The sequence below is a fragment of the Micromonospora sp. WMMD956 genome, from assembly GCF_029626125.1.
GTDB lineage: Bacteria > Actinomycetota > Actinomycetes > Mycobacteriales > Micromonosporaceae > Micromonospora > Micromonospora carbonacea.
In genome coordinates this window covers 7,503,617-7,544,666 of the sequence record NZ_JARUBI010000005.1, presented here as the reverse complement: position 1 = coordinate 7,544,666, position 41,050 = coordinate 7,503,617, and the positions used below count along the sequence as shown (strand labels likewise).

41 protein-coding genes (1 of these 41 only partly in view) are annotated in these 41,050 nt (G+C 70.7%); 21 read left to right on the top strand and 20 right to left on the bottom strand.

Annotated features, from left to right (window positions below; translation table 11 throughout):
• The 3 genes from O7628_RS32640 to O7628_RS32630 form a co-directional block, all read left to right on the top strand.
• Positions 1-2,015 (top strand): WD40 repeat domain-containing protein (locus O7628_RS32640; protein ID WP_278136163.1); only part of this gene is annotated, 2,015 nt, incomplete at its 5' end.
• Positions 2,012-2,890, top strand: a complete 879-nt coding sequence (locus O7628_RS32635; protein ID WP_278127530.1) for an S-4TM family putative pore-forming effector — start codon at positions 2,012-2,014, stop codon at positions 2,888-2,890. The genes O7628_RS32640 and O7628_RS32635, both read left to right, overlap by 4 nt.
• On the top strand, positions 2,887-3,702 hold the full coding sequence (locus tag O7628_RS32630) for a hypothetical protein (RefSeq protein ID WP_278127529.1): 816 nt from the start codon (positions 2,887-2,889) through the stop codon (positions 3,700-3,702). The genes O7628_RS32635 and O7628_RS32630 overlap by 4 nt, the downstream gene beginning before the upstream one ends.
• A gap of 74 nt (positions 3,703-3,776) precedes the next feature.
• Here O7628_RS32630 and O7628_RS32625 read toward each other — a convergent pair whose 3' ends face one another.
• The 4 genes from O7628_RS32625 to O7628_RS32610 form a co-directional block, all read right to left on the bottom strand.
• Entirely contained in the window at positions 3,777-4,229 is a 453-nt protein-coding gene (locus tag O7628_RS32625; protein WP_278127528.1) for a SitI3 family protein, read from the bottom strand.
• Positions 4,230-4,245: 16 nt separating this feature from the next.
• Positions 4,246-4,656: a hypothetical protein gene (locus O7628_RS32620; RefSeq protein WP_278127527.1), complete on the bottom strand. Its 411-nt coding sequence runs from the start codon at positions 4,654-4,656 to the stop codon at positions 4,246-4,248.
• 176 nt (positions 4,657-4,832) lie between these two features.
• Positions 4,833-5,360, bottom strand: a complete 528-nt coding sequence (locus tag O7628_RS32615) for a DUF6244 family protein (protein ID WP_278127526.1) — start codon at positions 5,358-5,360, stop codon at positions 4,833-4,835.
• A 120-nt stretch (positions 5,361-5,480) separates the two neighbouring features.
• Positions 5,481-6,257, bottom strand: a complete 777-nt coding sequence (locus tag O7628_RS32610; RefSeq protein WP_278127525.1) for a hypothetical protein — start codon at positions 6,255-6,257, stop codon at positions 5,481-5,483.
• Between the two features lie 282 nt (positions 6,258-6,539).
• Here O7628_RS32610 and O7628_RS32605 point away from each other — a divergent pair, with 282 nt between their 5' ends.
• Complete coding sequence (locus tag O7628_RS32605; protein ID WP_278127524.1) at positions 6,540-7,115, top strand: hypothetical protein; 576 nt, start codon at positions 6,540-6,542, stop codon at positions 7,113-7,115.
• Positions 7,108-7,950, top strand: a complete 843-nt coding sequence (locus tag O7628_RS32600) for a DNA methyltransferase (protein ID WP_278127523.1) — start codon at positions 7,108-7,110, stop codon at positions 7,948-7,950. Before O7628_RS32605 ends, O7628_RS32600 begins: the two co-directional genes overlap by 8 nt.
• 134 nt (positions 7,951-8,084) lie before the next feature.
• Here O7628_RS32600 and O7628_RS32595 read toward each other — a convergent pair whose 3' ends face one another.
• Positions 8,085-8,435, bottom strand: a complete 351-nt coding sequence (locus tag O7628_RS32595; protein ID WP_091284988.1) for a hypothetical protein — start codon at positions 8,433-8,435, stop codon at positions 8,085-8,087.
• Positions 8,436-8,495: 60 nt separating this feature from the next.
• Entirely contained in the window at positions 8,496-8,948 is a 453-nt protein-coding gene (locus O7628_RS32590; RefSeq protein WP_278127522.1) for a hypothetical protein, read from the bottom strand.
• A gap of 348 nt (positions 8,949-9,296) precedes the next feature.
• Here O7628_RS32590 and O7628_RS32585 point away from each other — a divergent pair, with 348 nt between their 5' ends.
• From O7628_RS32585 to O7628_RS32550, 8 genes are all read left to right on the top strand, one after another.
• Entirely contained in the window at positions 9,297-9,773 is a 477-nt protein-coding gene (locus O7628_RS32585; protein WP_278127521.1) for a hypothetical protein, read from the top strand.
• Positions 9,774-9,933: 160 nt separating this feature from the next.
• Positions 9,934-10,131, top strand: a complete 198-nt coding sequence (locus tag O7628_RS32580; RefSeq protein ID WP_091284998.1) for a hypothetical protein — start codon at positions 9,934-9,936, stop codon at positions 10,129-10,131.
• Positions 10,128-10,742: a hypothetical protein gene (locus O7628_RS32575; RefSeq protein WP_091285002.1), complete on the top strand. Its 615-nt coding sequence runs from the start codon at positions 10,128-10,130 to the stop codon at positions 10,740-10,742. The genes O7628_RS32580 and O7628_RS32575 overlap by 4 nt, the downstream gene beginning before the upstream one ends.
• Positions 10,739-11,158 carry a hypothetical protein gene (locus O7628_RS32570; RefSeq protein WP_074472906.1) on the top strand — a complete coding sequence of 140 codons (420 nt, stop codon included), beginning with the start codon at positions 10,739-10,741 and terminating at the stop codon, positions 11,156-11,158. Before O7628_RS32575 ends, O7628_RS32570 begins: the two co-directional genes overlap by 4 nt.
• Positions 11,151-11,384 carry a hypothetical protein gene (locus tag O7628_RS32565; protein WP_278127520.1) on the top strand — a complete coding sequence of 78 codons (234 nt, stop codon included), beginning with the start codon at positions 11,151-11,153 and terminating at the stop codon, positions 11,382-11,384. The genes O7628_RS32570 and O7628_RS32565 overlap by 8 nt, the downstream gene beginning before the upstream one ends.
• An 86-nt stretch (positions 11,385-11,470) precedes the next feature.
• Positions 11,471-11,815, top strand: a complete 345-nt coding sequence (locus tag O7628_RS32560; RefSeq protein WP_278127519.1) for a hypothetical protein — start codon at positions 11,471-11,473, stop codon at positions 11,813-11,815.
• Between the two features lie 265 nt (positions 11,816-12,080).
• Positions 12,081-12,785 carry a GGDEF domain-containing protein gene (locus O7628_RS32555; protein WP_278136162.1) on the top strand — a complete coding sequence of 235 codons (705 nt, stop codon included), beginning with the start codon at positions 12,081-12,083 and terminating at the stop codon, positions 12,783-12,785.
• On the top strand, positions 12,782-14,071 hold the full coding sequence (locus O7628_RS32550) for a hypothetical protein (RefSeq protein ID WP_278136161.1): 1,290 nt from the start codon (positions 12,782-12,784) through the stop codon (positions 14,069-14,071). Before O7628_RS32555 ends, O7628_RS32550 begins: the two co-directional genes overlap by 4 nt.
• A 229-nt stretch (positions 14,072-14,300) precedes the next feature.
• On the opposite strand, the gene O7628_RS32545 is transcribed toward O7628_RS32550, so the two are convergent.
• From O7628_RS32545 to O7628_RS32485, 13 genes are all read right to left on the bottom strand, one after another.
• Positions 14,301-15,404, bottom strand: a complete 1,104-nt coding sequence (locus O7628_RS32545) for a hypothetical protein (RefSeq protein ID WP_278136160.1) — start codon at positions 15,402-15,404, stop codon at positions 14,301-14,303.
• Positions 15,401-17,797, bottom strand: coding sequence for a DEAD/DEAH box helicase (locus O7628_RS32540; RefSeq protein WP_278136159.1), 2,397 nt, complete (start codon positions 17,795-17,797; stop codon positions 15,401-15,403). The genes O7628_RS32545 and O7628_RS32540 overlap by 4 nt, the downstream gene beginning before the upstream one ends.
• A gap of 299 nt (positions 17,798-18,096) precedes the next feature.
• The gene (locus tag O7628_RS32535) at positions 18,097-19,488 is read right to left on the bottom strand and encodes an FAD-binding oxidoreductase (RefSeq protein WP_278136158.1); all 1,392 of its coding nucleotides are present in this window, start codon (positions 19,486-19,488) and stop codon (positions 18,097-18,099) included.
• Between the two features lie 167 nt (positions 19,489-19,655).
• Complete coding sequence (locus tag O7628_RS32530; RefSeq protein ID WP_278136157.1) at positions 19,656-20,444, bottom strand: methyltransferase domain-containing protein; 789 nt, start codon at positions 20,442-20,444, stop codon at positions 19,656-19,658.
• Positions 20,441-21,229, bottom strand: a complete 789-nt coding sequence (locus O7628_RS32525; protein WP_278136156.1) for a hypothetical protein — start codon at positions 21,227-21,229, stop codon at positions 20,441-20,443. Before O7628_RS32525 ends, O7628_RS32530 begins: the two co-directional genes overlap by 4 nt.
• A gap of 203 nt (positions 21,230-21,432) precedes the next feature.
• Positions 21,433-22,242 (bottom strand): ATP-binding cassette domain-containing protein, encoded by an 810-nt coding sequence (locus O7628_RS32520; protein WP_278136155.1) that lies wholly within the window; start codon positions 22,240-22,242, stop codon positions 21,433-21,435.
• Positions 22,226-23,029 (bottom strand): ATP-binding cassette domain-containing protein, encoded by an 804-nt coding sequence (locus O7628_RS32515; RefSeq protein ID WP_278136154.1) that lies wholly within the window; start codon positions 23,027-23,029, stop codon positions 22,226-22,228. The genes O7628_RS32520 and O7628_RS32515 overlap by 17 nt, the downstream gene beginning before the upstream one ends.
• Entirely contained in the window at positions 23,026-24,078 is a 1,053-nt protein-coding gene (locus O7628_RS32510) for a branched-chain amino acid ABC transporter permease (RefSeq protein ID WP_278136153.1), read from the bottom strand. Before O7628_RS32510 ends, O7628_RS32515 begins: the two co-directional genes overlap by 4 nt.
• On the bottom strand, positions 24,075-24,935 hold the full coding sequence (locus O7628_RS32505; protein WP_278136152.1) for a branched-chain amino acid ABC transporter permease: 861 nt from the start codon (positions 24,933-24,935) through the stop codon (positions 24,075-24,077). Before O7628_RS32505 ends, O7628_RS32510 begins: the two co-directional genes overlap by 4 nt.
• A gap of 35 nt (positions 24,936-24,970) precedes the next feature.
• Positions 24,971-26,185 carry an ABC transporter substrate-binding protein gene (locus O7628_RS32500; protein ID WP_278136151.1) on the bottom strand — a complete coding sequence of 405 codons (1,215 nt, stop codon included), beginning with the start codon at positions 26,183-26,185 and terminating at the stop codon, positions 24,971-24,973.
• A 47-nt stretch (positions 26,186-26,232) separates the two neighbouring features.
• Positions 26,233-26,850 carry an ATP/GTP-binding protein gene (locus tag O7628_RS32495; protein ID WP_278136150.1) on the bottom strand — a complete coding sequence of 206 codons (618 nt, stop codon included), beginning with the start codon at positions 26,848-26,850 and terminating at the stop codon, positions 26,233-26,235.
• Positions 26,847-27,263, bottom strand: coding sequence for a roadblock/LC7 domain-containing protein (locus O7628_RS32490; protein ID WP_278136149.1), 417 nt, complete (start codon positions 27,261-27,263; stop codon positions 26,847-26,849). The genes O7628_RS32495 and O7628_RS32490 overlap by 4 nt, the downstream gene beginning before the upstream one ends.
• Positions 27,263-29,632 carry a nitrate- and nitrite sensing domain-containing protein gene (locus O7628_RS32485; protein WP_278136148.1) on the bottom strand — a complete coding sequence of 790 codons (2,370 nt, stop codon included), beginning with the start codon at positions 29,630-29,632 and terminating at the stop codon, positions 27,263-27,265. The genes O7628_RS32490 and O7628_RS32485 overlap by 1 nt, the downstream gene beginning before the upstream one ends.
• A 580-nt stretch (positions 29,633-30,212) precedes the next feature.
• Here O7628_RS32485 and O7628_RS32480 point away from each other — a divergent pair.
• From O7628_RS32480 to O7628_RS32460, 5 genes are all read left to right on the top strand, one after another.
• A complete protein-coding gene (locus O7628_RS32480; protein ID WP_278136147.1) occupies positions 30,213-31,190 on the top strand; it encodes a transcriptional regulator in 978 nt (325 codons plus the stop codon).
• Entirely contained in the window at positions 31,187-31,894 is a 708-nt protein-coding gene (locus O7628_RS32475) for an SDR family NAD(P)-dependent oxidoreductase (RefSeq protein ID WP_278136146.1), read from the top strand. Before O7628_RS32480 ends, O7628_RS32475 begins: the two co-directional genes overlap by 4 nt.
• Positions 31,895-31,975: 81 nt before the next feature.
• Positions 31,976-32,521 carry a GNAT family N-acetyltransferase gene (locus O7628_RS32470; RefSeq protein WP_278136145.1) on the top strand — a complete coding sequence of 182 codons (546 nt, stop codon included), beginning with the start codon at positions 31,976-31,978 and terminating at the stop codon, positions 32,519-32,521.
• A gap of 492 nt (positions 32,522-33,013) precedes the next feature.
• A complete protein-coding gene (locus O7628_RS32465; protein ID WP_278136456.1) occupies positions 33,014-33,538 on the top strand; it encodes a hypothetical protein in 525 nt (174 codons plus the stop codon).
• Between the two features lie 581 nt (positions 33,539-34,119).
• Complete coding sequence (locus O7628_RS32460) at positions 34,120-35,952, top strand: prolyl oligopeptidase family serine peptidase (RefSeq protein WP_278136144.1); 1,833 nt, start codon at positions 34,120-34,122, stop codon at positions 35,950-35,952.
• On the opposite strand, the gene O7628_RS32455 is transcribed toward O7628_RS32460, so the two are convergent.
• Positions 35,928-37,319, bottom strand: coding sequence for a helix-turn-helix transcriptional regulator (locus O7628_RS32455; RefSeq protein ID WP_278136143.1), 1,392 nt, complete (start codon positions 37,317-37,319; stop codon positions 35,928-35,930). The two genes, O7628_RS32460 and O7628_RS32455, sit on opposite strands and share 25 nt — an antisense overlap.
• Before the next feature lie 370 nt (positions 37,320-37,689).
• Between O7628_RS32455 and fxlM the strand changes: the two genes are divergently transcribed.
• The 3 genes from fxlM to O7628_RS32440 all read left to right on the top strand — a co-directional run.
• Complete coding sequence (fxlM, locus tag O7628_RS32450) at positions 37,690-38,910, top strand: methyltransferase, FxLD system (protein ID WP_278136142.1); 1,221 nt, start codon at positions 37,690-37,692, stop codon at positions 38,908-38,910.
• A 46-nt stretch (positions 38,911-38,956) separates the two neighbouring features.
• Entirely contained in the window at positions 38,957-39,151 is a 195-nt protein-coding gene (locus O7628_RS32445) for an FxLD family lanthipeptide (RefSeq protein ID WP_228986292.1), read from the top strand.
• Between the two features lie 82 nt (positions 39,152-39,233).
• On the top strand, positions 39,234-41,050 hold the 5' portion of the coding sequence (locus O7628_RS32440) for a lantibiotic dehydratase (RefSeq protein ID WP_278136141.1). The gene runs 1,300 nt beyond the window's last position; the window shows 1,817 of its 3,117 coding nt (coding positions 1-1,817); the start codon lies at positions 39,234-39,236; the stop codon falls past the right edge of the window.

Here is a 41,050-nt window from a genome sequence, read left to right as displayed (position 1 = left end):
ACGAGAACGCCGCCTACGTCAGCGGCCTCCAGCTCAACACGGACGGCACGGTCATGCTCGCGTCCGCCGAAAATGGCGCGCAGATCTGGACGAGCGAGGGTGCCCGCGCCTGGACCCCGCACACCATCCCCTCGGGCGGCGTGCTGAGTCCGGACGGCACGCTAGTCGCCGCTCCAGAAGGCGACGGGCATCGCCTGATCGACGTCACGGACCCAGCGAAACCGCGGCCGGCCGCGATGGTGCCCGCCGCCAGCCCGGTCACGTTCAGCCCGGACAGCCGGTCGTTGATCGCCGGTACGTACCCGCCGACCGTGTGGTCGTTGACGGACCCGGAGCAACCGGAACGCATCGGTCCGGCCGGGAATCCCGAGGACGGGGACCGTAGCGCAGGGGCGATCGCCATGTGTGGCACCACCACCGTCGCGGTCGGGCATCTCGGCGCGACCCGGCTCTATCGCCTGCGGGATAGCGCGGCGGCCGAGTTGCTCGCCGAGACCGACGGCAACCCAAACCGCGAGATCGGTGTGCTGGTCTGCACGGATGAGCTGCTGGTCGCCGCTGACCTTGGCCAAATCGGGGTCGGTGACCTGGACAGCTCGGTGACGGTCTGGGAGATCGACGAACCGGTCAAGCCGGTCCGCTACGCGACGCTCGGTGCACAGCAGGGAATCGCGACTGGGCTCGCGCTGCACGACCGTACGCTCGCTGTCACCGGCGACAGCGGCACCCGGATCGGTTTCCTCCCGTACAGCGAGGCCGGTGAGGGAAGGTTCGAAGACGTGGCCATGGTGGCGGGCATCGGCAGTGTCGCCTTCGGGTCCGGCGACGATATGTTGTTCACCGGCCGCCTCGACCGTGGTCCCGGCATCAGTTTGTGGGACATCACCGACGTGTCCGATGCAGACCTGATCTCGAACAACGACGCGGCCTTCGCGTGGTCGACCTCGCTCGCCGGTGATCTCCTCGCCGCCTCCGGCTCCGCCCCGAGCAGAATCGGCGAGGAGCAGGGCCCGGAGGTGACTCTGCTGCGCGCGACGGCAGACGGCCGTCTGGCGAGGCTCTCGTCGCTGAAGCTGCCGCCCGGCGGCACGGACTCCTACTACCCCGAGGTGGCACTCAGCCCGGATCGCCAACTGCTGGCGGCGTCGCTGCCCGGCGGTGCCCGGCTCTGGCACCTCGACGAGCACGGTCGGCCCACCCGGGCCGGCGACGTCGCGAACAGCGCGCCATTCACTGCGCTGAGCTTCACCCACGATCCGCGGGTGTTGATCGGCATCGACCAGCGTGGCAACGCCTCGGTATGGGACCTCACGGATCCGGCGCGACCACGTGCCGCAGGCACCCTGACCGGACCCGGAAACGGCACGGAAGCGGCATGGTCGTCGCTCTCCGCGGCCGTGGGCGCTCCGGTCATGGCGACCGCGAGTACCGACGGCAGCCGGGTGGTGCTGTGGCGGACCGACGATCCGCTCGCCCCAGTGCCGGCGAGCACGATCGTGCTGCCGCCGCTGCCCACGTCGACCGCGCTCACCCCTCGCGAATTTGAGCCGCTGATCGAGCTCGCCCCCAACGGGCGTCGCTTGATCACAACCGAGGGCACCTCCTCCCGGCTGAAACTCTGGGAACTCCACGATCTGACTAAGCCGGCTGGCATGAGTCTCCCCGAGCAGGTCGCCGGGCACGACGTGGCCTTCGGCCCGACTGGCAACCTGCTCGGCACGTTGGGTGGTGAGATGGCGACGGCTCACCTCTGGGACCTCACAGATGCGCGGCATCCGGTGCAACTGCGCCGTGTCATCAGCGGCCCGCAGGGACATTCGCAGGTGTCGAACGTGCAGTTCGGAGAAGCGATGTTCTACGTGGGCGAGACCATGCGTGGACTGCCGGTCGCAGAACAGGCACGGATGAGCGTGAATCCGCGCGCCTACGCCTGCGGCATCGTGGGACACGGGCCGAACCGCTCGGAGTGGGCGGCAGTCCTGCCCGGCCGCGAGTGGCAGGAAGCATGTCCGTGACCTCGCCGATCGCGCAGCGCCAGAACGGGCGGTACGCGCTGAATCTGCTGGCGGCCCAGCGGGCGCTCTACCGGGAGGTCCGAGTGCTCCGGCGGCTGCGTACCTCGATCGTCGTGGCCGGTGCTGCGGCGGGCTGTCTCGTCGCGCTCGTGCTGGCTCCCGACCCGGTCGCGGTCGGTGTGGTGACCGGCATCGGACTGCTGCTGGTCAGCCTGACCACCGGCGGGCGGGAGCGGCGCCGGCAGGGTGCCGCGGTCGCGGTGCAGGAGGAGTTCGACACCTACGTGTACGGGCTGCCGTGGAACCCCCTGTTGGCCGACCGGCCGAGCACCGAGCTAATCGCGGCGTACGCGGGGCGGCATCGGTCGCGGCACGGAGACGCGGGCCTCACCGACTGGTACTCGGTGCCCGACGGCGTCGACCGGTGGACCGCGGTACTGCTCTGCCAACGCACGAACGTTTCCTGGGACGCGCCGCTGCACCGGCGGTGGACCGTATTGCTGGGCATCGGCCTCGCCGTGCCGACCGCCGCCGTACTCACAGTGGCGGTCTTGGGCCTACTGAGCCCGGCCGAGCTGACAGCGGCGGTGCTTGCCCCACTGCTCGCGCCGGTGCACGCGCTCATTGAGTCCCTGCGCGGCAACGCCGAGCATGCCCGACGCGGCGCTCGGCTCGACGCCGAGATCGCCCGGCTGCTGCGGGACGGCGCGGGTCCGCACGACTACCGGCAAATCCAGAACCAGATCTTCGCGCTACGCGAGGCCGGGCCCCTCGTGCCCGACCTGCTCTACCGGCTGCGGCGGCCGTCGCTGCACCGGATCGTCCAAGGCCAGAACGACCACCTGACCACCCGAGCCGAAGGAAACCTGTCATGATCGTTCCTGTCCTCATCGGGCTCCTCGCCGCCACGGCGTCGCCTGCCCTGTCCGCACCGGTGGCGGTCGAGTTCTTCCGCACACTCACCGCCTCCACGGTCAGCGGCGACCCCGGAGCGCCCGCGGTCGCAATCTCCGTGCGGCAGGCAACCGCCTGCGACCTAACCACTGCCCTGGGGGAGCCAGTGCCGGGTGCCCGGCTGACCGTCGACGGCAAGGTCGTCTACGACGGAGAGGCCCCGCCGCCCGGGGCCGAGACGGAGCCAGACGAGGACGCGAGTGTCGTGTTGCGGGCCGACGTCGAAGCGCTGCTGGCGCTCGCGCCGTCGGATGCCCCGACCGGAGAGGTGACATTGTCCTGCAGGGACCGCGCCGGTTCCTGGGTTGATGTCGTGAACGAGCCGTGGCGCCATGGCGGCTTCGATGACCTGCCACTTGCCATGCCGGAAGCTGTGGCCGAGCAGGGACAGCCGCTGACGGTATATGACATCTGGGGCATATATCAGGCCGCCGATCCGGTCGTCTACCAGATGAAGATCGACGCGCAGCCCGCGACCATAACGACGGGCGAGAACGCCGGGGCCATGCAGGTGTCGCTGCCTGGGGAGCTACGACCCGGCCTACACGATGTGACGGTGCAGATGGGAGAAAAGGTGATGACCGTGCCGTTCATCCAGAAGGGGAATATCGTCGAGGCGCAGCCCTCCTCCTCGCCGAGCCTGCTTAAGTGGATTTACGCCGGCACCGGGCTCGCCGCAATCGTCGTGCTCATGATCGTGGTGCTCCTGCGTCAGCGCCGCCGAGGCCAATAGAGGCCGTACCGTGCCGGTGCCGACCCGATGATCCGGTGCCGCGCAGGAGACGGTGGCAGAGTGGGGGCGGGCGCTCAGCCGGTGATGAAGTGGATGAGGTGGTAGCGGTCCCACCAGTCGTCGCTGTGGTGCAGGTGGATGGTGCCGTTGGTGCGGGTCAGGAGGAGGCGGTTGCCGTCCTGGATGAGGGCGGCGTCCCCCTGCCGTCCGGCCAGGACCCTGGACACCGTGGCGATCATGTTGGGGATGGCTTTGTCGGCTAGATCGTCCGCGTGGGGGGAAAAGGTGACGTTGACGTACGCGTCGGGTTCCCATTCCCAGCGGGTGTCGTCGCTCTCGGCTTCGTAGTAGCCGTGGGTGCCGGCGCGGACGGTGATGGCGTAGCCGCGTTGGTCGTAGAGGCGGGCGGTGAACAGCCGCGGGTTCGCTGTCGGTCGCGGTATCTCGTCGGGGTGTGCGGCGGTGAGCGCGGCGATCTCGTCGACGGGTGGATTGCCGGCGAGGATCAGCCGGAACTCAACGCCCATGTCCGCCCGCCTCTACTCAGTTTCGCCGGATGATCTGTTGGATCGTACCGTCGGGTTGCACCACGGCCAGTTCCTTCAGCCCGTCGATGGGCCAGTCGTCGAACTGTCGTCGTAGCGCGCTGAGGTCACCTTCCCAGTCCTGGAGGTTCACCACGACCCGCTGGGTCTGCTCGTCGTCGATCTTCTCCCGGACCTGACTCCAGACGTTGCGCACGGAGGTGCGGGCGGCGGGGGAGTAGCAGTCGAAGACGTGGCCTTCGACGAGGTAGTCGGGGTCCTTGTCCGGGTTGCCGTGGTCGCCGGTGCGTTCGCGGGCGTCGCCGGTCTCGGCTGGGGTGGGGTTCTGGTGCACCCGGTAGCCCTTGGCGGCCAGACTGTCGGCGCATTCGTTCTCCAGTTCCAGGGCTCGTCGGGTGCTGTCGTCCACCTTGGGCCCGATTCTGGTACGCGGACCGGTCGGCGTGCCGCCGGGGACGCCGGTGGGTTGCCGGCTCCACGGCGGAAACACCTCACCCCCAACCCGGGCGTGACCGGGCTCGGCGGGAAAGGGATCGGCGCTGGCGGCGGGGGTGGGGCTGGCCGGTGGGTGCCGGTCAGCCCCGCTCAGTTTCCCGAGGCCCCGAGCTGCCGGGCCTGGCCGGTGGCGGCTTCGATGGCTTGCGCGGCGGTGCCGGCGCGGTGTACGAGTAGCACGAGGACCTGTTTGACGCCGTCGAGGGCCTGCAGGAGCGGGCCCGGTTGTCCGCCCTGCAGGACTGCGCTGACAAGGTTTCGGGTGTCGTCGAGGTGGCTGATCGTCGCGGTGGCGGACTCGCGGGCGGCGGTGATGCGTTGCTGCACCGGGGCGAGCGCGGCGATGGTCTCCTGCGTGGCGGCTTGCCGGGGAACCGCTGCGGCGGCCGCGGTCGCCTCCCCGACCGCAGCGGCAACACTGCCCAGCCCGCCCTGGACGGTGGAGACCGTCGCCCGTACCCGGGCGATGCCGGCAGCGACCCCGGCGAAGCCTGCGGCGGCGGCCCGTAGGGCGATTTCCTGGGCCTGCCGGTCGACCGCCGCCGTGAGACCCTGGGCCCGGTCGACGCCCGCCGTCAGCGCCCGCAACTCCCCGATGATCTGTTCCATGCTCGACACGCGTCAGCCACCCCGACCGAGAACGGACTCCGAACCCCGCAACGCAACCTACCCGGACGACCCGGCCCAGGGGCACCCGAACCGCCTGGAAACGTCGAGGACGCCGGACGTGTGATGCCGTCAGGCCGCCGTAGCGGCGGGTCGCTGGGCGGGCGGGCGCATCGCGCCGGAGAGGTCGCCTCGGGTGACGGCGGCGGCCACGACACGTTCGGCTCGCCTTCTGCGCATCCGCAGGACCGAGGCGGTCACGCCCTGCTCGGCGGCCAGTTGCTCGATCAGCGCGTCGCCGAACCGGGTTGCGCTGATCAGCTCGGCGGCCTCGGCGGTGATCAGGCCGGCGGCGGCTGCCCGGCCGAGCAGCAGGTCCGGGTGCCCGTAGGGCATGCGCGGTGACCGCGAGCCGGTGGGCAGGTCCAGCGGGAGTTCCTGTCCGTCGTCGGCCTTGACGACGGCCGCGCCTGCGCGCCACGCGGCCCAGCACAGCCGTAGCCACAGCCGGGGTGGGGCGGGGTCCGCCGTGCGTAGGGCGTGGAGGAACCCGGCCAGCACCTCGGAGTCCACGTCGTCGGCGTGCCGGGCGTGGCCGCGGCTGATCTTCGCCGCGAGGTGCGTCAGCGCGGGCAGGGCGACGCCGATCGCGCCGACGACCCAGGCCGGCCCCCAACCGCGGGTGTGGTGGGCGAGTTGCCGCCACACCGCGTCGGTGGTGTCACTGTCGTAGCGGTTGAACATGAGCAGGGTGCGTAGCTCGTCCAGCGGCATCGTCGTGTCCGGCAGGCCCGGAACCGGGCGGGCGTCGAACACCAGCGGCGCGGGTTCGCAGGTCAGCAGAGTGAACGCCTGCTCGGCGGTGCTCAGGGCCGTGACGGCCGTTCTGGTGCGGGTGGTCGTTGCCATCGTGAGTTCCCCTCGGCGGTAGCGCTTCGCCCGACTGCGAAGGCTTCGAGACCCCCGATTGGGACAGCTCCACCTGACACCAGAAGGAGTTGTCAGACCGGGACAGGCCGTGTCCGTCCCGGTCAGGTTCGCGGCGGTGCCGACCGTTCGCGTGCCCGTCCACCGGGCGGCGGTGCGTGTGACCTGACCGGTTCGGTCAGGTCGGGGGTGGGTTCGATCGACCTGACAGCCACGCACTGGGGATCGTCAGTACGTCCCGCCGGTCCGGGGGCCACCGCGCCTATGACCGACAGAAACCCGCACCAGGCACCGGTCCCCGTGGGGGACGTGGTGCCCGGCGACGCGCCCGTGCCGATCACCGTCTGGCCGGTCCCGGCCCCACCACAGGGCGAGACTATGTCCAACGCGATGGGCGTACGGCTGGTCCACAACCTCACCCACCCATCCGACCTGGTCATCGACCTGGCCGTGGGCCCGCAGTTGGCCCGCGCGGTCATCGCCGCCCATCGCCGCAGCCACCTGCAGTCGACCCGACTGCTCGGCTGGGGTCGGGAAGCGGCGACGCTGATCGTCACCGGCTGGCCCCCCGACGGCGGCGTCTCGGCGGTGGAGTTCTTCCTGCGCTGCCACGCGAGCCTCCTACCGGGCGGCTGCGTGGCCGTGCTGCTGCCGCACGGGGACCTGATCCTGCCGGTCGACGTGGTCATCGCCGCGAAGCGGGCCGGGCTGGCGTACCTGCAGCACGTCGTGGCGGCCGATCGGCCGCCACGACGTGGTCAGCGGGCGCAGCTGGACATCCACACCGATGTGCTGATCCTGACCCGCAGCGTGCCGCAGCCCGGAGGCGTCGATGGATGAGCCCATGCCGGTGACGTCGGTGTGGCTGACCTGCCAGCAACCGGCCCGGGACCAGCGGCGGGGCCGCTACGTGCCGGAGACCTCCAGCCATCCGGGAAAGATGCTGCCCCACCTGGCCGCGCACGCGATCAGCTCGTACACCGCGCCGGGGGATCTGGTGTTCGACCCGATGTGCGGCTCCGGGACCACTCTGGTCGAGGCGATGCACCTCGGCCGGCAGGGGATCGGGATCGACATCGAACCCCGGTTCACCGGGCTGGCCGCCTCCAACGTCGCCCTGGCCGCGTCGCAGGGCGCGACCGGGTCGGCGCAGGTGTTCACCGGCGACGCCACGGGTCTGCTCGACCTGGTGCCGGCGTCGGTGGTCGGCCGGGTGGGGCTGGTGCTCACCTCACCGCCGTACGGGCGAGGAACGCACGGCCTCGTGCGCGCGACGAGCGCCGGGGTCCGCAAGCGGTACCACGTGTACGGGGACCGGGAACGCGGCAACCTCGCCTACGGCGGATGGTTCCGCCTGTTCGACGGGTTCGCCGCGATCCTGGCCGCCAGCCACCGGCTGCTACGTCCCGGCGGGACCGTGGTGATCACCTGCCGCCCCGTACGCCGCCGGCGCGACGATCTCATCGACCTGCCCGGGCAACTGCTCGCGGTCGCCCGGTCGGTGGGGCTCGTGCCGGTGCAGCGGTGCGCGGCGATGCTCGCGGCCGTCCGCGACGGACAGATCGTGCACCGGGCGAACATGTTCGGGCTCCTGGCCGTCCGCCGTGCCAGGGACGAGGGCATCCCCGTGCACCTGATCGCCCACGAGGACGTGCTGGTCCTACGTCGCTGCTGAACGCCCGCAGGTTCAGCCCATCGGCTCAGATGAGGGACCGGAATCCTGGGCGTCCGTGAGAGTCAGCGGGCAGGAGCGGTCTCCGCGCGGGTCACCGCCAACGCCCGAGCGATTATCGGACACGAGGTTCACGGTCAGGCCGGTGTCCCCGGTGCCTGGACGATGACTGCGGCCTCGGGAACGCGGTCGTCGGCGATCAGAGCGGACAGCTCATCGAGTAGTCGTTCGAGATCGTCGCGGTTCTCAAGGTCGTAGTGCTTGTTGACCATCCTGTCGTCGGCGAGGCGGACTGTCGTCAGCTCCGCCTCGCCGGTGGCCCAGATGATGATCGCGGCGAGCCACGTCGTGGACTCGAACTCGCTGACCACGACCGCCTTGCCGTGGTTCGGCTGGATCGGGTGCGTGTGCCACCGCATCCCCAGCCTCGCCCACGTCTCTGCTCGGGCCTTGACGGTGACCGGCAGCGCCTCCAGGGGAAACGTCATGCCCGTGACTGTCGCACGGCCCCCCCACCGGCTGAATCGGCACCGGCCGCGGCGGTGCGTTCAGTCGAACCAGTTGAACAGCAGGTTTCCGAGCCGGTCCGGCCGGTGGTAGGCGGCATCGCGGCGTTCGTCCTCGGTGAGGAATCGCAGATCACTGTCGCCGAGTGGCTGGATCAGCTCTGCGGCCGTGGCGACCCGCAACCCCGCCTCGGAGAACAGGTTGCCGGCCGGCACGTTGACGAACGTCAGCGTCACCGCGTGGTGATCCTGCGGCTCGGCCGCAGCGACCAACAATGCCGCAGCGTTGAACAGCAGGCCCACCGCTACTCCATCGCGGAGCCTCACACCCACCCGGTAGCAGTTCCGGCCGGCGGCGGGCTCCTCGACCGGGGTGGTGACGGTCCCGCCGGAAGCACGCATGCTGGCGTGCACCGCAGCGAGCCACACGGCACGAGCAACCGGATCGTGGTGTGGCCTGGTCGCCCCTGCCTGCGCCACGTCCACGATCTCCACGGCTGAATTGTCCGTAGCCGGTGGCCCGGACGTCGAGTCCCGCACGGGAACAATCTGACAGATCGCGGCTTTCGGCGGGCTGACAGCCTCTGCCAGCCGTGCCGACCTGACAGCAGGGCCCGTGGGACTCTGGCCGAGGCTAACCTGAAGGCTCTCCTTCTTCTCGTGCCCCCTGATCTGGCCTCTTCTCGCGACGGCATCGCGCCCACCGGCTCCGGTCGGCCGCCGTCGCCCGCGTCTGATCCGGCCCCACACGGTCCACGACCCTCTGCCCATGCCACAAGGGCAAGGGCGATGTTCCCGTTCCGCCCGGCGGTCACCACCCAGTGGCCGCCTTCGTGCTGTCCGATGGAGGACGACATGCTCGTGCCCCGCTGGTACCTGACTACCCCCGACTGGTTCGCCGAGCTGCCCGACGCGATCCCCAGCGGCGACGACGGCAAGACCGTGACCAACCAGCACGTACGACTGCACCACGACGGGCCTCCCGCTGGCCCGGCGGAGAGCGACGCCGCGATGCGCGTGGCCCTGCTGGCCGTCGAGCAGCTCAGCGAGGCCATGACCCACGCCGCCGACTGCCACGACCTGACTGAACTGGCCCGGCTGCTGTGCGGCCTCAACCTCGTCCAGGCACATCTGACCCAGACGATCCAGCGCATCGCCGAGAACGTCCACGGCGGTGCCTTCAGCGGACTCGCCGCCGTGCCGGACACCGTCGTGCAGGCCCTCACCGACAGCCTCAGCACCGCTGGCACAAACGGCGAGATCCTCGCCGGTCACCTCAAGGACGCCCACCTGATCCTGCGCTCCGTCGCCGTCGCGTAGCCCCAGCCTTCACCGGCAGGCGTGATCCGGCACCGGACACGCAGCCGTCTCGACCCGCATCATCCGGCCGATGCCCGGCCGACCGCGCACACCCGCGCAACATCCGGGCACGGCCAGCAGGCGTGCCCGGATTCCATCCACCAACAGATGGAGGAATCCCGTGCCACACCACCTCTCGACACTCTCCGGCCCCCGCCGCCGGATCCAGCCGCACCACCTCAACGACAGCCCCACCGACACTCTTGCCGCGAACCTCGGCCGCCGTGCCGAGGCCATCCGCTGCTGGGAACTTCCCGCGCTGCGACGGATGCGCAACGCCCTCACCGGCCCGGTACCCGCCCCGGTGGTGCTCGCATGACCGCCCCCGAGATTCCCGCGGTGCCGGTACGCCTGGCCCGGCGGCCCGTCGTCGGAGGGCTGGTCGTCCCATGGATCACCGCCCGCACCCCCGACGGCCGGTACCGGTTCGGCACCGTCGACCACCATCGTCACGTCTGCGCACTGCAGGAACGGCTCTGCCAGACCTGCGGCGACGAACTCGACCCCGGGCGGATCGTCTTCGCGGTGCGCGACAGCGACCTGCGGCTGCTCGTCAGCCCCGAGCCGGGCATGCACCCCGTCTGCGCCGCCTACTCCGCCAGCGGCTGCCCCATGTTGGCCGGCCGGATGAGCCACTACCGCACGACACCACTGGCCGCGCAGCTGACCGAGGCTGGCGCGTCCTTCCACGGCGATCCCACCGGAATCCGCCCGGCGGCACCCGCCGAACGCTGGCACCTGCTCTGGACCACCGGCTACCGGGCCTTTACGAATCCGCTCACCGGCCAACCGGCCGCAATGGTGCTGCCGGAGCAGATTCTGCGCGTCCGCCCGATCGGCCCACCTCCGCCGCTGCGCCCCGCCGATCGCACCCCGGACAGCGAGCCCGGCCCCGCGTCCACCCCTGGCCCCGAACGGAGTCCGTCATGACCCTGCATGTCATCGCCGTCTACCACAACACCGAAAGCCGATTCCTCCCGTACGAGCCGGGCCACGCCCTCACCCAGGTCATCTCCTACTGGCGGCGTCTGCCCGCCTTCGCCAAAGCGGAGCGGACCGCCAGCTGGATCTACGGCCTGTTCAACGTCGACCTCGACCAGCTGCAGACCTGCCGCGAGACGCTGAGTGGAGAGGCCGACTTCCTCATCGCCTGTACCTACCGGCTGCTGCGCCTGCGTTCGATGTCCACCGGAGACGTCATCGCCATCACCGCCAACGAACGCACCACCTGGCTGGCCTGCGAGTTCGGCGGATGGAGGCGCATCGACCCGCCGAACAACATCACCGGGGAACCGTTCACCGCCGGCACCATCCACCAGCACCTGCGGCGAGACCGCCGTGCGTGAGCACCCCTGCCGCCACCACCCGCGGGGCCGGCACACCGATGCCTGCCTGACCGGCTCGTGCGGCTACTGCGGCACCAGCCTCCAACTCATTGCCTCCGGCGAATGCCGCTCCTGCCTGCTGATCGTCTGCGAGGCATGCGATGCCGGCTACCACCCCGACCTCGGCCCCATCTGCCGCTCCTGCGCCCAACCCGACGCCAGCCGCAAGACCCGCCCGGCCACCTGACCGTGCCCTGGGACCACCCCGTACGGCCACCCTCATCGCCCGCCGGCCCCGCCGAGCGGGCACGTCACCCTTCCCGGAGGTTCCGCATGACACCCAAACCATTTCCCGTCATCGCCGTCACCGGTAGCCGGCTGCTGCGCGCCGAGCTGCGCACCGTCGAACAGCAGGCCGGATACGAGTTCGAGTACGCCGACTCCGTTCCCCAGAGCCGCCGCTACGCCAGCCGCCGCCCGCTGATCGTCATCGGCTCCGACCTGGTCACCCGGTTCCGCAACCGGCTCGCCTGCCGCGGCATCGTCGTCGTGGCCTCGGTGAACCCGCCCGACGCGAGGGTCTGGGTGCACGCCGAGCGCGTCGGCGCAACTTACGTCATCGTCCTGCCCGCCGCCTCCTCCTGGCTGGTCCACCACCTCCTGCGCGACCTGCCGTAGCAACTGCCTGCCGGGCCAGCTCGCGCCGAGGCCGTCGGGCATCGGACCGAACAGAGTTCCGGTGCCCGGTGATCAGCATCCCCCGACCGGGCGGCAGCGCATCCAGCAGCAACGCCGAGCCCGCCCCACGGTGCCCGTTGCCGGGACACCGAGCACAGAAAGCGGCCCGCCATCAGGCGGGCCGTCGTCGTTTCAGGACCCGGGACGCACAGCGCGTGTAGGAAACGTACGCGTCCCGGGTTCTCCATCGGAATGGAGGAACCCAGTGTTCACCACACTCCTCGCGATCGCCACCATCGTGGCGGCGATCCTCGGAGCCGGCGTCGGCTACCTCGCGGCCCGGCCCACCATCACCCGGCTGCGCGCCGAGCTGGCCGACGCCGCCTGGCAACTGACCCACGACCCGCTCACCGGCCTGCTCAACCGCACCGGCCTGCGCACCATCCACACCGCCGTCGGCGCGAGCTCCCCACCGCAGCGCCTCGTCGTCATGCTCATCGACCTCGACCGGTTCAAGGAGGTCAACGACACCCACGGTCACGACGCGGGCGACGACCTGCTCGTGGAGATCGCCGACCGGCTCGCCCAGGCCGTCCACACCTACGGCGGCACCGTCGCCCGGCTGGCCGGCGACGAGTTCACCACCATCCTGCCTCTGCGGCACTACCTGGCCGGCGACATCGCCGACCGGATCGCCAGCGTCATCGCCGCGCCGGTCAACGTGCAGGTCAACGGCGGCCTGGCCACGGTCACCGTCACGGCCAGCGTCGGCATCGCGACCGTGGTCAGCACCGACCCGTTGCAGGACATCGCGCTGCACCGCGCCGACATCGCCATGTACCACGCGAAGCGCCAGGGACCCGGCCGGCACGTCGTCTACGCCGACGGCATGACGATGCCCGACCGTGTACACCGTCGGGGACCGCGGCTGCGTGACCTGCGCCGCGACCAGCGGGGGAGCGCCGAATGAACCTCGCGACCCTCACCGCCTGCGCGACCTGCCGGCTGGCCCTCACCGAGCACCCCGACGGGCACGGCACCATCTACCGGCACCCCGTGACCGAAGGCCGTCATGCCGTCGTTCCCGTCGACGCCGACCAGGTGAACGACGTGTTCGACCGCTGCCACACCTGCACCGGCGCGCCGCCGGTGTGGAACTACCACACCAGCCTCATCCAGATCGCGGTCCTCGCGGCCGTCGAGACCTACAACGACCAGTGGCACGTCTGCTACCGATGCGCCCAGTTCATCGAGGCCGACGACTCCGAGGGCCTCACCGCCCACTGCGCCGCCCGCATGCAGTGGCAGCCCCACCACCACGAGTACGCCGTCCTCCGCGCACTGCACCGCGGCATCATCCTCGGCCGCGAAAGCAGGACCCTGCTCACCACCACCGACTGGCCGCCGGCCCGGCTCACCGCCGACATGCTGCCGAAGATCCGCGACCGGTTCACCGGCCTCCTCCGCGGCCCCGCGCACCTGCCCTCACACCTCAACGAACCCGACCACCGCCGGGCCCTGGCCGACCAGCTCGACCTCGCACCCATGTACTGGATCAACCAGGAGTTCACCGACATGGTCAACCAAGTCGGCAACAACCAGCCACCGGCGGCCGTCACCGACGACCTCGCCGCCACACCGGCCGGGCTGCTCGCCTGGCCCGAACCCGTCGGCGACACCCGGCAGCTCGCTGCCGTGTCCTGGACACCCCACGCGGACGGCTGGCAGCTCATCGGCTACCGCAGCATCGGCGGCACCGCCCTCGACGACCTGATGCCCGCACTACGACACGAGATCGGCTGGCTCGTACCCATCCACGCCGAACACGTAACCCGAGGGACCAAGCTCGACGGACGACACCCGCTCGGCCCCCTCGTCACCACCTGGCTGCTGATCAGACAGCAACTGGCCGAGGCGGTGCCGGCGAAACTGCCCAAGGCAACCACCAGGGCGTACCAGCGACACCGGCGTCCTGCCCCCGAGGTCAAAATCGTGCGCATCGCACCGCGCAGCACCACCACCGCACCTCAACGAGGCAAAGCCGGTGAAGGCTCCACGCGGGCCAAGCCCGACCACCGCTACTGGGTCTCCGGCCACGACCGCCAACAGCCGTACGGCCCCGGTCGCAGCCTCCGCCGCACCATCGAGATCGCGCCCTTCCTCAAGGGAGACGAGGGTCTGCCGATCAAACTCAGTACCACCGTCCGTGCCCTCGGTAGCCGAGGCGATGACCGGACGCGGCGTACCGACCAATAGCTGTGCGTGTGTGGTGGTGGAGCTTGATCCACCACCACACACGCACTGCGGCCTTTTTGCGTCTGGATGCCCGGTCGCCGCTTGTGCGCGACCGATGTGGTCTGACCTCTCGATCGGCCCGGGCGCGAGCGCATCGGCCGGGAGGATGCCCGACAGGCGCCGTGGCCCGGCCGGCGATCGTCCTCGATGGCTGGTCGACGTCAGTTCTCCGCGCCGGAGGGCAGGGTGGTCAGGGGCCTTGGGGTAGCCGATGTTGCATGTCACTCGCCTCGGCCCCCGGGTGTCTCCTCCGTGGTTGGCCGACCCGCGGGGAGGTCGGTTCAGTGGTGGGGACCGCACGGGTGGGGCCCGGCAGCCGGTTGCTGCTGGGTGAGGGGGGCCGGTCGTGGGGGTGGTGACACGGGGTCGGTGGCGGGGTGTCGAAGATCAGGGTGGCGGTGACGAGTCGGTGGTCGGAGGGGTAGGGCTGTTGTGCTGGGACGTGGACGCGGTAGCTGTGGGGGTCGACGTGGGGGCGCATGGTGTCGTTGGCGAGGAGCCAGTCGATGAGCAGGCCGCCGCCGGCGTCGATGTCGTTGTTGACGGTGGGGAGCAGGGGTATGTGGGGGTTGGCGGTCCGGGCGAGTTCGGCGAGGGCGTGGAAGCCGCATCCGTCGGTGCGGTGGTGGGTTTCGGGGTTCCAGCGTCCGATGAGGTGGTCGACGGCGTCGGTGTCGGCGGTCCAGGTGCCGTCGGGGTGTCGGCGTGCTTTCTGGGCGCGGGCGCGGTGGCCGGCGGCTGCCCAGTCGCGTTGGGGGAGGTGGGGGCCGGAGGCGGTGCTGTTGAGGTCGCCTCCGACGATGACGGGCATGTCGGTGGTGCCGTAGCGGTCGAGCAGGGCGGCCTGTTGGCGGCGGCGGATGCCGCAGTGGGGGTCCCAGTGGGTGACGGCTGCGGCGAAGGTGGTGCGGCTGTCGGGGGTGCCGGGTGCGCCGGTGCCGCGGATCGCGAAGACGGCGATGTTGCGCTTGTCGGCGAAGACGTGCGGGTCGGCGGGGGCGGGCCAGGAGCGCAGGGTCAGCAGCGTCGGGTCGTAGAGGATGGCGGGTGGCATGGGGCTGTGTGGGTCGTGGCCGAGCACGCCGACGTAGGGGCGGTCGAACCGGTCGGCGAGCAGTTCTGCGGCGTGGTGCAGGGGGCGTTGGCCGTTCTCGTGCCAGGTCTTGGCCTCGCAGAGCAGGATCAGTGCGGGTGGGGCCTGCACGTCGTGGAAGGCGTCCACGAGGGGGCGTAGGTTGCGTTGGCCGTGGCGGAGGCCGCCGGCTTCGAAGTTGAACAACGCGATGGGGATCATGGTTGCTCCGTGGGTGGGGTGTTCTGGTGGGCAGGCGTGGGGCTTGCCGGGTCCGGGGTGCTTGTCCGGCGGCGGGCGGTGACCTGGCGGGTGCGGGCCCAGCCGGAGGGGGTCTCCCACTGCATCCCGATGGCACCGAGCGCGGCGGCCTGGTTGGGGGTCAGGGTGCCGGCGCGGCGGGCCGCGCGCTGCTTCTTGAGCCAACTAGACAGGTTGATGTCGCCTTCGCGGTGGCCTTTGCGGGGGTGCAGGTGGCCTTCCCGCTGGTAGTAGGCGGTGGCCGCTGCGAGGTTGCGCTGCCAGGCGGCCTCGCGGATGGACCAGTGGATGCCCAGTGTTTCCAGGGCGCGGACCCGCTCGGCGCTGAGGACGCCCTTCTGGTAGTCGACGCGTCGGGCGGAGAGCCAGCGGTAGAGGTCGATGCCGTTGACGGTGTGGCCGAAGGGAACGTCGAGGTGGCCGTGTTCGGCGTGGAACCGGCGGGCGGCGGCGTACCCGTCGTGGTGGGCTGCCCGGATGCTCCAGTCGATGCCCAAGGCGTCGAGGTCGGCGACCCGGTCGGCGGGCAGGGTGCCGGCGCGGCGGGCCGCGCGTTGCTGCCACAGCCAGGTGTAGAGGTCGAACCCGTCGAGGACGTGGCCGTGGGGGACGTGCAGGTGTCCGTGCTCGGCGTGGAACCGTCGCGCGTAGGTGAGCCCGCGGGCCCAGATTCCTTCCCGGGGTTCCCAGTGGAAGCCGAGCGCGTTCAGGTGATCGACGCGGTCCTGGTCCAGGCGGCCGGCCTTGTGGTCGGCGCGCTGCCGGAAGACCCACCGGTCGAGGCGGACACCCTGCCGGAGGTGACCGGTCGGGACCCGGGTGTGGCCGTGGTCGGCGTGGAAGTCGCGCAGGGCGCCGTAGCCGACCATCCAGTCGGGGGTGGTTTCCTCCAGCACCCGCACCGTCAGGTGCCGCAGCAACTGCTCGGACGCGTATCCGTCGGGCAGGCGGACCAGCAGCCGCGGCGGCAGCTCCGCGGCCCCGGTGCCGGTGTGGGCGCGTTGGAGGTCGAGGTCGGCCGCCAGGGCGCTGTCGTGGGCCCGCAACGCCCGCAGCGTCTGCAGCAGGGTCGCCCAGCGGGTCATGTTCCCGGCCAGGTCGGAGGTCATGTCGGCGGGGTCGTCCGGAAGCAGCACCGGAAGCAGGATGGTGGCGATGCCGGAACCGGCCGGATTGCGGCGCACCGCCCGCCCCACTACCTGGACGACGTCCACGGGGGATTCCTTCGGTGCGGTGAGCACGATCGCGTCCACGGCGGGCACGTCCACGCCCTCGCCCAGGCACCGCGCGTTGGACAGCACCGTCCATCCGTCCTCGGGCGGGTCGGCCAGCCGTTGCAGGTGCAGGCGCCGCTGGGTGATGCTCTGGGTGCCGTCGACGTGTCCCACCGTCAGCCGGCCCTTCGGCCGTTCGCCGGCAGGCAGCGACTCCACGGCGGCCGGCAGTGTGCGGGCGAACTCCCGGCTGGCCTGCACCCGGGGCGTGAACACCAATATCCGCCGGAGACCGAACTCCGCCGCGGCCCGGATCAGGGCGGTCTGCACCACCACCGTCCGCAACGGCGCGGCCCGCGCATCGGCCACCGCGGCCGGGTCCAGATCGCGCAGCATCTCCAACGCCTGCGCGGACGTGACCCCGATGGCGAGGACCCGGTAGTCGTCCAGCCAGCCGTCACTGATGGCCTGCGCGAACGAGTACGTGTAGCAGACGGGCCCGAACACCGTCGTCTCATCCATCGACAGCACGTCGTCACCGTCGCCGCTGGTGCGGAGCCTGGCCGGCAGCAGCCGGGGCGTGGCCGACATGTACAGCCGCCGCCGCGCCGGCAGATGCTCGTCACGGTGCACCAGCGCACCGTGCTTGCCCGCCCAACCGGCCGTGTGGTGCGCCTCGTCCACGATCAGCAGGTCGGCGGCCACCCCGGCGGCGTTCAGGCCCCTGCCCACGGTGTCCGCCGACCGGTGCGTGACCAGCACCAGACTCAACCCCGACGCCGCATCGTGCTGCCTCGCCCATCCGGCGATCTGCGCCGCGTCGGTGGTCACCGGGCAGGTCAGGTCCACCACCCGCACCGCTTCGTCGGCGACACCGCCGTCCCCGCACACCGCCAGCACCCGGGCGGCCGCACCCGCCCGGACCCACACGTTCAATGTCTGGGCCAGCAGGGTCAGCGACGGCACGGCCACCACCACCAGCCCTGAGGGACACAGCCGGACCCCCGCGTGCACAGCCACGATCGACTTTCCGCTGCCGCAGGCCGCCCGTACCTGACCACGGCCGCCGTCCGCCAGCGCCGCGACTACCGCGTCGACGGCCTCCCGCTGGTAGCCGCGCAGCGTCGGCATCGGCGTCATCAGCGGGTACGCCGGTCGACGCGCGACAGCCGGCCGGGAGCGGCGGACGGCGCACAGGCCGATGCGGACCGGAGGACTGCGTCGTGGAGACGCCGGGGGTGGGAAAGCAAGGGTGTGCTCCTGGGCCAGGGTGGGTGGGGCGGCGGCTGCCGACGTCGGCTCGTTCGCCTGGAGAGACCGGTCATCCGGTGCCGGTTGGACTTCCCGCAGGGGAAGCGCAGCCCGAGCACGTCGAGGGGCCGTGGAGGCGTGGCCGGAAGACCTCGGGGCCGGGCGGCCGCGAGGAGGTGGACGCGGTGTCACCGCAGCGGGGCCGCCTTGCGGCGCGCGGTGGTGTCCTGCCGTCGGGAGAACCTGGGGCCGCCTGTTGGTTCTACGGCGGGTGACGTGGGGCGGGTGAAGGTTTCGGCGAGGTGGAGGTGGTCGGCGGGGATACCGGCGAGGGGGAGTCGGTGGCGGGCGTGGTCGATGAGTGCGGGTGGGCCGGCGACGTGGACGTGGTGGCCGGGCCGGTAGTGGTCGAGGACGGCGGTGAGCACGTCACCCTGGGCGGCCGGGTCGACGAGGGGGTCATCGGTGAAGGTGGGTCTGATCGTCAGCCACTCGTGGTGAGTCGTCTGGAGGGTGTCGAGGGTGATGCTGTCGTAGAGGTCTTCGAGCGTGCGGGCACCGACGATGAGGGTGACCCGCCGCTGCCGGCCACTGGCGGCGCTGGTGGCGGTGAGGTGCTCGACGATGGCGCGAAGGGGCGCCAGGCCGGTGCCGCCAGCGGCGAGGAGGAGATCGCCGTGGTGGTCGGGGTCGAGGGTGAGCCCGGCGTGGTAGGGCGGGCCGAGCCACACGTACTCCCCGACGGCGGCGTGGTGGGTGAGACAGGGCGAGACGGGTCCGTCGGGAATAGCGCGGACGTGGAGCTCGATGGTGCCGTCGGGGCGGGGTGCATTGGCCGGGGAGTACCACCTCCAGGCGCCGGGTCGGTGGAGTGTGGTGACGGGGAGAGCCTGGCCGGGTTCGTACTGCAGGCGGCGGGGACGCAGGGTGAGCACGGTGGTGGTATCGGTTGCCGGGTCGCGGTCGATGATCTGCGCGGGGGTCCACGGATGTGTGGTGGTGAGGCGGTGGGCAGCGCGGTGGGTGAGGTTGAGGACGTGGTGGCCGTGACGGCGCCACTGTTCGGCGATCGTGGACGTCCAGGTGGTGGGCACGTGGCGGGCGACGGTGGCGGTGAGGGCATCGACGAGCGTCTGGTGGTGGTAGGGCTGCAGGCCCAGGTGCCGGTAGGTGGGGGCGAACGCGGCGAGCAGGGCGGTGCGCCCGGCGTGGTTGTCACCCCCGGCGATCAGGTGACCGACGGTGGCCAGGAACAGTTGTGCATCACGTTCGGGCAGCAACCTCATCCCACGGTCGGCCAGCAGGCACCAGAAGTAGTTGCTGGCGTGGTGGATGCGCGGGGTGAGAGTTGTCCAGGAGGCGTGGAGGCCGTTTGGCTTCAGCCGCGTAGCGGCACCGCCCTCGGCGTTCATGGGAGGCGGCTGCCCGTGGGCGCTGGCCAGGTGGGTGTGCATGAGGCGTCTCCTGGGTGGTGTGGGTACGGCCGGCGGCGGGCTGGGGATGCTCCGCCGCCGGCCGCTGGCCGGTTCCCGCCGCTCCGGCTGGAGGAACAGCGGAGGCGGGGCCGGCCGGGCAGCCATTCGGGTTGGCTGCCGCTGCCGCCCTCGCAGACCCGGTGTGCGAGCCGGGGTCGGGTGGGCGGCGGAGTGAGGCATGGGTGAGCTACGTCCAGTGACTGAGCAGTGTGGGTGTGGGTGACCTTGGGCCTGAGCGATCGGGGCGCATCAACAGGTCCGGGTCCGGCAGGTCACTGGGGTTTCTGGGCGCGGGTGGAGGCGAACTGGTAGGAGCGCACCACGGTGTAGGGGTCGGTCATGAGTTCACCGAATCGGTCGAGCTGTTGCGGGGTGAAGCCGTGGTGGATGAGGTGGTCGCGCAGTTGGATCGCGTTGTCGGCATAGAGGGCGCAGCCGGGTCCTCCGCCGGTCCATGTCTCGGAGTGCCACCGGGTGTGGACGTGGTTGAGGCCGGCGGCGAGTAGGACATTAGGTTCCTCGTCGCCCCATGAGAGATTGACGGCGCGGCCGGCCAGGACGGCGAGGATGTTCTCGATGACGTCGGTGATGAGGGTGCCGTCGGTGTTGTTCGAGGCGCGGTGCACCAGGGCGGGGGTGTGGACGATCTCCCCGAGGACCAGCCATCCGCCTGGTCGTAGCAGGTCGATCATCTGGCGCAGGACGTCGCGTCGGTTGGGTAGGTGTTCGAGCACGCACCGGGCGGTGGCGAGGTCGATGCTGCGGGGTTCGCCGGGGATGGGCTCGCGGCGCAGGTCCCGCTGGTAGACGTTGATCACTGCGGTGGGGTGCAGCAGACGGGTGTCGGCGTCGACGGCGGTGACCTTGCCGTGTGGGCCGACGAGACCGGCCAGGTGCGCGACGATCGAGCCTGCTCCGGCGCCGACGTCCAGGGCCCGTTGTCCGGGTTTCACGCCGACCGCGGCGAGTTCTCGTCGGGTGATCGGGTCGAGGACCGCCTGGAGCGGGCCGAGTTGGCCGTGGTTGTTGCGGAACTGGTAGCTGCTCTCCGTGCTGGTCACGGCGTCTCTCCTTCTGACGATGGGACGCAGAGTGGGGGCGGGTACTCGATCCAGCCGCGTCGCTGCTGCGGGACCATTTCTGCAGGTAGCGGGTGGGTGGGGTCCCACCGCTGCCGCTCGTCGTTGGTGGTTGGTTCCCACCAGCGGTTGTCGGTGCGGGTGTGCGCGAGGAACAGCGCGTATGTGACGACTTGCCAGGTGCCTGCCTGGAGGCGGGAGATCTCGTAGGCGAGGACTTCTCCGGTGGCCGGGTGCAGGATCAGTAGGTACCGGTAGCCGTCGGCGTCGGCGGTCGCGACGCCGACACCGACGCGGCCTGCTCGGTCGGCGACGGTCGGGTAGGCAGTGAGGTGCGGGAGGTCAGCCAGGATGGTCAGCGCGGTGTGGCGTCCCGTTTCGTAGGGGCTGTGCCAGCTGGCGAGGTCGATCATGCCCAGCACCGCATCCGCCGGATCGTTGTCTGCGGACTGGGATCTGATGTTCAGGGCATGGCGGAGCAGGTCAGCGTCGCGGTAGGGGTCGGTGCGCGGGGCGGGCCAGCCGAAGGTGTCGTAGAGATGCTGTCCCGGTCGCCACCACTGCCGGTTCACCGCTGTCCGCTCCGGTGGATAGCGGGTGGCCAGTGCCGCTCCAGCTCCATCCTGGTCGAACCACCGCAGGATCTCCTGGACCCGACCGTTGAATCCCCACTGCCGGAACCAGACATGGTTGAACCGACCGTGGACGCGGTCGCAGGGCGTCGTGGTCATCTGCGCCGCGAGATCCCGCAGGACCGAGCCTGCCATGGTGGGGTACCGCAGGCGGGTCGGCTCGTGCCGGTCGGCGACGGCGGCAAGGTCGCTGCTCGCGGTGGGCGTCGCCGGGGGCACGACGCAGGCCGCGACCGACTTGGGGGCAGCCGGAACCGTAGCCGTGGGTACGCCGCCGGTTGCTGCCGTGAGGAGAAGGACGGTGACGGCGGCGGCCGTCGTGTGAGCAGCCCGGCGCCTCATGAGTCATCCCTCAAGGAAGGGCACCGGCTGTGAGTGGGCGGCTGGTGGCCGGCGGCAACTGCGATCGGCGAGCGGGGCCCGGAGGGCGGCTGTGCGGTGGTGAGGCCGAGGTGGCGGCGGATCAGCGCGTCGGCGTCGTCGGTGTCCGGATCCAGGGTTGGGCTGATCCGTCCGCTGGTCAGGACGTGGACGGTGTGCGCGAGGGCGGTGGCGAAGCGAGTCTGGGGCAAAGCGATCAGGACGGTGACGCCGTATCGGGGAAGGCCGGCCAGCGCGGCACGGATGCGGGCGGCCGCGGTGGGGGCGAGTCCTTCGGTAGGTTCGTCGCACAGCAACAGCCGGGGAGCCAAACGTAGGGCTCGGGCGATGGTGAGCATCTGTTGTTCGCCGCCGGAGAGCTGGTGGGCGCGGTGGCGGAGCCGGGCGGCGAGTTCGGGGAACAGGTCCAACAGTTGGTCGAGGTTCCATGACTGGCCTCGGTCCTGCTTCCGGGTGGTGGGGCGGGTGATGGCGAGGTGGTCGTGGACGGTCAGGGACGGCCACAGCCGGCGACCCTGCGGAGCGAGGGCGATTCCAGTGCGTGCTGCGCGGATCGGACGGATGCCGGTGATGTCGTGGCCGTCGAGCACGATGTGCCCGGCGGTGGGCCGCAGGTGCCCGGCGATGGTGTGCAGCAGGGTGGTCTTGCCGGCACCGTTCGGGCCGATGACGGCGTGTACGCCGTGGGGTGGCAGGACCATGCTCGCGCTGCGGAGGACGGGGGTGTCGGGGCAGTGGCCGACGGTCAGGTCATTGATGCGCAGCATCGGTCGTCTCCGGGGTGCCGAGGTAGAGGGCAGCGACCGTGGGGTCGGCGCGGACCTCGGCGGTGGGGCCGTCGGTGATGCGGCGGCCGTGGTGCAGCACGGTGGTCCAGTTGGCCAGGGCGGTCACGACGGTCATGTCGTGCTCGACGATCACCATGGCCAGCCAGCCGGGCAGGCCGGTCAGGATGTCGAGCAGTTGGGTGGTTTCGGTGTCGGTGAGGCCGGCGGCGGGTTCGTCGAGGAGCAGGATCCGTGGTTGGCTGGCGAGGGCGACGGCGAGGTCGAGCATCCGGCGGTGCCCGTGTGCGAGGTGGCCGGCCGGTTCGTCGGCGTAGCCGGCGAGGCCGACGAGGTTCAGCAGCTCGTGTGGGGTGTGGTGGGGGTTGTGGCGGTGGTGCCAGCCGCCGATGCGTACGCAGTCCAGCACGGTCAGGCCGGGATACACGGTGGGGTGTTGGAAGGTGCGGCCGATGCCGGCGCGGGCACGCCACGAGGATCGGCGGCGGGTGATGGTCTGGGCATGGAGGGTGATCTGGCCCGTGGTGGGTCCGATGGTGCCGGCGAGGAGGTTCAGCAGGGTGGATTTGCCGGCACCGTTGGGGCCGATGACGGCGTGTCGGTCACCGGGCGCGATGGCGAATGCGTCGAGGTCGAGCACGGTGAGTTTGCCGTAGCTGTGGCGCAGGCCAGTGGCGGTCAGGCCGGTGCCGTGGGCGCGGTCGATGTCGGCGTGTGCGCGCCGTGACGGGACGCAGTCGTTGGCGTCGACGGGCTGGCCGGTGCTCATGCGGGGCTCCTGTCGGCCGGTGGCGGGGTGATGCGGTAGGTGGCCGGTCGGGCCCGCCTGGCAGCGGCGGTGGTGAGGTGTGTGGGGAGGGCGGCCAGGCCGCCGGGCAGCAGGTAGACGGCGGCGACGAACAGGCCGCCGAGTAGGAGTGGGGCGTGGCCGGGCCATGGCGCGGCGGCGACGTCGCGGACGGTGAGGACGAGCACGGCTGCGGTGGCGGCGGCGGGCAGGCAGCGGGGGCCGCCGATGACCACGGCGAGCAGGGCCAGGGCCGCGGTGCCGAATCCGACGTCGGCGGGCGTGATCCACCGGTGGGTGTGGATGAGCAGGGCACCGGCGATGCCGGCCAGGGCCCCCGCGCCGGTGTGTGTGATCCACAGGTAGCCGGTGGTCGGGTGGCCGCTGGCGGCGGCGCGGCTTTCGTTGTCGCGTACGGCGGTGAGGAGGGTCTGCCAGCGGTGGAGGAGGTATGTCGCGGCGGTGGTTGCGGTGATCGTGATGGTGGCGGTGTAGAGCAGCAGCGGCCGGTCGGCGGTCAGCGCCGGTGTGCCGGGGAGCAGGTGGGCGGCGGGGATGCCGGCGAGGCCGTCGGTGCCGCCGGTGATGGTGCGCCACTGGCCGGCGGTGATCGCGGTCAGCTCCGCCGCCGCGAGGCTGAGCATCAGCACCACGGTGCCGCGGTAGCGGACGAGCAGCGCCCCGAGCAGTCCCGCGGTGGCGGCTCCGGCGACGGCGGCGACGAGCAGGTGCGCCGCGGCGAGGGTGACACCGGTCAGGGCGAGGTGGGCGGTGGTGTAGGCGCCGGCGGCGTAGGGGGCGACCTGGCCGAGGGTCGGCAGGCCGGCGTGGCCGGTGATGGCGGCGACGCTGACCGCGAGCAGGGCCAGAGGGAGCATCCGCGCCAGGGTGGCGTGTAGGTAGCCGTCCGGCGTGGCCGCCACTGCGGCTACCGCGACAGCCGCCAGCAAGGGCCCGGCCCATGGCCGTGCGCGCTGTTGTAGCCGCAGGATGCGGCCGGTGGCCAGGTTGGCAAGGGTGTCGACGCTCATCGGCGTGTCCCGGGTTGTGGGGTGCGGCGGGTGAGCAGCGAGAGGGCCATCGCGGCGACGAGCAGGTACGGTGCCCACGCCGGTGCGGTGATCACCCCGATGGTCTGGACCAGGCCTGCACCGATCGCGGCGGCGACTGCGCCGGGCACCGATCCGAGACCGCCGCAGACCACGATGACCAGGGACAGCAGCAGGGTGGTGTCGGCGGTGCCCGGTCCCACGCCGAGGATCGGGGTGACGAGTGCACCCGCGAGGCCGGCGAGGGTCCCGGAGGCGATCAGGACCGTAGCGTCCACGGTGCGGGGGTTGACGCCGATGCCGGCGACCATTGCCCGGTCGTCGACGGTGGCGCGGACGAGTCGTCCGGCGCGGGTGCGGTGCAGCACCGCGTATCCGACGACGGCGACCATCACGGCGACGGCGAGGACCGCGAGCCGGTCGGCCGGGTACCGGTGCCCCGCCAGTGTCAGGGTGGCGTCCAACGGGGCCGGTACCTGCGGGCGACGGGTGTCGGGTCCGAAGATGGTGGTCAGCAGGTCGGCGCCGATCAGCGCGATACCGAAGGTCAGCAGTGCCTGGTGGAGGTGGCCCCGGCCGGCCAGCGCGGCGGTGCCCGCCGCGAGGATGGCCCCGCCGACGCCTCCGACCGTGGTTGCCGCGACGACGGCGAGGGCGAGGCTGGTCCAGGTGCCGGCGCTGGTCGCGGCGGCGACGTACCCGCCGGCGGCGAGAAGGGTGCCGTGGGCGAGGTTCAGCACTCCGCCAGCGCCGAGGGCCAGGGTGAGGCCGGCGGCGGCGATCGCGAGCAGCAGCCCGTAGGTGATCGCGTCGACGGCGGGGATCAGGTAGGTGTCCACAGCACCTCCTTCTGCGGGTGAGGCGGTGCGGGAGGTCAGTTGGCGGGCAGGGTGGTGAGGTCCTGCACCAGCACGTTGGACAGCACGGGCCCGTCGGGCCGGACCTCGCGCAGGTACCAGCGCTGCATCGGCCGGTGCAGCGTGGGGTGGAACTGCCAGTCCCCACGCGGTGAGACGACCCTGCCGACCGTGCCGATGGCGGCGTTGAGCTTCTCCCCGGTGACCGGCCCGTCGACGGTGGAAAGGGCCCGGTCGAGGACTGCGGCGGCATCGTAGGAGGCCATCGCGTAGGTGGTCGGCTGGCCGGGGTGCCCGGCGGCGGACCATGCGGCCACGAAGTCCTGGTTCGCGGTGTTGGCGAGGGTGGGACTGTAGTTGAGGACGTTGCGGATTCCTGTGGCCGCCGTGCCCTGCGCCGACAGGACGGAGCCCTCGGTGAGGAACCCGGCCGCGTAGAGAGGCACGTCGGCGAGGTCGGACTTGCGGTACTGCGTCACGAACGCCACTGACGCGGCGCCGGCGTAGAACGTGTACACCGCCGCCGGGTTCGACTCGGCGGCCTTGTTCAGGTACGGCAGGAAGTTCTCCGTGCCGGGAAACGGCGTGAACAGGGCCTTGCCGTCCGGGTTGGCGAGTTTCCCGCCGAGGCGGGTGAACGTGTCGGTGAAACCGCGCAACTCGTCCCAGCCGCCCTGGTAGTCGGGGCCGATCGCGTACACCGTCCCGTCGGCCACCTGCGTCTTGACGTACTCGGCGATGGCGATGCCGGGCTCGTCGCTGTTGTAGGAGGTGTGCCACGTGTAGGCCAGGTCCCGAGGCTTCCCGCCGACCGCCGCGAACGCCGGCCGGGCGTTCCCGCCGACCAGGGGGATCTTCCGTTCGGTGGTCAGGGTCTGGACCTTGTCGACCGTCGCCCCACCGACCAGTCCGGTCAGCGCGACGACCCGGTCGCGTTCCAGGAGCTTGCGGGCGGCGGGGACGGCGGTGGCCGGGCCGTCGCCCTCGTCGGCGACGACCAGGTCGATCGTTCGGCCGCCGAGCTTGCCGCCGTGGGTGTCGAGGTAGAGGCGGAAGCCGCGCTGCATGTCCTCACCGACGGCGGTGTAGGTACCCGACAGCGACACCAGCAGCCCGATCCGCACCGCGGTCGTGTCTGCGCTGGCGGTGGTGCAGGCGGTGGTGGTGAGCAGCAGGCTGGCGACGGCCGCCGCAGCGAGTCCACGCCGGGCACGTCGAGGCGGATGGGTCATGGAAGTGGGCTCCTTCGCGTTAGGTGACAGGTGCACGCACAAGCCGCTCAGCGCCGAACGGCCAAGGTCGCAGCGGGGGCCGGGGTGGCGGTGGCGCGGGTGAGGGCGTGCTGAACGAGAGCGATGAGAAGGTGCCGGACGCTGTCGCGGTCCCGGGCGTCGACATCCACGATCGGCACGTCCGAACCGAGGGTCAGGGCCTCCCGCACGTCCGCCACCGCAACGGCGCGGGCGTCGGGGAAGTGGTTGACCGCGACCACGAACGGCAACCCGGCGTGTTCGACGTAGTCCACGTGCCGGAACGAATCCTGCAACCGGCGTACGTCGACCAGGACCACCGCACCGGCGACACCGCGGCTGATCGCGTCCCACATGAACCAGAACCGGTCCTGTCCGGGCGTGCCGAAGACGTAGAGGGTCACCCCGTCAACGTCGAGACGACCGAAGTCCATCGCCACCGTCGTGGTCGTTTTCGCCGGGCTGCCGGAGGTGTCGTCGACGCCAGGTGTCGACATCCGCACCTCGGTCGTGACCGGGGCGATGTCCGACACCGCCCCGACCAGCGTCGTCTTGCCCACCCCGAACGGGCCGGTCAACATCAGCTTCACACCCGGGTGCGGGCCACGCGTCGGCCGAGGGCTGGTGGCGGGGGCCGGGACGGTCATCTCCGGCCCGCCACGGTGAGGGCACCGGCGAACGCGGGGGTCAGTTGGTCGCCCACCTGCTCGGCGAAGCGCCCCAACTCGGTCGTGACGAAGGCGAGATCGGCGTCGCGGGTGGTCAGCGCGAGCAGCGATGCGCCGCTGCCGACCGCCATCAGGATCAGAAAGCCCGCCCCGAGTTCGGTGATGTTGCCCTGCACGGGGCCCGCGTTCAGGTCGAGTGCGGCACCGTTGAGCAGGCTGCTCAAGCCCGCCGCTACGGCAGCGACCCGCTCGGCGGCGTCGTGGTTGAGCCCGTCGGTCCACGCCAGGAGCAACCCGTCGGCGGACACCGCGACGGCCTGGCTGATCCCCGCCACCCGCTCGACGAGGTTGTTGGTCAACAGGTAGCTCAGGTTCGGGCTGGCTGCAATCATCAGGGGTGACCTTTCGAAGGGAAACGACGGTGGCTGAGGCCACGCTGATAGGCGGCGGCCGTAGCCGCCAGACCGCGGGAAGACGGACCGGGAACCACTGCCGGGCCAGGCCGCGCAGGGGGTACGAAGGCGGTCATCGGCTGGCGCCGCGGCAACCCGTTGGGGGTGGTCGCCGGCTCGCCGTGCCGGAGACGCGGTGCGGGCAGACGCGCCGCCGCGGGCAGGTGCACGGTCGCGCCTTCCTCGAACCAGGGCGAGCGCCGAGCCACCTCGTCGAAGACGGGAGTCACCTGGTCCACACCGCGCGCCGCACGTGGCGGCGGGATGACCGGCAGTATCTGGGTCGCCGCGTCCACGGGATGCGGCACCCGTGACTCGACACGACTGGTTGATCCCGCCGGCTGGTCGGGGCGCCGCAGAGCCTGCCCTGCCGGGAGATGAAGGGCGGCAGGGTTGGTGCCGGGTGCCCGCCGGCCCGCCACCGGGCCCGTAGGCAACGCCGGTGGCGGCGTGGTCGCGACCAGGAGCTTGCTGGCCGGAATCTCGACTTCCGCGACCGTGCCGCCTGCCTGCCCTGGCAGCAGCCGCACCCGCAGGCCGTGTGCCGCCGTCAGCAGCGCCACCGTGGCCACGCCCTGCCGGCGAATGTGCTCCACCTCGATCATGGGCGCCGGGTCGGCCAACTCGCTGTTGAGCCGCCGCAGCAGATCCGGTTCGATCCCCGAGCCGGTGTCGGTGACCTGGACGATTACCCGGTCACCGAGCAGATGCCCCGTGACCACCACCTCGTCGGGGCTGTAACGGGTCGCGTTGTCCAACAGCGACGCCAGCAGGTGCACCAAGTCGTCGATCAACGCTGGCGGCACCGCCACCCGCTCATCGATGGCACCCGACACGACCCGCCGGTACTCCTGGATCCGGCTCAACGCCGCCTGCGCCACCGTCACCAACGCCACCGGCTCCGGATGCACCGCCCCCAGAGAACGACCCGACAACACCAGCAGGCTCTGCGTGGCGTGCTGCAACTGGGCGGCGAGATTGTCGAGCCGGAAGAACGTCGCCAGCGTCCGGGAGTCCGCCTCGTCGCGCTCCGCCAGGTCCAGCTCCCGCAGCAACCGGTGCGCCATCCCCTGACACCGGCGTCCGACCGCCTCCACCGCGCCTGCGGCGACCCGCCGCTGCCGCGACAAGTCGATGGCGATCCGATACACCGTTGCCGCGAGGGTGTCGAACGCGGCAGTGACCTCATCAACCTCGTCACGGCCCGCACCCGCTGCCGCGAGTGCCGCCGGAGCGGGCGGCATCGCCGCTGGATCCGCCGGATCGGCCACTGCCACCCGCCTCACCAGGTCCGGCAGATCCACGGCGGCCATGCCCGTCACCGCGTCCCGGACCCGCCGCAGCCGCGACGTCAACGCCCGGCCCTGCCGCAGCGCCAGCACACCCGCCACAGCCACTATCACCACCGCCGCGCCGGACAACACGCCTGTCGTGGCCCACTGCTCGGCGCGCCGCCGCGACACCTCAGCGGCGATATCGGCGTCGACCCGCGTCTGCACCGCGTGCAGACGCTCACGACGCTGCGCGCTGACCCGGACCCACTCGTCGACGTCAACCCGCAAGCGGGACCCCACCCTGCACCGGGTGACCTCGTCATCGACACGCTGCGCCGCGAGGACCTCCGGCCCGGACAGCGCCTGGTCCAACCACGACCGCCACCGCGCCGACGACCGCTGCGCCACCGTCAGCAGCGCCTCCTCGTAACCCGCCCGCGCCCCCGCCAACTCCTGCTGCAAGGCCTGCGTCAACAAGCCACCACCAGCCGCGAGCACCGCCGTCTGCTGAATACCCGCGTACTCCGACGCCCGCGACAACGCCTCCGCCACCCGCAGCCGGTCCGCGACCTGCCCATCGGCACCACCGACCTGACCAACGCTCTCCCGCACCGCCAACCCCAGCGAGATCGCCACGCGGTAACGCACCAGCACCGCCGTACGCGAAACCGACCGGCTCCTCACCTGCTCCCGCAGCCCAGGCAACCGCATCAACTGGCCATCGAACGGTGCCAACAGCCGCTCAGCGTCACGATCGCCGGCACCGAAGCGTCCACGGCGCTGCCGGTACTCCCCAACCACCCGATCCGTGCGAGCAACCTGCTCCAACAGCGGGTTGGCACTGCCACGCGCGCTCGACACCAACTCCGCTGCCGTCACTCGCTCCCGGCCGAGCTCATCAACCAGCTCACCCACCGCGGCGGACACCGCCACCAAGGACTGCAAACGGTCGGCGCCACGCCCCTGCAAGCCCGCCGACACCACACCCCACCCCGCGAACAACACCGTCGCGGACAAAGGGATGGCCAGCAACAACGCCAACCTCCGAGCAACAGGCACAGCAGAACCTTCCGCACGTTCTAGAAACAAGAGCCGCTGTGCGATAGATAACCGTGGTCTGGCCTCACCGGTCGACCGCTACGCTGTTGTCTTGGTGTTGTCTCCTCCTGTCGTCCGCCCATTTGTGATGGTCACAGGTCACTTCGCAGGGCATCGAGGGATAGAGTGGTCGCGACGCGAGGGAGGTGCGATGGCGCGAGCAGCGACATCCGCGAGCCAGCTTCTGGTTCACCCGCTGAGCTACGTTCGACAGCAGCGAAACTGGACTCACCAGGACTTGGTCAACGTGATAGCTCGGCGCCTGAATACGGCTGCTCGTCGTGAAAAGGCATGGCGCTGGGAACGATGGGGCGTGGTACCCGATGACCCGACGCAGATGGCTCTGGCAGCGGAACTTGGGATCCCAGAAGAGACGGTGCGACAGCGAGGCTGGCCTCACTGGCTTCCGGCAGGCCCTTCTGTCAGCGTCTCAACCCCCTGGACGGCCACAGGTGCGCTTGCGCTTCTCGACGAGACGGCAGGCTCAGCCGTGCTAGACCGTCGTGGGTTCCTGACCATGGGAGCGGGGCTCGCCACCACCGTCGCAGAGCAGTGGCTCGGCATCGAAGCACCCCGACTGTCAACCGCGCTTCAAGGAGGCCGGATTGACCGTGAACTGGTCGACTGTCTTGAGCAGCGACTACCAACGCTGCGCAGGATGGATGCAAGCTTGGGCGGAGGCAGCATCCGAGGCCTTGTCGACGCCGAGCTACGTCTAGTAACCGACCTCCTCGCCGGTGGTTCATACTCGACGCCCACCGGACAACGGCTCTTTACGATCGCTGCTGAGCTGGGCCGGATCGCGGGATGGGCCAGCTTCGACGCTGGCTTTCACGCAGCTGCCGAACGGTACTGGTTTACCGCTCTAAGGTCAGCGCACGCGGCGGAGGATCGGTCTGCCGGTGCCAACATCTTGAAGTGCATGAGTCTGCAACGCGTCGACACCGGCCGCCCCGTGGAAGCGCTTGAGCTGGCCAGCGCCGCCCGCGCTGGTGCCAGTGGCGCGCCGGCACGTGTCCGCGCAATGCTCTCGACACGAGAGGCACGCGCGCACGCTGTCCTTGGCGATGCAACAGCGTGCGAGCGCCTGCTCAGTCAGGCCGAGACCGAGATGTCACTCGCAGACGACGAGCCGACGCCCGCATGGGCAGCGTACTTCGATCAAGCCGAGTATTGTGCTCAGACTGCTGCCTGTTACTTGCTACTGCAACGCCACCAGGCCGCTGACCAGTGGTTGGCACGAACACTCGCTCTCCAGCCAGACGAGCGGAGCCGCGACCGGGCCACCTACCTTGTCTGGCGTGCCGATGCCATGCTGAACCTCGGTGATATCGAACATGCCTGTGCTCTTGTCGGCCAGGCAGTACCAGACATCGCTGCCGCCCGCTCCGTACGCAACCAGCGGCGACTCATCGACATCCACGGTCTTTTGACAAGGCATCAGCACCCAGCCGTCCAGCAGCTCGATGAGCAGGTACGGAGCCTCGTCTCATGACCGATGAACAGCGAGTGGCCGTGGTGACGGGATCGAACCGTGGCCTCGGATTGGCGCTCGCCCGCCGTCTCGCGCAGCAGAGCATCCACGTGATCGTGACAGCACGCTCCGAAGAAGCGGCCGACCGCGTGGCGGGTGACCTAGCTCGTGAAGGCCTACCAGCCTCCGGGCACCAGCTTGACATCACGGACGCCGCGAGCGTGGCCCGTCTGATGGCTGATGTCGGCTACCTCCATGGCCGCTTGGACGTGCTCGTCAACAACGCCGCCATCGCAATCGATCGAGGGCAGCTCGCCGCTGCCGCCGATATGGAGAAGGTCCGGGCAACTCTGGAAGCGAACATCATGGGGACGTGGCGCTGCTGCACAGCAGCAGTACCAGAGATGAAGAAGAATGGCTACGGCCGGATTGTCAACATCACTAGTCACATGGGGACGTTTGCTCACATGGGGCCAGGCAGCGTGGCATATCGCGTGTCGAAGGCCGGAGTCAACGCTCTGACCTGTATCCTCGCCGCCGAACTTCATCCCGAGGGAATTCTCGTGAACGCGGCCAGCCCTGGGAAGGTCGAGACGCGACTAGCGTATGGAAAAGCGAATCATTCGCCGCAGGAAGCTGCCGATTCTCTCGCCTGGCTTGCAACACTGCCTGAGGACGGCCCCACAGGATGTCTATTCCACGGGCACGATCTGCTGCCGTGGTGAGAACCCGATTCGCGTCTCCGCATCGGGTTGTGATCAACAACCTGGCGGAGGCGACTGCGACGGTCTCGTCGGCGAGGTTTGATGGCACTCACATACTCTGCGCTCGCTGGTTTGCCCACCGCTTCCTGGCTTCTAGAGATAGTCGACTTGTACGCGGTGGTGTATGCGGAGCCTCCGTACAGGGAGGGGCCAGAGCAGGTTCGGCGGTTTGCTGACGGCCTGCCCGGCGAGGCGATGCGGCCCGGGTTCACGCTGGTCACCGCAGAGGATGAGGGCGCGTTGGTGGGGGCGACTTATGGCTGGACGATGCCCGCCGGCCGATGGTGGTCCCGCACCGACCAATGCCCGCCCACTGACGTGCTCAACGCGGACAAGTTCGCCATCATGGAGTGGCTCGTCCACCCGCGCCGCCGGGGTGAGGGTATCGGTGCTGGGTTGATCCGGCGGCTCTTGAGCAGTCGACCCGAGCGGTGGGCGACTCTTGCTTCCAATCCGCAGGCGGCGGCGCGGGACATGTACCGACGGGCGGGATGGCGGCAGGTGTCCGCGTCGGCTCTCCCGGACGGAACACCTATGGACCTGCTCATCCTTGAACTGCCGGCCAGCTCCGTCAGCAATCAGTTCTAGCCAGCCACTCCTCGATCAGACGCCGCTGTTCAGGGAGCGAGTCGATCCCTGCGCGCTCGTTGACGACGAAGAGAGTGAGGAAGTGAAGATGTCGCCCGCGTCGGCGCCGCCCCGGCGGTCTTGGCGTTCTGTCTGTCACCCGCCTTCGCCGTCGCTTTCCGCGTGGTCTTCCTCCGCGATGAGATCAGCGTTGCCGCGGTACTCGGGCTCGGTGCGATCGTCGTCGGCTCTGTGCTCGCCGCGCACCGCAGCGAACCGGCTCCTCCGTAGGGTCCCTGCCGGCGCAGGGCACAGGCACACCTGCGATCGGGCAGATGTCGGGGCCTGCGAGGGCGACAGCCGGGCCGCTACGATCGCCTGGCTGCGTCGGTTGACGCCGATGCGGGTAGGGCGCGACCCTGCCAGCACTGGGGAGGGAGAAGACGGCGACATACCGTGCCGGGGCGGAACCACGCCTGGGTCGCCATGGACCGCAGTATGGATCGGGTGACGATGAATCTCTTCCCGCCGTCCGAACAGGCGAGCCTCTTCGGCGATGACGATTTCCTGGCCGATAGCCGTGAGCCGGTGTTGATGTCGCTGCACGCGGTGTACTACGACCTGATCTGGGCGGGTGAGAAGACCCATGAGTTCCGGCGGCGGTTTGTTAGCGGCCGGTCGGTGCGCTGGTACGTGTACTTGAATGCTCCGGTTGCCCGCCTCGGGCCGGTCATCGATCTTGCTCCGGCCGTCGTCGACACACCGCAGAGGATCGCGGCGATCGCGGAGCGGGCCCGTGTCGGTAACGGCGCGTCGGTGCTGGAGTACGTCCGGGATCTGGAGCAGGCCTTCGCCATTCCGATCGAACGTGTGTCGGAGTATCCGGGTGTTTCGATTGCTGAGCTCAAGGCGGAGCTGGGTGAGTTCCACCCGCCGCAGGGGTACGTGAAGTTGCGGAACCATCCCGATCTGTTGGGCGTCTGCGAGAGTGTCACGGCCGAGTCGCCGGTCCGGGAGATGACCGTCCGGGGCCGGTAACGCCCGCCTGAGTGTCGGCGATCGGGGAGGTGGGGGTCATCGCTCGTCGTCCCATCAAAGCCGTCGCCGCTACGCCGTGCCCGGGAGGGGACGGACGTTGGAAAACGTGGTGGAGGCGATCGACCGATGGGCCGCCGGTGGGCACGCCGTGTCATGCCCACCATCGTCAGCGGGTGGGATCTGGGCCGCCAAACCACCAGTCATGCCGACCGCAAGACCTTGTGTTGCGATCTATAGCAGACCTTTCCTTGCCGAAGCGGTGAAAGATCGCTATCGGCGCGATCTTCACATGTGCACTACCTGTATGCGGCCACGTTTCGAGGCCTCATCCCCTCTGGGTCAGCTGTAGCTCCCGCCCAGCCGCGGCATTGGGCAGGAAGGTTGCTGGAGCACGGAGGCGAGACTCCGCAGGGCGTGCGCGTCGGCGGGCGTAGAGTCGGCGTTGTGGCTGCCCATCCCCGTGAGTCCCCGAGGCCGGGCCCGCCTCCACCCCGGCTGCCGGCGCGCCGAGTGTGGCACCCGAGAGGGCTCCTCGTCTGCCGTCCTGCCTGCTTGACGCCGGGCTGCGCGAGGAGGCGCGCGTGAGGGCGGAGGCCGCCGATGCTCCCATTGCGGCGGCGGACGCGGTGCGGGCATCCGTCAGTTATGACCAGCTTCGAATCTTCGACGGTTCGCTCTATTGGTTGGAGACGCGCCCCGATGCCGGCGGAGCCGCAACCCTGACGCGGTGGCGGCCCGGCGAAGGAACGCGGGACGCGGGTCCCGCGAACTTCCACATCGGCAGCGCGGTGCACGCGTACGGCGGTGGCTCCTTCGCCGTCGTCGACGGTGACCTGTGGTGTGTCGGCGAGGGTGGTCTGTATCGGCGTCGCCGCGGAGGTGACGAGCTGGAACTGATCAGTCCAGGGGTAATGGGAGACCTGGTCGTCGGTGCGGGCGAGCTGCTGGCCGTGCGGGAGTCCGAGCAGGGCGACGAGCTGGTGGCGGTGGCGCTCACGGGGCCGCCGCAGTTGAGGGTCCTCGCCGAGTCGGCGGGCTTCTTCGGCGCGCCGCGACCAGGGCCGGCCTTCCTGGCATGGTCGTGGTGGAGCGAGCGGGACATGCCGTGGGATGCCTGCGAGCTGTGGGTGGCGCCCTACGAGCCTGGCGGAGGCATCGGGGATCGCGTGCGGGTCGCGGGCGGGGCAGACGAGTCGGCGGTGGAGCCACGGTGGGGTCCCGACGGCGCGCTCTACTTCATGTCGGACCGCAGTGGCTGGTGGAACCTCTTCCGGTGGAACGGACAGGAGGTCCAGGCCGTCGTTCCCGTCGCGGGTGAGTGCGTGGCGGAGCCCTGGGAACTGGGCTACGCGTCGTATGACTTCCTCGACGACGGACGGATCGTGATGGCGGTGCAGCAGGGGCCGCGACACCGCCTGCTCCTCGTCGACCCGTCCGGCACTGCGACGTCGGTCGAGCTTCCGTACACGTCGATCAAGCCCTACGTGGCGGCGCACGGGGCGGCAGTCGCGCTGATCGCCTCGTCACCGACGGCGGCGCCGCAGGTCGCGTTGGCGCACCTGACTGCTGACGGTCCCCGCCTGGAGGTGCTGGCCCGGTCGGAACACACCCGCCTTGCCGGACGCGCGGTCTCGACGCCGACGGAGCTGCGGGTGCGGGTCGCGGACGACCGCGAGGTCCTGGCCCTGGTGTATCCGCCGACAGGCGCGGGGCCGGGGTGGCGGGCGCCCGTGATCGTCCGTGCGCACCCCGGCCCGACCGCCTCCTGCCTGCTGCGCCTGGACTGGCAGGCGCAGTTCTTCACCAGCCGTGGGTTCGCCGTCGTGGATGTCGACTACCTCGGCAGCACCGGCTACGGGCGGGCGTTCCGCGAGTCGCTGTACGGCCGGTGGGGTGTCGATGACGTCGACGACTGCCGGGCAGTGGCCGAGCACCTGCTGGTAACGGGGCGAGCGGTGCCGGGTGGGGTCTTCATCCGCGGTGCGAGCGCCGGCGGGTACACGGCCCTCCACGCGGCGACGCAGGACGGGCCGTTCGCCGCCGCCACGGCCATCTCGGCGATCGTGGATCCCGACCGGTGGGCGACCACCGTGCCCAGATTCCAGCGCGCCCATGCCCTGCGCCTGCGGGGCGGCGCGGGCCGGGTCCACGCCGATGCGATCCGCCGGCCGGTGCTGCTCGTCCACGGCACCGTCGACGCCGTTGCCACCGTCGACGACGCGCGGGACCTCGCCGCGCAGTTGACCCGCCGCGGCCTGCCACACGAGCTGCTGTTGCTCGACGGCGTCGGTCACTACGTGGCCACCTCCGGACATGCTGGGGCGGCATTGGAGGCTGAGCTGGCCCACTACCGGTCGTGGATGGGCGAGGCCGGCGGGGATCCGGGGTGCTACACCGCTGCCGCTGGCAGCTGATGCCGCACGTAGTCGCCGAACTCGCGGACCTCCGGCTCGCCGCGGTAGGGATCGAGATCGACCTGGACATCGACGATGCGCTGCACGCACCGGTGCGAGGCCGTCCTGGCCGCGTGATCGACGGCCTCCCGCCCGGTCGCACACGCTTCGTCGATACGCCCGGCGGCGGCCAGGGACGAGGCCAGGAGCGCGGTGTCGATGGCGAGCCGGCGGACGTGCGAGGGACTCAGCGAGGTGAGCGCGTCGCCCAGATGATGCTGTGTCTGCTGCGGCCGGCCGAGGTCGTGAAAGCAGTGGGCCAGCTCGTCGGCGAGGTAGGCCGGGGTGAAGTAACGGATCCACTCCGGTTCGTCCTCCGGCTGGCTACGGGCGAGCTGCTTCTCCGCGACGGAGAGATGGGCTACCGAGTCGGCTTCATGCCCGAGGCGGGCGTGCGCGCGGGCCACCACGGCATGCAGTGCGGCGCGTAGCGCCGGGGTCGCCTGTTCCTCGCACCCCGTGAGCGCGGTGACGGCCATCCGAAGCCCGGCCTCGGGATGATTGCAGTGGAGCGCCAGGTGGCCGATGTTGACGGCGAGCAGATACCCGCCGTAGCTCCGGTCGTCTGCTGCCTGCGACAGCCGTAGGGCGCGTAGGTAACGACGCTGGGCCAGTCCGTGCGCGCCCGTGTCCACAGCCTGGTAGCCGCAGAGCTCGAAGAAGCCCGCCGCGAGCGTGTGCAGGCGTCTACCGATCGACTCGGACGCGGGCGTGGCCGCGAGCAGCCGGTTGAGCTCATTTTCGATGTACCGCTGCACCTGGGCGTGGACCCGGCCGGCACCGTGGGTGTGATCCAACTGCCGGAACACGGTGAGCGCGGTCTCCGCCGATGCGAGCTCGTCCTCCGAGACGCGGCTCGCGGCGACCGGTCGACCCGGCGTGGGGCAGCTGGGGCCACGGTCGGCGTTCAGCCAGTCCAGTGCGGCCCGGTCAAGTACGCCCGGTTGGAAGGGAACCCGCCTGACCAGGTCACCGGGCTCGGTGGACCCGGGCGGAGCCGCCTGCGACGGGATCACCGGACTGACCGGACCGGCAGGTGAGGAGGCAGGCCTCATGTTTCGTTCGAGGCCCCGTTTCGACTCGAGTAACGGCAGTAGCCGCAGTAGAGCTCCGCCTGCGGCCAGTGCCGTGTCGCAGGCCTCGACGAACTGGCGGGATGGGAACCGGTCCGCTGTCTCCACCCGCCGGACCAGATCGGCGCTAAAGCGGATCTTCGCTCCCAGCCGCGCCTGGGAGAGATTCGCCTGTTCCCGTAGGCGCCGCAGCTCGGCACCGAAGAAGTGACGCTCCGACGCGGACGGCTGGAGCGTCCTCGGGGCCTGGGCCATGACGCCGCCCTCCTCAGGATTCCACCGAACGGTATCGAGCAGCGTAGACCCGTACGCCCGCCGGCACCGTCGTTCGCCGCCGCACACCAGCATGCGCCAGACGTGGGTTCGGCCGCGCGTGGCTCGCCGGGCTCACGCGCATGGCGGTCCCGCGTCGCGCCGCCGTGCCCGTATCCGGGTATGCGGACACGTGGTTCGTCCGCATGGCGTGCGTTCACCCGGCCGCTCGTCCGGGCCAGAGTGTGGGGAGCGACCGACGACGCATCCGGGTTCTCCGGCCCGGTGCAGCCGGCGGTCCGGTCCGCGACGCTGGTGCACCACGACGGAAGGTGCCCGGCACCCGAGAAGAAGGAAGTACCGAGTGATCCAGGTGGCTGACACGCATGACGGTGCCGACCGGGCGGCCGACCTGCGCGCCGTGCTGGTGGACGAGCTGCGCGGCCGAGGCAAGATCGCCACCGCAGCGGTGGAGGCGGCGTTCCGCCGGGTGCCACGTGAGCGGTTCATGCCCGACGGCACCGATCTCACCGTTGCCTACGGGGTCGACAACTCGGTGGTCACCAAACGCGACGAGCACGGCGTGGCGATCTCCTCGGTGTCCGCCGCCTACATCCAGGCGCGGATGCTCGAACAGGCCGAGGTGCGGTCCGGCATGACGGTGCTGGAGGTCGGCTCGGGTGGCCTGAACGCCGCGTACCTCGCCGAGATCGTCGGTCCACAGGGACGGGTCGTCAGCGTCGACATCGACCCGGAGGTCACCGCCCGCGCGACGACGCTGCTGGAACAGAACGGCTACGGCGACCGGGTCCGGGTCCTGGTCGCCGACGCCGAGCACGGTGTGCCGGGCGAGGGTCCCTTCGACGCCGTCATCGTCACGGTGGGCGCCTGGGACATCCCCCCGGCCCTGCTCGACCAACTGCGGAATCCGGGCGTGCTCGTCCTGCCGCTGATCATGAACGGTGTCACGAGGACGATCGGGTTCCGCCGGGCGTCCGAGAGCCTCTCCAGTACGTCGGCGGAGGTCGCCGGTTTCGTGCCGATGCAGGGCGACGGTCGGCACCCCGACCGGGTGTTCCTCCTGCCCGACGGCAACGGGCGTAACGTCCGGCTCTCGTTCGACTCCGGTGCCCCCCGTGAGATCAGCCGGCTCGACGGCGTCCTGGCGACGGAGCGCGCCGAGCGCTGGTCGGGCGTGACGATCGACAACGGCGTCTCGTTCGCCGACCTGCACCTGTGGTTCGCGTGGTTCCTCCCCGGCTTCTGCCGGATCGCCCCGGACGAGGGAACCGACCTGGCCGCTGAGCGCCGCTGGTTCCCCTTCGGCGTCGTCTCCGGTGCGGGCTTCGCCTACCTGGCCGTGCGTCCGGCTGCCGAGGGCGAGGGGGCGGAGTTCGGCGCCCGCGCCTACGGCCCGGACGGACAGCGAGCCGCTGCCTCCATGGTCGAACAGATCCAGGCCTGGGATCGCGACGGACGCCACACCGAACCGACCTTCCACTACTGGCCCGTCGGCAGCGACCCCTCGCTCATCTCCGCCGACGCCCCCGTCATGGACAAGACGCACGGCGTCGTCACGATCTCCTGGCCCTAGACCAGGTGGCACCATCCAACCCTTCCAGCTGAGGAGAGTGATGTCGATGGCCCCGCCGACTGCGGTCCTCGACGCCCCCACGGCCGACGCCGACGTCGTCACCGACGACGACTTCGCGCTCGACCTGCGGGTCATCGAGGCCACGACGCCGCTGGTCGTCATGGCGTGCAGCACCAGCGACGGCTGCGGAAGCACCTGCAGCACCAGCGCGTGCAACACCTCGTCGTACGACCCGGCCTGACCGCGCCCACCTACCGCCGGAGCCCGCGCTTTGCGGGCTCCGGCGCCCCCCTCCCCACCCCCCGCCCGCCAGGAGGCACCCCATGCCGCCCGAGCACACCAGGTACCAGCCAACCGGCCCGGTACTGGTCCGGGCCAGCACCGATCCCGGCGGCCTCGGCCCCGGACCGTCAGCCGACCTCATTGGCCCGGCAGCGCCCGCGCGTGAGGGCCTCGCCTGGCTGGCCAACGGGTGGACACGCCCTGACGTCCGGGACGCCATCTCGATGGCCAGCCCCGGCCTCGCCGCACGCGTCAGCCAACTCCTCACCCCCAGGGCCGCCGAAGCGACAACTGCCGCCGTCCGCCGCGCGGTCCTCGCCACCGCCTCCTATCTGCTGCGATGGCAACGCCGAACGACGCCGTTCGGACTGTTCGCCGCCGTCACCACAGCGACCGTCGGCCCGGCGGCGGCAACGATCGGGGACAGGCACCGCGCTGCGGCACGGGTCGACGGGGAATGGCTGACGCACGTCGTCGACAGCCTCGAGTCCCACCCCGATCTCCAACGACGGCTGACCGTGGTCGCCGACAGCGCAAGGTTCGTGCGCGACGGCCGCGTCATCGTCGCCGCCCGGCCGCTGCCGGGCCAGCGCTCGCCTGGACCACCCCGCGAAACCTCCACCACGAACAACCGGGCCGTACGACTGGCCCTTGCCCACGCGGCGCGGCCGATCCACCTTCCTCAGCTCGCCGCGCGGATCGCGGACGAGATACCCCACGCGGCTCCCGCAACGATCGGGGCGATGCTGCACGGCCTCGTGGGCGGCGGCTTCCTCATCACCAGCCTCCGCCCGCCCATGACCGCCACGGACGGCCTGGCCCATGTCATCGACGTGCTGGATGCCGCAGGGGCCGCCGAGTTGAGCGCGGTGTCACCGATCCTCGACCGGCTCAAAACGACCGGTGAGCTGATCGCGCGACACAACGCGTTGGCAGATCCCCGCGAGGCGGCGCGGATCCGGGCCGCAGCGATCGGGGTCATGGCGACGATGGCACCCGACGCCGAGCACCAGCTCGCCGTCGACCTGCGGCTCGACGCCACGATCAACATTCCGTCCCGGGTGCTCGACGAGGTGACACTCGCCGCCGAGCTGCTGCTCCGCCTGACCACCCAACCGTTCGGATCCGTCGCCTGGCTGGACTACCACGCCCGTTTCCGTGACCGGTACGGCCCCGGAGCTCTGGTGCCGGTCCGCGACCTGGTCGCAGATTCCGGCCTCGGCTATCCCACCGGCTTTCTCGGCGCACCCCGAGCACGCCCGGCCTGGCGGATGCTGACCGAGCGTGATGTACGCCTGGCCGCGCTCATCCAGAAGGCGACCCTCGACGGCACCGACGAGATCCGCCTCACCGATGCCGACATCGACGCACTCACCGTAGGTCACCACGCCACCGCAGTCCCGCCCTGCCGGCTCGAACTGGGCTTCGCCGTGTACGCGGCCAGCGCCGAGAAGGTGGACCGCGGGGACTACGAGCTGCGGATCACGGCCGCCCCCAGAACGCCGACCAGCATGGTCGGGCGGTTCGCCTACCTTCTCGACCCTGCCGAACAGGCGCAGATCGCCGCGTCCTACGCCCACCACGCCTCTGACGCGGACCCGACGCTCCCGGTCCAACTGTCGTTCCCACCCCGCCGCACGCACAACCAGAACGTCACCCGCGTCGGCACACTCCTGCCCGACGTGCTGTCCCTGTCCGAGCATCCCGACGGCCCGACGATCACCGTGGACGACCTCGCCGTCACCGCCGACGCCGAACAGATGTACCTCGTCCACCGGCCGACCGGTCGGCGCGTCGTCCCGCACATCCCGCACGCCCTGGACACCACCGTGCAGACCCCGCCCCTGGCGCGGTTCCT

Coding starts and splice junctions, on each gene's coding strand:
- O7628_RS32605 (WP_278127524.1), top strand. CDS start 6,540: ATGACCGACAGAAACCCGCACCAGGCACCGGTCCCCGTGGGGGACGTG.
- O7628_RS32495 (WP_278136150.1), bottom strand. CDS start 26,850: ATGACCGTCCCGGCCCCCGCCACCAGCCCTCGGCCGACGCGTGGCCCG.
- O7628_RS32560 (WP_278127519.1), top strand. CDS start 11,471: ATGACACCCAAACCATTTCCCGTCATCGCCGTCACCGGTAGCCGGCTG.
- O7628_RS32510 (WP_278136153.1), bottom strand. CDS start 24,078: ATGAGCGTCGACACCCTTGCCAACCTGGCCACCGGCCGCATCCTGCGG.
- O7628_RS32585 (WP_278127521.1), top strand. CDS start 9,297: ATGGAGGACGACATGCTCGTGCCCCGCTGGTACCTGACTACCCCCGAC.
- O7628_RS32500 (WP_278136151.1), bottom strand. CDS start 26,185: ATGACCCATCCGCCTCGACGTGCCCGGCGTGGACTCGCTGCGGCGGCC.
- O7628_RS32470 (WP_278136145.1), top strand. CDS start 31,976: ATGGCACTCACATACTCTGCGCTCGCTGGTTTGCCCACCGCTTCCTGG.
- O7628_RS32540 (WP_278136159.1), bottom strand. CDS start 17,797: ATGACGCCGATGCCGACGCTGCGCGGCTACCAGCGGGAGGCCGTCGAC.
- O7628_RS32465 (WP_278136456.1), top strand. CDS start 33,014: ATGAATCTCTTCCCGCCGTCCGAACAGGCGAGCCTCTTCGGCGATGAC.
- O7628_RS32525 (WP_278136156.1), bottom strand. CDS start 21,229: ATGGCAGGCTCGGTCCTGCGGGATCTCGCGGCGCAGATGACCACGACG.
- O7628_RS32520 (WP_278136155.1), bottom strand. CDS start 22,242: ATGCTGCGCATCAATGACCTGACCGTCGGCCACTGCCCCGACACCCCC.
- O7628_RS32575 (WP_091285002.1), top strand. CDS start 10,128: ATGACCGCCCCCGAGATTCCCGCGGTGCCGGTACGCCTGGCCCGGCGG.
- O7628_RS32490 (WP_278136149.1), bottom strand. CDS start 27,263: ATGATTGCAGCCAGCCCGAACCTGAGCTACCTGTTGACCAACAACCTC.
- O7628_RS32610 (WP_278127525.1), bottom strand. CDS start 6,257: ATGGCAACGACCACCCGCACCAGAACGGCCGTCACGGCCCTGAGCACC.
- O7628_RS32630 (WP_278127529.1), top strand. CDS start 2,887: ATGATCGTTCCTGTCCTCATCGGGCTCCTCGCCGCCACGGCGTCGCCT.
- O7628_RS32550 (WP_278136161.1), top strand. CDS start 12,782: ATGAACCTCGCGACCCTCACCGCCTGCGCGACCTGCCGGCTGGCCCTC.
- O7628_RS32545 (WP_278136160.1), bottom strand. CDS start 15,404: ATGATCCCCATCGCGTTGTTCAACTTCGAAGCCGGCGGCCTCCGCCAC.
- O7628_RS32595 (WP_091284988.1), bottom strand. CDS start 8,435: ATGACGTTTCCCCTGGAGGCGCTGCCGGTCACCGTCAAGGCCCGAGCA.
- O7628_RS32535 (WP_278136158.1), bottom strand. CDS start 19,488: ATGGCTGCCCGGCCGGCCCCGCCTCCGCTGTTCCTCCAGCCGGAGCGG.
- O7628_RS32455 (WP_278136143.1), bottom strand. CDS start 37,319: ATGGCCCAGGCCCCGAGGACGCTCCAGCCGTCCGCGTCGGAGCGTCAC.
- O7628_RS32570 (WP_074472906.1), top strand. CDS start 10,739: ATGACCCTGCATGTCATCGCCGTCTACCACAACACCGAAAGCCGATTC.
- O7628_RS32515 (WP_278136154.1), bottom strand. CDS start 23,029: ATGAGCACCGGCCAGCCCGTCGACGCCAACGACTGCGTCCCGTCACGG.
- O7628_RS32480 (WP_278136147.1), top strand. CDS start 30,213: ATGGGAGCGGGGCTCGCCACCACCGTCGCAGAGCAGTGGCTCGGCATC.
- O7628_RS32445 (WP_228986292.1), top strand. CDS start 38,957: ATGGCCCCGCCGACTGCGGTCCTCGACGCCCCCACGGCCGACGCCGAC.
- O7628_RS32600 (WP_278127523.1), top strand. CDS start 7,108: ATGGATGAGCCCATGCCGGTGACGTCGGTGTGGCTGACCTGCCAGCAA.
- O7628_RS32475 (WP_278136146.1), top strand. CDS start 31,187: ATGACCGATGAACAGCGAGTGGCCGTGGTGACGGGATCGAACCGTGGC.
- O7628_RS32625 (WP_278127528.1), bottom strand. CDS start 4,229: ATGGGCGTTGAGTTCCGGCTGATCCTCGCCGGCAATCCACCCGTCGAC.